Consider the following 57,294-nt stretch of genomic DNA (forward strand, 5'->3'; position numbering starts at 1 on the left):
CAAGCCTAAAAAGAAGCCGCCCACTTTGGTTTTCCCTTTAAGAATCGGTACCACGATGATCAATAAGGCACTAAAGCCTGCTAAAATCAAGCCGACGGTTGTTAGTGCTGGGACATCGATCAAAAGATTGCCTGCGGCTGCCACTAAAAGACCACTCAAAAGTCCTAGCCACGCAAAGCCTTCGTTGACTGCACCTAAAAGATCCTTTTTGCGGATATTTTCTTTGGCTGCTAAATAAAGGCCTGTAAACAGTTGGATGCCACCAAAAATCATGGATAGACCAAAGATCGCCATAAAATCTTCGGAGGGCGATAAAAGTTGGAAGGGCAATGTAGCACCAAAGAAGGAGCCGTAGATTGCGCCCCAAATCATAGTTGGCACAGACAAAATCTGGAACAATTTCAGAAACCGTTTGGTCCCTTTGGGCAAACGCAAGGCGTGTAGCCCAATCGTGGTTGCGACAGCCATTAATGCACCATAACCTAAGTCAGCCACCATCATACCAAAGAAAACATAGTAGAAAGGCGTCATCCATGGGGTTGGATCGATCTCATCGTATTTTGGCAAGCTGTACATTTCCGTCAACATTTCAAAGGGTTGTATAAACGAGGCGTTTTTTAGCTTCGTTGGCACTTGATTGGCAGCGATCTCCTCTGCAGTGGGTTCTTCAAATGAATAGTAAATCTCGTTGGCAAAGGATTCTTGGACCATTTCCGCCACTAACGGTTGATCCTTTTCTGCGATCCAGCCGCGCAAGAGGGCAAAAGTCTGACCAGCTGCTAAGCGCTGTTGCATTATTGCCCGATTCTCACGAGTCAAAAACAGTTCTTCCGCTTGCTGCAGCAGGATCAGCCGTTGTTTGTGCTGACTGATTTCTGTAATCAGTTCTTTGCGCTGCTGGGTCAAGGAAGTCAAGGCTTGTTTCGCGTTTTGCAAAACCACTTTTGGTGATTCGAATGTTAGGCCAGTTTCTTTCTTCACCCCATATCGGTGAAACAATTGGAACACTTGCTCTTCAATCGCTGTTAAAAACAGGCAGCTGAAATTGACTTTTTTTGGTTCAGAATAGATCACTTCGATATGAACCTCTTCCAATTGACGCAAGGCTTCAGCTAAATCTTCCCAGCGTGGGCCTTCGACACTCCCAGCAAAAAAACTTGTATGAGCAGGTGCTTCGATCTCCAGCGGCACGTCAAGATTTTGCCACTGTGTCGCCCATTCTTCCGACTGCGTCGCTGCTTCGATCGCTTCGATGGTCTCTACCCAGCGCTCCTGCAAATTCTCGACCGCAACCAGCTCCGTCAATGCTGCGGCTTCATCGAAGCTTGTTTCAAAGTCCGACAGCCGCAAGGCATCTCGTTGCCATTCCGTGCCTTTTTTCGCATCACCATTTTGGCGAATAAAGCGGATCGCTTCTTGTAGTCGACGAATCATTGGTTGGTGAGAAGCACCTTCTGGGGTGGCTCCTGCAAAAAATTCCCGCAGCCAAGTTTCGTTAGTTTCCTGCTCAAATACGTTCTCGATTTCAACAAACTGCATCGTTTGCAGCTTCGTCAATAACCTTTCTTGATAGTGCTTCGGGGTGATCAACGTTAGTTTATTTAGTTTGGTGACTGCCATAAGTCCCGATCACTCCTTCAACGATCTGTTGAACTGCTTGCTCTTGGAAGGTTTGCATGTTTTTTTGGTAACGATCTAACACCTGCTGGTTCTCTTTTGCCAGCTGCTGCTTTTGTGCTGCTAGTGACTGTTGCATTTGCTCTTGAACTGCTGCTTGTTCTTGCGCAAGGTCTTCTTCCAAAGCGGTAGCCCGTTCTTCTAATACTTGTTGCTGCTGCGCTTCTTCCGACTGCAATTCTTTTTTCAAAGCGCGCAATTGCTGTTCATTGGCTTCTTCTGCTTCTCGTAAACGAGTCAACGCTTCTCTCAACGATTCTCCTCCTATACTATTTGGATACTCAACTGAAAAATAAACAAAAAAAGCATACCTCACGAAGAAGTATGCTGATAACAAAAAAAAGGCCAGCATTCCTCCAAGAATGTTTGCCTCACCCCTTGGCAAACCTGATCCTTGAAGCATAAAAATGCTCAACCTTTGGCTATTCTATTTTTCAATTCCTGAACTATTATAGCAAAAAAACGTGTTCTATTCAAGTATAATCGTCTTTTATGAGAAAAACCCGGTTTCTACTATTGTATGTTCGCTTGTATGTTCGCTTGTATGTTCGCTCGAATATCCACTGCTATTGGTTATCGGAATGACTATTATTACTCGCTCAGTCTCTTAAAAACTTTTCACCTAACATTTGCCAGGGATCGCGTTGTTCTTACCAAATTGAAATCGGTAAACATCAATAGAAGACTTAGAATGGATTGAATGAAGAACCTTGAGATTTTTTGAAAATGCTAAACATCATTTGATTGGTACCAAAAAGGAGATAACAATTCCAACAACCTATTCGATCCCTGACAAATCTTAAGTGAGAATTTTGCTTACTTCGCTTCTTTTTTTATCGCTGGCAGCGGTTGGCCCTTTTCTTCACAAATGAAATAAGCGCCTCGATAAAGGCATGTATAAATCTTACCGGGTTCCATGGTTAGAGGAAGCCCATTTTTTACATACATCGGTTTTCTTTCCATTGTTACCCCTTGCCTTTCTGGGAAAAATAAGTCAAAATATACAATAACGTTTTTTGTATCTTGCTTCCTATCAAATATTACCAAAATATTCAGATAACTTCTAGTAATTTTGCGCAAAATATCTTAAAATTTCCACTTTTTCTTTTATAAAATGATCGATAAAAACCAAATTGGGAGGAAACAACTGATGTCAGATGAGCGTTGGTTTCAAAGGAGAAGAAAGCGAAACATCGAATTGGGCCTCTGTTTGCTTGTCGTCCTGCCGATGGTCTATGGCTTATGGTTTCAACTAGCTTTTTTGATTCACTACATGTCTTTTTTGTTTATTGTGGCTGTTCTCACTGCAATTTACGAAGGAATTCGCATCATTTGGGAAGTTATGAGAAACAAGCAACACTGACAAAGTGACCTTCTGCTAAATTAAGCCAAAACAACGAGAGAGGAGTCCTCTAATGAAACGAATCATTATGTCATGTGACTTACAGCATGCCTCCAGTCGTCAGGCTGAAGCCAGCTTTTCTTTTGAGGCCTTTCCCACAGATTCACCAAGAGTTGCAGAACTTTTCTATTCCGCTTACCATGAAACCATCGATGATGAAGGAGAATCGATCGCTGATTGGCAAAAGGAACTTAGAGAAACTGCTGAAGGCAAATACGGTCCCTTGATTCCAGAACTCTCTTTTCAGTTACAAAAGGATAATCATCCTATCGGTGCCATAGTAACCAGCACGTTTCAAGAGCTTCCCCTGCTATTATTTGTCGTTATGGACGCAGACTTTAAAGGCAAAGGCTTATCCAAACTGCTGATGAATGAAGTGATCCGACGAGCTAAAGCCATGGGACTCACACATCTTTACCTTGTGGTGACCGTTGAAAATCAACCAGCCTTCAAACTATATGAAGCATGCGGCTTTTCTTTTGCGGGTGAAAGCTGGACTGATCTTTCCTCTTAGCTCTACTTACTATCTAACTGAAAATTTTTACCCATTGAAAGCGAGGGATGAACCGATGAATGAACGTCTAGCTACGGCGATTCAACTGCGAGCTGAAAAAAAGCTGCAACAATCAAATGAACAATTGATTCAATTAGCTACCGAAAATCCCCAAGATGCCTTTGTCCAATACCAAACGGCTTGGAGTTATGATCTTTTAGGGGAAGAACAACAGGCAATTCCTTACTATGAACAAGCAATCGCGTTAGGTTTATCAGAAAACGACTTACCAGATGCCTACCTAGGTCTAGGCAGCACCTATCGTGCCCTCGGCAATTATCAAAAAGCCGAAGAAGTGTTTTCACACGCGATGAAGCAGTTTCCAAAAAATCATGCTTTGCAAACCTTCTATGCCATGACACTGTTTAATCTAGCCGAGTATGAGCAAGCCACTAAACGACTACTGACCCTGCTTGCCGAAACCTCTAGCGATCCAGACATCCAGTCTTACCGACAGGCCCTTTTGTTTTATGCCGATAAGCTCAACGAAACATGGAATTAGATGTTTCCGTTGGATCAATCCTTCTGCTCCCTTCTTGATTAAAGAAAGGGAGTATTTCTTTTTTCCTGACCCCTAAATATTCCTTCCCTATCAGCGCTTTGTTGAATCAATGGTCGCCGACTTTTCATGCCCCACTTCCCTTCAATCAATGCCAACCATCCATTATCGAAATATTCGATAATGAAATCAATTGACGTGCACGGTCAAATTTGCTAATTTATCTATGCTTTTTCTATCAATATTTTGGAGGAATGACTATGCCCTTTATTGTCTATTTTTTTCTATCCTTATTGATCATTTATATTCCCACGCCAACACTTTTGCTATTTTTTCAAAAACTTGCCTCCCAGCATGACAATCTGACGGCTTTTAGCAAACTTTTTCTATTATTGATGGTCTTGCTGGATTATTACTTAAGCTATTATTGGTTGAAAAACTGCAAAGTAAAAAAAGCTCACTACCTTTATTTAGTCTTTGTCAATGTCTTCGAATGGCTGATCCACTTCTATCTTTATTCACGATTTGAAACGATCAATCTACTAGTCATTTTGTTGTTCCAGACCGTGCTACTATGTTGCATGATCTTTTTCCCTCTATCGGAGAAATTTCGCTCATTCCTTTTTACCTAAAAAAATCATCTCTGGTTTCCACATAAAAAAACCAGCTTCTCAATCGTTTCTTTCTAAGATGCGATTTACACGTTCGCTCTCCTTTGTTACGATTGTTAAAAAGGATGTGTTGTGATGTCATTGATCGTCTTGATTGGCGCGCAAGCAGTAGGGAAAATGACGGTGGGCAAAGAACTGGAAAAACGATTGGATGCAAAGCTTTTATTCAATCACCAGACCATTGATCTTTTTGCGAACTTTCTTGGCTATAGCCCTGCGGCATTCGCTTTGTCTAATCAAACGCGAATCGAACTTTTCAAAGCCTTTGTCCAAAATGAAGCCAACAATACGACAAAATCAATCATCTTTACGGTCTTGATTGATTTCGATCAAGCGGCAGAATTAGCTTTTTTACAAGAGATCGCCCAACTATTTACCAATGCCCAGCAAAAGGTCTATTTTATCGAATTAGTGGCTGATATTGAAGAACGCTTACAACGCAATTGCCATGAGGACCGTTTAGCCGCAAAGCCGTCAAAAAGAGCGCTGGCTTTTTCTAGAAACGAGCTTTTGTCTTCATTTGAAAACTATCGCTTAGAAAGCCTGCCCCAGGAACTAACTACCGTTTTTCCAACGATTCCTTCGCTGAAAATCAACAATACCCACTTGTCACCTGTTAAAGTCAGTCAAAAAATTATTGCCCATTTTTCCTTGACTTAAGTGCCAAAGAAACACCCTTCTCAAGCTTTACTCAATACGAGATTGTCTATTGACTTTGACGCTGCGTCAAGCGGTATCCTCTAATCAAGAGGAGGTGTCAAAATGAAGGTTTACGTTATGCCAATTTTTTACCAATTGAAGACCAAAGACATTGCACAATCATCGAAATGGTTTGCAGAAATCTTGGGGTTCCAGTCATTGTATCAGTTTCGCAATCAAGAAAATCAAGTGACGATGGACCATCTGCGTCTTGCTGACTACCAGGATTTGATGCTGATTGCCGCAGACTCGTTCACTGTAGGCGATGGGGCAATTTTGAATGTAGCGATGAATGATCTTCGGAATATCGCTCAGAAAATTCCCACAAAGTGGATCGTGGAACCTTTGATGGAAAAGCCGTGGAATGCCCTTGAAATGACCATCAAAGACCCTAACGGTTATTTGTTTACCCTAACAGAGGCGATAAGAAAAAACGAATCAGACTTTCAAACCTTGATGGACCAAACCAAGGATTATTTTCAATAAAAGGAACCGAGTAAGAAGGATGCTTTCTTACTCGGTTCCTTTTTTATAAAAACTTGATTCTGGCAACAATGACAAAAACGAACGCTCCCTAGATTTACCTAGCGAAACTTTTTATCCCATCAGATATACCGCTTTAGTATATTTTTAAATATTGAAGATAATTATTAACACACTCAACTCAGAACATGCTACACTATTTAAAAAGGAGGATTTCCTATGGAAAAGAAATCGCAGCTTCCGTGGTACAAGCGCAAAAAATTCTACATTCCAGTTGCCGTCGCCCTCGGCGTGATTGGGTTTCTTCCCAGTCTCGTTTCTCTTTTCGGGGTCTCGATCGATGATGAGTTCAATCCTGATTACTATTCTGATCCGAATGAACCAATGTTTAAGAAAAAGCAAAACTGACTGTTGCGATGCCGTATGTAGGTTCTTTGACCAACAAAAAAAGAGCAATCACTCGCTGTTGTGTTTGCTCCTTTTTTAAAAGGGATTCGGCAGACCTACGCACCTTGACAGGGTAAGCTGTTTGGGGAGAGGGCGTTTGAATGCGCGAATGAACAGTAACTTATTACGTGAAACCACTTATACTTTTTTCCTGTTAAAAAATCAATTGCTAACCAATCACAAAGGATCGATTATTTGAAGAAAGAAAAAACGTTAGCCATTAGTTCTACAACTTCCCAGGGAAAACTAAAAAAATCAAACATCCATTTCTCCTCCTTTAATTGACTTTCTTCAAGTTTACCCGCAAAATAAAGCTGTAACATATTTGGACTATTTTTCCGTCCACTTTTTTTAGGAGGGATTTTTTGAAGGCCAATGACTTGTTAAAAGAGTTACGAACGGAACGAAATATCTCACAGCGAAAATTGGTTGAGAATATTTCAGAACGCAGTACACTGGCAACCTTTGAACAAAAAGGGCACCGCATCGCCTTTGATATTTTGCACCAATATTTGGACCGCTTAAATGTCACCTTGGAGGAATTTGAGTATCGCTTGGATGACAATCAAGTCAGCGAGAAAAAGCAGCTATCCAAACAGTTGACCACCGCTTACTATGAAAGCAAGTATTCTGAAGTCCTCTCTTTGATCAACAAAGCCCAAGCGCTGTATAAAACCACGAAGGATTTTTTCTATTATGTATTGTATAGTCAATTCTTTTTGATTTTAGAGAAAAAAGGCGTAGTTACCGACGAGGAAGAACGGCGCATCATCGAAGCGACCATCAAGAAATACTTGGAACGAATCGACACGTGGGGAAAGTTTGAAATCTCCTTATTTACCAATCTGCTTTTCCTTTTTTCTGACGAGTACATCTTGTATCAAATGAAACACCTGAATAAAAAAATTTTTTACAGCAATACGCTAAGTATCAATTATCAAATCTACACAAAATTGCTGACGAATGCGGCTTTCTTGTTTATCGATCGCAAAAAACCTGCCGAGTTGGCGCATGTGCTGACGTATCTAGCCGATCACCTGCCGCCGGACAATGATCGTATCCGCTTGATGATTCGTTATTTCGAAGGCATTTACGCCTTGTTCCAAGGAGATCGTACGCTGGGAATGGCCACGATTGAAAAAGCATTGGACTATCTGCGATTTATTGGGCAAGAAGCCTTTGCCAAAGAATTAGAGGCACTGGCTCAGAGTATCTAAAAAAAACCTGCTGCTTCCTCTCAGTAAGAGAACGACTCTCTTACACGGAGGAAACAGCAGGTTTATTTTTTCTTAAAGTAAATGCAATGCTTCTTTCCAGAGCAAGACCCGTTTGACGGAAGCATTCAAATCAGCTTCCAAATAGCAGCCATCTTCAACCGCTTGTATGACAAAAGGAATCTGTTCTTGGTAGGTAGATGAGATCACTAGATCATTTCCCGCCTGCAACGCCTGTAATGCGGCTTCTTTTTGCGGAATGAACTCAGAAAGTCCTGCCATATCTAAGTCATCCGTCATGATGACCCCTCCAAAATGCAATTCATTTCGCAGCAGCTCATGCACGAGTTTTGAAATAGAGGCGGGTACGGTCTTATCGATACTATTGACGATCGTATGGGCGACCAAAATACTATCGGCACCAGCCTTGATCCCTGCGGCAAAAGGTAGAAAATCCGTTTCCCGCAGTGTAGATAGCGGACGGTCATCGGTGACGATTTCGACATGCGAGTCACGATTGTTGCCATAACCAGGAAAATGCTTCAAGGTTGACCCCACGTGGTGTTTCTGCAAAACATGAACCACACGTTCTACAAACGCACTCGTGCCCTGCGCATCCATACCAATGGTTCGGTCGTAGATAAAGGACTGCGGATCAGTGGAAACATCGGCAACGGGAAACAGCCCGGCATTGATGCCATACGCTTTTAAAATTTCCGCTTTCTTTGCTGTATCTTCTTCGATCGCCGACCATCCACCTTGGGCAAATAGCTGTTGTGGCGAGAGAAATCGCTGGTCCGTTAGATTTTGATTGCGGCTGATGCGAGTCACCGTGCCCCCTTCTTCATCCATGCCGATCAACAGCGGAATAGCGCTGGCTGCTTGGTAATCTGAAATTTTCTGTTTCAAGCTCTCCGCCGTCTCATTTTCGGTATCACGGCCGAATAACAGATAGCCGCCAAAGTGATAGTTTTGAAGTTCTTCGATTTGATTGCTTTCTGGTACACGGACAAAAAACAATTGCCCCACCTTTTCCTCCAAACTCATCGTGGCGATTTTTTCTGCTATTGCCTCTTCTGACTGTTCTTGCGTGGAAGTTGACGTGGTTTTTTGGCCTTCACTGACTTCTTCCTTTGTTTCGTCTCTCGAGCTGCTTTGCTGGATCACGGCTGACTCCTCCGTTTGCTGTTTTTGCTGTTCTATCACCCACTTCATCCCTCCCATTGCTACTAAGACCAAGAAAAGAAACAGTCCCATAGCGAGTCCTTTTTTATTCATAGGTTCACCTTCCCCTCTAAACAAGTTATCGAGAATGACTAAGCCAATTCTTAGAAAGAAAAAAGTGAACCACTGACGAAATATTCGCAGATGATTCACTTCAATGGATGTTATCGTTCTTTTTTACTCGTTAAACGAACCGTCGGATCAGCCGTTTGTATGGTACCGCACGCCCTACGATGTAAATCAACGCAGTTTGTATCGGGAACATGATGACTGCTTTTAGCAAGCGGACCGACCAGATGGCCCAGCTTGTCAAAGGAATATTCAGCATCATAGCTAACCAGATCGGAGTTAAGATCAAGGTTATTAAAAGTGTATTTAACAAGACGACCATCGCCGCTCGTTTTAGTGTGACTTCTTTCCGATAAAAGAAGTAGCCATAAATCAGTCCACCAACGAAGGCATTGATGGTAAAGCCGAAAAAGTAGGCTGATTTTGGAAAAATCACCATTCCTGCGATATCAGCTAATGAGGAGCCAACTGCGGTCCAAAACGGACCAAACAGCATACCCATGATCAGCTGAGGTACAAAAGAAAATGTGATTTTGATATAGGAGGTTTCAAACCCCAAGATTTGCGACAAGACCACCATTAAGGCAATCAAAAGTCCCATGACCGCAATCATGTGTGCATCGACTTTTCTTTTCATAGCGAGCATCTCCTTTTAGAGTTGCTACAAATTCATGCAGCGAATGCGAAAATAAAACCGCGAACGAATGATCGTTCTTCGTCCGAAAGGCAACATCCCATCCTTTCAGCACTTAACGCTTTATTTCCTACTCTGATTTTTATTAGGTATTGCTACCCAGACACACTATAGCATACAAGCGGGGACTGCTACAATTTTTCTTGCTTATTTTTTTGTACAAACTCTGCCAATGTTCGCTTTTCGTTTTTGCATATCAAAAAAACGCTTTTCTCATGTGAATCTTTCTGCCACTAGTAAGTGAGCAGCAAACATTCTCAAAAAAAGCGTTCATTCCTGTTTCTTGTTTCATTTCGTGCCTTACTACCCAATCAAATTGTCATTGATCAATACCGATTTGATGTCGCGTAATTGATGATCGATAGCAAGTTGTTCATGGGTCATCGTTGCGGTGACCTCTTTCATAGCGTGCATTTCTTCATTCAATTCGTTGAGGTTAGTCACTAATTTGTTCAATGCTTCAATAATCAATTGGTTGTTATCCATGGTGAAACACTCCTTTTTGTAATGTTGAGGTTAGTCTTCTTCGTTGATTGGCTGCTTCATCGTACCAACGGCGGCAACTGCGCGTTTCGTTTTATAAAACAATTTGTATAAAACAAGAACGACGACTGGGATCAGTCCGCATAAAATGTAGATTTGCGAATAATCAAACAGACCGTGCAAGCTTCCTAATGCATAGGGACCTACGCCTAAGCCGAGATCCAGCCCGATGAAATAAGTGGAGAGCGCTACGCCGACACGGTGAGGATCGACCTCTTTCAGACAGACAGCTTGGCCATTTGACATGAAAGTGCCATAGCCTAAGCCGACAAAGCAACCCGCAAGCAACAACATCCAGCTGTTGCCGGTAATACTTAATAAGAAAAGACCAAGGGTCAAGAAAAGAAAGCTAGGATACATGACTGCATCGGCGCCATGACGGTCAAATAGTTTCCCAGTCATTGGTCGAGTGAAGGTCACGGAAAGTGCATAGACGATGAAGAAAAAGGCACCGGCCGTTTCTAACCCAAGGTCACTGGCGTAGATCGACAAGAAGCCGAGAACACTGGAATAAGCCAATCCGATCAAAAAGGCAATCCCGGAAATGAAAAAGACTTTTGGTTCGACAAAACTTTTGATGGACCATTTTTTTAGTTGTGCTCTGTGTTCTTCTGTTAATGGGATGTTTTTGACTGGGAACCAGAAACAAGCGATGGCTGTTGCGATCGATAAGATGGTTGCTAACCAAATAATGAAATCAAAGCCGACGGTCGGCAGTAAAAGCATGCCAATAAAAGGTCCGACTGCCGCTGCTAAACTGGTACTTAATCCATAGTAATTGATCCCTTCCCCATGTTTGGAAGCTGGGATATATGCGGTGACGATCGCATTAGCCGCAGTTGAGACAGCACCATAAGCAAACCCATTGAAAAAGCGTACGGTATCTAAAATATAAATATTGACTGAGACTAAATAGGCAGCGGTGGTAATGACATAAAACAAAATCCCCCAGCGCAAAACGGCTTTGCGACCGACTAATTCTAAAATTTTTCCGACATACAAGCGAGCGATCAAGGTCCCGATAATGTAGATCCCCGCTGCCAAGCCAGCTTGTGCGGTGGATGCCCCTAACTCCTGCGTGGCAAATTTCGCGGTGATGACGACAAAACAATAATACACGAGAAAGACGATAAAATTGATCAAGGTAATCGTGATAAACCCTTTGTTCCATAGTTTTTCATTTTTGGTTGATGGCAACGAGCTGACGACTCCTTCTTGATTGGTTTCCCTATCTGACATGTTTCTTCCATTCCTCCTGTTTGTGCTGTGATGCGTTCTACTATACCGAAACTTCCTCTGCTTGAAATGCGCTTTTGCTGTTAAAAAAGAGCATTAACAAGAAACATTAACATTTGTTATTGCTTTTTCACCAGAAATGTCTTTTAATGAAGCATGAATAGAGGAAATTTCAGATTTTTTTCAGAAAATGTTGGGTTGGCATCAAGTGAAGGAGTAACGTGGGTGGAGAAACAGATATTACGTGATTATTTAGAAAAACAAGCAATACCGGTCGTTATCCGTAAGAAAAAGAGTTACTTGACGTATGAAGGGATCCCGGATCGGTACGTCTACATTTTAAAAAAAGGCATCATCAAAACTAGCGTAGTGACCCATGAAGGGCGCGAATTCAACTTGCGCTATTTGACGGATTTCGAAATCGTCTCTTTGTTTAAAGACGAATCCTCTCAAGAAGTCGAAGCCCCTTTTAATGTACGGGTTGAATCAGAAGAAGCCGAATTATACAAAATCGTGCGGGATCAATTTTGGGCAGATGTCAATCGTGACCGTCTGCTGCAGGATTATGTCAAAGAGTATTATCGACGAAATTTGATGGATACGATGAAAAAGATGCAGCAAATGCTGATGAACGGCAAATTTGGTGCTGTCTGTACTCAAATCAATGAGTTGTATGAAACTTTTGGGGTTCAAACAACTGACGGTGTCTTGATCGATTTTGAAGTCACCAATGAAGAGATTGCTCGCTTTTGCGGTATTACCTCTGCCAGCAGTGTCAATCGAATGATGCAAAAATTACGAGAATCTGGCGCCCTAAAGAGTGTCGATCGCAAACTATTAGTGACAGATATCGACTTTATTCGGGAGAATATTATTTATTGATCAAAAAAAAAGACTTTGTATGCCTTTTGGTTTCAGGCACACAAAGTCTTTTTTCGATTAAAAAAACGTCACCGTTTCCGTCACTTCGATCGTTGGATCTAATGATTGGATCACGGGGCAATTTGGTGAAACGAGTTTTAGGCAACGGGTCGCTTTGTCATGATCAGCTTCGGCGATTTTCGCATAAAACTGAATGTGGATAGCACTGACTGGTTGGGCTTTTTTGTTGTCGTCTCGGTCATAGCTGACTTCGATCTTTTCGATTTCTGCTGTGATTTTTGAATTCTCTAAGACGGATGCGTATACATAGCCGCCGCAAGCAGCGACCGCACTCACCAGCATTTGGACTGGCGAATAGCCTTTTTCCCGTGCTAACACCCAATTGCCAGTTGGGGTCGTCATTTCAAATTTGTCGCTTCCTTGATGGATCGTCAATGTTTCTACTGTCATCGTTTTTCTCTCCTCACAAAATGATCTGGTTCAACTTCGACCCATTCATACAATGGTGTCAAAGTAATCGTGCTTTGAATTTCCGTTTGTTCCATCGCACCTCTTGCTAACACAGGATCAGCGATCGGCGCTGCTGCTAATAATTTCTTCGTGTAAGGATGCAGCGGATTTTCAAACAAACGATCGGTAGGTGCCAATTCAACTAATTTCCCTTGATACATGACGGCTGTTCGATCACTGATATGACGAATCACGGACAAGTCATGGGAAATGAATAAATAAGACAATGAAAACTCTTTTTGTAGACGCAGCAGCAATTGGATGATCTGAGCCTGAATGGAGACATCTAATGCCGAAGTCGGTTCGTCACACAAGACGAACGCCGGGCGATTGACCACCGCACGAGCGATACCGATCCGTTGCCGTTGTCCGCCGCTGAAACTGCGAGGCAGTTTATGAACATCATCACCGGTGATCCCGACGATCGCTAAGATTTCTTTGGCTTTCGCTCGAGCAGCATCTTTCGTTTCATGATACAACGGCTCCATCACCAGTTCAAGTGCCGTCATACGGGGATTCAATGAGGAATACGGATCTTGGAAAATGATCTGCATTTGCTGATACGCTGCTTTGCGATCTTCTGCCGTCAATGCTGTTATCTCTTTGCCTTCAAAGAAAATCTCCCCGCTTGTTAAGGTCTCTAAATTTAAAATACTGCGTCCTAAAGTGGTTTTCCCACTCCCAGATTCCCCCACTAGCCCCAATGTCTCGCCCCGATGGATCGTAAGGCTGACATCTTCGACCGCTCGGACTTCACTGACAGTGCCGCGCCAGTTTTTACTGCGAAAGATTTTCGTCGCATGTTCTACGCGAATCAGTTCTTCCATTATTCTGTCACCTCCTGATTGCGCCAGACGCGATGTGTCTTAGATAGTTGCGTTTCTTGCAGTTCATCTGCCAATGTCTCATGATAGTCAAAGACTTTTAATTCGGCATGCTTGTCGCCTAAATGGGCCGCCTGCAATAATTGTTTCGTATAAGGATGTTCCGGCTGATAAAAAATTTCTTCCGTGGTGCCTTCTTCCACGACTCGGCCTTGATACATCACTTTAATAAAGTCGCACATTCCTGCAACGACCCCAAAGTCATGGGTCACAAGGACGACGGAAAGCTGGTTCTCTCTTTGCAGGTTTTTGATCAATGCCAAAATCTGTGCTTGGATCGTCACATCTAAAGCCGTTGTCGGTTCATCTGCGATCAGCAATTTCGGTTGCGCCAACAAAGCCATGGCGATCATCACCCGCTGACGCATCCCCCCAGATAGCTCATGAGGATATTGTTTCATGCGTTGTGCTGGAAAAGGTATGCCGACTTTTTCTAATTCTTTGACGGCGATTTCTTGTGCTGCTTTCTTCGATACTTTTTGTGAACGGCGAATCACTTCGATCAAATGATAGCCGATCGTACGCAAAGGATTTAATGAAGTCATCGGGTCTTGAAAAATCATAGCAATTGGTAATGTTCGACGATTGCTAACTGCTGCTCCTTCAAATGTATAACTGGCATAGTGATCGGTCACTTTATCGGGCAAAAGATCCATGACACTTTTCATGGTCATACTTTTGCCGCTGCCTGATTCGCCCACGATCCCAACCACTTTGCCCTTAGGAATCACCAGATCAAGATTTTTGACTAACGGTTTCGGCCCGGTTTTGCTTTGAAATGTCACATTCAACGCTTCGATCGCTAATAACTCTGTCATCATCGGTCACACCTCTCTTTGCAAGACATGTTTGATCATGTCGCCGATATTGTTAAAGGAATAGATGGTGAAAATAACAAAAAGCCCGGGAAGGATCGCCATGTATGGTGCCCGCTGCAAGCTGTTTTGCGCGTTTTGCAACAGACTGCCCCACGAAGCCATCGGTTGCTGAATGCCTAAGCCTAGAAAACTCAAAGCCGATTCGGTCATGATCGCTCCTGAAATACTTGCAGATGCCGCAACGATCAAGGTTGGCAGTACTGCTGGGAAAACATGCTTAATGATAATACTAAATGAAGAACGGCCGATAAATTTCCCGTAAGCGACATATTCCCGTTCTTTCGCCGCTAACGTTTCACCACGAATCAAACGAGCGATGTTCATCCAGGAGAAGCCGCCGATCACAATAATAATCGTGGTTAGTCCGGGACGTAAAAAGACGCTCAAAACGATCACTAACACCAACCAAGGAATCGATGACAATACATCGACGAGCCGCATCAGCAAGTTGTCGATCCAACCACCAAAGTAGCCAGAAACAAGACCGACAAGAGTCCCAATAAACGTCGCAGTGATCATTGCCAAAACACCTACAAACAAGGACACCCGACCGCCGTAGACGACCCGAATAAAGTAATCCCGCCCCACTTCATCGGTTCCAAATAAATGAGCCCAACTCGGCGGCTGTGACATGTTGCTGACATCCGTTGCATTGGGATCGATGGGGATCAAAGGTGCAACAAGCGACAAAATAATCAATAACGTCAGGAAAACGACAGAAAAGGTATAGATGGGCGAAGCAAGCATGACTTCACTGATTTTTTTGAAACGTTTCATTACTTGCTCCCTCCTTTACGGATACGTGGATCAACCACGGAGTATAATACATCCGCTAACAAATTCCCTAAGATGACCAGTGTTGCTGACAACAGCATGATGGCCATGATCACAGGATAATCGAGGCTTTTCGTCGCACTCATCAAGTAAGGTCCGACGCCCGGCCAGCCGTAGATCGTTTCTGTAATGATCGCACCGGTAACTAACATCGGCAACGCCAAGCCGATTTGGGTGACAACGGGAATCAAAATATTGCGACTAATATGACGGCTGAAAATCTGCCATTTGCTGGCATGAAATGCCCGTTGCACCATCACGTAGTCTTCTGAAACTTGTTGTGTCGCTGATGCGCGGATATACCGCGTCAAATCTGGAAAGAAGGCGACTGTCAATGTCGTATAAGGCAAAATAAAATGCTGCAGAAAATCGCCAAAATCCCCTTCTTTACCGACCGTATACATGCCAATGATTGGAAACATATTTAATAAGTAACCAAACACATAAATCAAGATCATCGCAAACCAGAAGGTCGGCACAGCGATCCCTAAAGATGCCACAGCGTCAATGATCCGATCCCAAATCTTTCCTTTGTTGGCAGCAGCCAACAGGCCCAAAATGATCGCCAACAACAAGGCAGTCAAATAAGCGGGGATCACTAGGCGCATCGTATTCGGAATCCGAGTCGCAAGTTCTTGTGAAATGCTACTTTGAGACACCAAAGAAAAGCCAAGATTACCGGTAAGAACATTTCTGATCCAAAGAAAATATTGAACCAAAAAGGGTTGATCCAAGCCATAGCGCTGCCGCAAAAGATCGATTTGCTCTTGCGACATATTGGGTGTCGTGATGGAGTCGATCACATCATACGGTGCGATATGTATAAGCGAAAAAACGATAAAAGAGATCACAAACAGCAAAGGGATTGCTTGCAATACTCGTTTTGCAATGTATCGAAACATAACTGACCTACTTTCTTTTTCATAGAAAAAAGCTGTGATAAAAAAGATTCCTCTTTATCACAGCCAATGGATTTACTTGATTGTCAATTTAGACATATCTTCGAATGTATAGATTGGGATCAAACCTGCATCTTCTACATTACCAATTCGGTTATTGACCGCTAGGATTTTCTTGTTGTCAACGATTGGGTAAATGATCGCTTCGTCAGCAATGGCTTTTTGCAAATCATCATACAATGCTTCACGTTTGTCCGTGTCTAATTCAACTGCTGCTTGGGCGAACAAATTGTCAATGGTTTCGCTATTGCTTTGGAAGTAGTTGGCACTACCGCCAGTTTCAAATAGACTGCCGTATAAGTCAGGGTCATTTCCCATGATATATCCGCCAAGGAATAAGTTGTACTTCGTTGAATCTGGTTTCTTCAACTCGGTAAAGATCGCTGTACCATCGCCACCTTCAAGGGTAACCGTTATGCCTGCTTGTTGCAATTGTTGTTGGATCAACGTAGCTTGGATCGTTTGGGCTGGATCGGTTGAGTTGAAAGCCAAATTCAATGACAAATCAGTCACACCAGCTTCTTGTAAAAGTTCTTGAGCCTTTTCGACATTTGTCTCGTATTTTTCAACATCATCAGTGACGTATGGGTTGTTCGGTGGCAAGAATGAATATGGTGTTGCATAATACTCTTCATCTAAATACGCCGCTTGATTTAATTCATCTTTGTTCAACGCATAAAGAACTGCTTGTCGAACTTTCACATCTTGCAAAGCATCTGAGTGAGTGTTCAAGCCTAGATAACCGACACGGTTTTCAGTATAAGGATAAACAGAGATCTGCGCATCATCTAAGTCTTCAATATCTGAAGGCAAGACAACGGCTGCATCCACTTCCCCTTTTTGCAAAGCGACTTTCGCCGTATCGGTACTTTCGATGATCCGCAACGTCACATTTTGAATCGAAGGCTTGCCGCCATAATAGTTTTCGTTGGCTTCAAAAGTAAAGTACTCACCACGTTTGTATTCTTTCAGTTGATACGGACCAGTGCCGACTGGTTTTTCAGGCAGTTCACTGACAGAGAAGTCGGTAACATCTTTAAAGATATGCTCGGGAATGATGTATGTTTCGGTTGCAATATTGCTGATCGCTGCCGCACTCGGTGTCGGCAACACGAATTTGACGGTGTATTCATCCACTTTTTCGATCGCGATCGGTTGGTCGTCGACCCAAAGGGAATCGGCATTGCCATTTTCTTTTTTGACTTTTTGTTCATATGTGAAAACAACGTCATCGGCGGTAAAGTCTTCGCCATCTGACCATTTCACATCTTGTTTCAAATGTACTGTCAAGGAAAGGCCGTCTTCAGCTGGTTCCACTGATTCTGCCAACGCATTTTGTGTCGTTCCATCTGCTTCCACTGTAACTAGTGGAGAATAGATCATATTTGTCACTGTCAATCCCCAACGATCACTGGTGTTGATTGGGTTAGTAGACGATGGGTCCCCGCTGATCGCATAAGTGAATGTTGAATCATCCCCAGCTCCAGCTGCACTACTGGTTGACGTTTCTTCTGTATTTGATCCACCGCAGGCTGCTAGAACAAATCCTAGTCCAACGACGGCAACACTTGCTAAACCTTTTTTCCAATTTATCATTTTTCCATCCTACTTCCTGTTCCTATATAGTAATAGTCGTTTTTACCTTTCTATTCCCATACAGGTATACTAGATTTCTTTGTTACTTCCTCGATAATTGCTTTTACTTCATCGGTCTGATAATATCGAACGACCGTTTGGTAAACGTCATTGTCTGCTTCGTCTGCTCGCGCAGCGATCACATTATAATAAGGCTTGGAGGAATCAGCCACGGGTTCTAAGAAAATCGCATCTTCTGTAGGTACCAAACCAGCATCGACGGCCATGCCATTATTGATCAAAGAAATGTCGACGTCAGTCATAGCTCGAGCAGTCTGATTGGAATCAAGCAGCTCAAATTTCAAAGCTTTGGGATTGTCAGTCACATCACTAGTTGTCGGCAGTAGACCCTTGGATTCATCCAAAGTGATCAAACCAGCCGTTTGTAAAAGCAGCAGTGCGCGACTCTCATTTGAGACATCATTCGGTAAAGCCACTGTAGCTCCATCAGCCAATTCACTGACATCTGTGATTTTATCGGAATAAATACCAAGTGGGTTTAATGTCGTATACGCAATCGTTGTGTTGGAATAGCCACTTTCTTCGTTGACATTGTCCATAAAAATCTCCGTCAATGCTGCGTGTAGATCGATCGACCCATCCTCTAGTGCGACGATTGGCTGACGATAATCGGTGAACTTCACCAATTGCAGGTCGATGTTTTCATTTTCCTTCAATTCTTCCTGCACATGTTCCCAGGCTTCGTTTTGTTCACCAACGACACCCAATTTGACAACGGTGGCTTCCTCATCTGCTTGACTGCTGCCGCAAGCGGTGAAGCTGAACAATGCCAGTAATCCAAGAGCCCCTGTTGCCAATCCCTTTACTACGTTTCTTTTCATCCCTTTTTCTCCTTTTGTTCCCTCCTCAGATCAATCGTCCCGTTTTCTTGTGGCGTTGCTCAACTAGACCAATTTCACCTTTTCTTTTAGAAAGAACTGCTTTCTCGTGAGAAAAAAGGGAGAATGCCTGTTGCCGTCAACCGAAAACATCGGACTCACTATTCATATGTAGTGTAACTTTATCCTATACAACTAAAACTGTCAATAAAATTACTCTACAAAAGTAAGTTTTTAACTAGCTGATCTGCGGTCGGGTTACTTGAATATATTCAGTGCATTTTCTAAGTCATCGATCAAATCTTTACTACTTTCGATCCCAATGGAGATTCGTAAAAGATCCGGCGTCAATCCATAAGATTCTCGCACCTCTTGAGGAATATCCGCGTGGGTCTGTGTCGTTGGATACGTGATGAGACTTTCCACACCCCCTAGGCTTTCCGCAAAGGTAAAGACCTTTAATGCCGCTAAAAAGCCGCTGATTTTGGTTTCATCAAGCATCCGAATGCTGATCATCGCGCCGGCGTTCGGATACAGCACCTCTTTGATCGCCGGATGGGCTCGTAAAAAGCGGCCGACTTCCTTGGCGTTGGCTTCTTGCCGTTCAAAGCGCAACGGCAGCGTCTTTAAACTTCGAATAAATAACCACGTATCAAAGCTGCTCAAGGTAGGGCCAGAAGTATTGGCTAAATAGTTCAAGCGCTCCCCCAGCGGCGCATCTTTGGCGATCACGACGCCTGCCAAAATATCATTGTGGCCAGATAAGAATTTGGTACCTGAGTGGATCACCAGATCGGCACCTTCCTCTAAGGGCAACTGTCGCAAGGGCGTCAAAAAGGTGTTGTCTACAATCAATAGCGCCCCCTGTTCGTGAGCAAGCTTGGCGGTTTCAGCAATATCCGTCACGGTCATCAAAGGATTCGTTGGGGTCTCTAAAAAGACAGCCGTTACCTCGTCAGTTAATTTTTCACTTAATTCTGTTACAGTACTGAAGGTATCGAAAAAGGCCCGCTGGCTTTTTTCCAATTCCGCAAAATAGCGAAAGCTGCCGCCGTACAAGTCACGAGAAACCAAAAAGCGGCTGCCGCTGGCAAACAAATCAAAAATCAAAGCGATCGCACTCATGCCAGAGCTGGTCACTACTGCCCGAGCCCCTTTTTCCAATTCAGCAAGACCCGCTTCTAAAATGTCACGGGTTGGGTTTTTGGTACGGGTATAGTCATAGCCGGTACTTTGCCCCAATTCAGGATGCGCAAAGGTCGTGGAAAGATAGATCGGTGGGCTGATCGCCCCAGTTTGCTGATCCGAATGATTGCCTAATTGTGCCAGAAAAGTTGCTGTATCAATCGTCATGTCGTTCCTCCTTTTTGATTGCCTCGATCATGCGATCAAGGGCTTGTTGAATGATAGTCGGTGTTGTCGCAAGACTCAGACGAATCAAGCCTTGACCGTCTTTGGCGAACCATTCCCCGTAATCGACTGCCAAACCGGCAGTATCTTGGATCACGTGCTTGGTTCGTTCTTTGGCAATGACTTGCCGCAGATCCACCCAGAGAAGATAGGTTCCTTCTAAGGGCAGGAGCTCAATCTTGGGAAATGCTTCTTGCAGTTGCTGGCGGATCATTTCTTCATTGGCAACAACCACTGAGAGCAGATCAGCTAGCCATTGATCTCCCGATTCATAAGCGGCTTTGGCAGCAGTTAGACCAAAACAATTAACTTCCGTCTGCTTGTATTGCCGACACCACGCGTGATAGGTTGTGCGCATCTCTAAATCTGGAATCCAAACGTGAGACAGCAATAACCCTGCTAAGTTAAAGGTTTTTGAGGGCGAATCCAGGACGATCAGTTTTTCAATGCCTAAACGCTGCGCCACTGTTATTGCCGAAACAAATTGCTGGTCACCGAGTATCAGCTCACGATGGATCTCATCGGCGATCACGACAACCTCATGTTTTTGGCAGATTGCCAATAACTGATGTAGCTCTTCCTCTTGCCAGACCCGCCCTACTGGATTGTGGGGGGAGCAGAGAATAAATAGTTTCACTTTTTCTTCAATGATTTGGGCTTCAAAAGCAGCAAAATCGATTCGATAGGAATTCCCCACTTTTTGTAAAGGTGCTTCTATCAAGCGTCTTTTCGTCTCTTTGATGCTGTCAAAAAAGGGATAGTAGACGGGCGGCTGGATCAAGATGCCATCGTCAGGTTCTGTGAAACAATGAAGCAAATCAACCAAAGATTGGACGACCCCTGTGGAAAACGAGAGCCATTTTTCTTCAAATTTCGTCCCCCAGTGGCGATCTTGCCAGCCCTGATAGGCTGAAAAATAGCCTGAGGGGGGAATGCCATAGCCGAAGGTTCCTTGAGCAACCAGTTGCTGCAAAGCTTTTTCTACTGCTTTTGGCGCCGCAAAATCCATATCGGCTACCCATAAAGGCAAAAGCTTTTCTCCTTGGAACCGTTGATCGACAAGATCCCATTTTAAAGAATCAGTGCCTTTTCGCTGCCTGGCATAGTGGGAGAGAAAATGCTCAATCGTCATTGATACTCACCCGACCTTCTGGCTCACTGCCAATTCGGTAGCCTTCTTTCGTCGGCGTGACGGACAGGTCATACGGCGTTCGCAAATAGGTTTCATTGATCCAATTGCTGAAAAACAAAGAGGCATGTCCCCGCCAACGATTGGTGATTTTTCCCCCTAAGCGGTCATAAGCAAAGTAATTTTTGGGCAATGCGGTAGCTAAGCCCCGTTCCATGTCTCGCAAGTACTCTTCATTCAGGGTCGTTGTGTGGTATTCAAAATGTCCTAGTAAAAAGACATTTTTATGATCCTCTGATACGAAGATGGAGGGTCCCGTTTCAACACCCGCTGCCAATATTTCTAAGGGGGCTTGGGCGAGCTGGACTTCATCGATGCCAGTATAGCGCGAATGGGGCGTATAAAAGACGTCGTCAAAGCCCCGAACGAGTGGATGGAAATGCGTGACTGTTTGTTCGAAGACACCGAACAATTTGCTTGGGTACAACACTTTTTCGATACCGTAATGGTAATAAAGACCTGCTTGCGCTCCCCAACAAATATGCAAGACTGAAGTGCAATTCGTCTGGCTCCAATTCATGATCTCTTGCAGTTCTTGCCAATAATCAATGGCTTCAAATGTCATTTTTTCAACAGGGGCACCAGTAATGATCAAGCCGTCGAAGCGTTGGGACTGGATCACTGAAAATTCTTGGTAGAACTTTTCCATGTGATCGACAGACGTGTTTTTGCTTTCGTGGTACTTCATTTTCAGTAAAGTCACCTCAATTTGCAGAGGGCTTTGAGAAAGCAGACGCAACAACTGATTTTCTGTAGCGATCTTTTTCGGCATCAAATTGACGATGGCGATTTTCAAGGGACGGATCTCTTGCTTCGCCGCTTTATGCTGCAGTAAGGCAAAGACATTTTCTTTTTGCAGGACCGCTGCAGCGGGTAATTCTTTGGGAATAATGATTGGCATTGCTTCAACCCCTTACAGATAAATTTCTTGTTGAAGAGAAAGCGAACAGTTTCGGCTGTGAAAAACAAAAAAAGCCGCCCTTTTATCCTTGCGGATAAAAGGGACGACTTGATGCGCGTTACCACCCTAATTCGTGCTATTCTCACAAATAACACCTCAACAGTACACTATGATACTTGGCGCTGTAACGGGCGCATGCCGTTTTGCTGGCGTGAACCAACAAAAAAACTCAGAGCTCATCTTCACTGATCACCGCATGTCTCCTTTTTCACCAACCGGAGTCTCTGTACCTTTGTTGATCTGCTACTCTTCTCTTCAACGTTATCGAAATCTTTGTTTAATTTTAAAAAATTATAATTGTTTTTTCATTTACTGTCAACGTCAAGTTTATTTTTTTCTTATAGTTCTTCTAAATATAAATATTGTTGCCCCATTTTTTCATAAATCGTTGCTAAGTCTTCTTTGCTGACTTCGCGATCTTTATGCCCATAAGGGTCATTGACATACATCGTCTCTCCGTCGATTCCCGTGATCACTACCGAGTGGATCAATGCAGTCACAAGGATTTCGCCATTTTTCGTATTCCATTGAAAGAAGTCAGCATCGGTAGGTACTTGTAATTCTAAGGTCGCGATCATCCAAACGGGTTTTCCAGATTGCAGTACTTTGACGATCTCATCAAAGCTTTTGTCTCGTCCACTAACAACTTCATATTGCTCTTTCACAATCCTTTCGGCAACATCGGTGATCGGCTCAACGTCAACCCCCATTGCGCTGTCGCCGCCATAGATGTTTCCAACAAAGCCTTCTCGCGGATCGCCATGGTGATCGTAATCCTCATAAAGTGGGACATAGGCTAATTCTTCCGCCAATTGATTTTTATTGGTATCAAATCCGTAAAAATTCAAGAGCATCGATAAAGCTGTTACTTCACAGCCGTTTCCTAGGGCAACTTCATCGAATTGATTTTCTAACGGAACATCTAATTGAATAACCTCACTGTATTCCGGCTCTGGTGTTTGTTCCTCATCCGAAAGTGCTAATGTCAATTCATCCTCTATCACTTCAAAGGGGGATTGCCCGTTCTTACTGTCATAAAAAATCAGCAGAAAGAAGAGCATCAAGACGAACATACTTAAAAGTAACCGTTTTAACTTTATCTTCTTCATCTACTTCCTCCTCTTGTATATTATAACTTATTTCTGTTTATTATTTCACTATAATAAACTTATTAGGAAGGAGTATTTTCTTAATCTAAACACAAAAAAATAGACCCGTTTAGGCAGCGGGTCTATTCAAACTGGCGCTTATGCCGCTTTCTTCTGTTTCTGAATAAAGCGTCCTTTTGCTTTCGAAAACGAACGAATATCAAATTGTTTGCTTAAGGCACCTGCAACAAAATAAGCCAAATTGAAATCGATCAAGCTATGGATCAAGCCACCGATCCCCATCAAAACGAACAAGAAATAGTAGAAATTGCCATCAAATGCGGTTCCCGGGACATTTCCTGTGAAGTAAAAGGCGGCAACGACTGCCATTTCAACGGCAGAATGAATCAGTCCAATAATCAAGTTAAAGCTCTGAAATTTGATATTCAATAAAGAGGGTTTGCCATTTTTCAGTAAAATATCTGGGTGCTTCTGTAAATAGAAGGCACCGATGACTGCAAAAACAACATGGGACAATGCCCGTAAAGCAATGATTGGTGGCAGTGTTAAGAAAAAGCCAAAGGTTGTTCCTAAAGCTACCGCGATCGCCATCGCTGGTGAAAAGAACATCGCCACAAATACGGGCACGTGGCTAGCTAAAGTAAAGGATGCTGGTCCAATGACGATTTTGGGCATTACCATGGGAATGACGATCCCCATGCCGATCAACAATGCAGCGATCGTTAAATGGCGGATGGAATGATTTTTCATTTATACTCTCTCCTTCAATGTGTCATGACAGTTCTGTCTTGCTTATTCTACTGGTATTTCCACGAGGTGTCAAGACACAAAAAAACGAATGTTTATTCAACATCCGTTTTTATAGAAGTTATCCTTTACGTGCTTGCATTTCATTGCTTAATTTGGCAAATTCCGCTAACGACAGCGTTTCTCCACGTCGTTTCGGATCGATCCCACTTGCTTCTAAGCTGTCTGCCAACCACTGTTTGGTTGTTTCATCTTTTCCATAGCTATTTTGCAAATTGTTCCAAAGGGTTTTACGACGCAACTGAAAAGCTGCTTTCGTTAATTTGAAGAACTCTTTTTCATCGGTGACTGCGACTGCTGGTTGTGAACGACGCGTCAATTTCAGAATAGCCGAATCAACATTTGGTTGAGGCACAAAAACAGTTTTCGGGACGATGAATGCCAGTTTTGCTTCCATGTAGTATTGCACAGCGATCGACAACGAGCCATAGGCTTTAGTCCCAGGAACTGCTGAGATTCGATCAGCCACTTCTTTTTGCATCATCACCACCATTTCATCTACTTTTACCTGAGACTCTAAAAAGTGCATCATAATTGGCGTAGTGATGTAGTAGGGCAAGTTTGCGACAACTTTTAATGAAGCAGCCGTATCGCTGAATGCTGACTGAATGGTCGTTGCCAGATCTGCTTGCAAGACATCTTGATGAATGATTTGCACATTTTGATATGGCTGCATTGTGTCGGCTAACACTGGAATCAACCGATCATCAATTTCAAACGCCAACACTTGCTTGGCATGTTTTGCCAACTGTTCGGTCAGCGCACCGATCCCAGGACCAACTTCGATGACGTTTGTCGTCTCGTCGATGCCTGCAGTTTCTACGATTTTCCGTAAAATATTCGGTTCTGTTAAGAAGTTTTGACCTAAACTTTTTTTAAAGGTAAAGCCATGTTTCGCTAAAATCTCTTTGGTTCTTGAGGGGGTTGCTATATCCCGTTCTTCTTTCACAATTCTTCCTCCACTGTTTTCATTGCTTCTGCCAGCTCTGCATCAGTGATACGAAACATTGCCAGCCGCTTCTCTAATTGTTTGCCATTCGTATAGCCGATGCGTAAAAGATCCCCCAACCGCTCTCGTTTCTCTTTCGCTCCAGCCCCTGCGATCAAGCCATACGCTAACAACTGTTGACGATCAATGGTCCCTTCGCTAGCTTCATTTGAAGCAATCGGGGTTACGACTTTCCGCAAGGCTTCTTTCAACGCTTCATGGCTGGCGTGTTCCACGCCTAAACTGCCTTTGTTTTTCGGTGCTGCCTGACTGCGTGGTAAAAAGGCATGCTTGGCATCCGGAACGACTTCCATAATGATCTTGCGGATCTTTTCTCCTGAAAAATCGGGATCGGTAAACACGATGACCCCTCGTGTCTCTTGGGCGTGCTCGATTTGATCAAGGATCGTATCATCAATTGCCGAACCGATCGTTTCGATGGTATCTACTTCGAACACTTCTTGCAATCGGCGGGTGTCGTCTTTGCCTTCGACGACAATGATTTCTTCGATTTTCGGTTTATCAGTCATTGATCCTAAACAAGCGGTGGGCATTTTTTGTCGTGTAGGCCGCAACATCAGCGACCGCTTCTTGCCGCAGCTCCGCGATTTTATCCACTACATAATGGGTATAGCCGGGTTCATTGCGCTTACCACGATAAGGAACAGGGGCTAAATACGGTGCATCAGTCTCAACGAGTAGCCGATCTTGTGGCACGACTTGCGCAGCTTCTTGTACCTCCGTAGCCTTTTTGAAGGTCACGACACCACTAAAGGAAATGTACATTCCTAGATCCAAGAACTTTTTCGCCCATTCGCCATCCCCGCTAAAGCTGTGCATGATGCCGCCGATCGTTTGGACTTTTTCATCCTTCAAGATCGCATAGGTATCTTCTAAGGCTTCACGGGTATGAATACTGATGGGCAGCTGATGTTCACGAGCGATCGCCATTTGCCGACGAAAGACCTTTTCTTGAACTTCTTTCGGATCTTCCATCCAGTGGTAGTCTAAACCGATTTCACCTAGGGCAACGACTTTTGGTCGTTCCAAGCGCTCTTGCAAATAGGTTTCTACATTTGGGGTATAAGAACCAGCTTCGGTGGGATGCCAACCGATAATGCTGTAAATGCCTGGATATTCTTTACTTAATGCTAACGATTTTTCAATCGTTGGCTGATCGAAACCGACGACCGCCATCTCCGTTACTCCTAGTTCTTGCGCACGGGCGACCGTTTCGGGAATGTCTTCGTTAAACTGTTCTGCATTCAAATGTGTATGAGAATCAAAAATCATGAAATCTCCTCCTTAGTCCTTCTATACTCTAGCATATTTTGACAGTTTAAGAAACGAATCCTCTCCGCTTTTTTCAGCAGTTTAAGAAAACTTTCAGCAAGCAAAAAAAATCCGCCCAAAGTTGGAGGACGCCGAAGCTGATTTTCTCTATACTGAGTGTAACGAAATCGTATGGAGGTGGAAATATGGAACGATCAAAAATTGATCCCGGCCGCTTTTTTTCTGGCCAAAAAGCAGCAGCTAAAGGCACGTTAAAACATCAATATCATTACTATCGGCAGCAAAATGCCCATCAAGCATTCAACAGCGACTTTCAGCGAAATTTCCAGCAAGATTTCCCGAATTTTGCTACATGGCTAAAATTGCAGCAGCAGACACCACAAAAGAATCAAACAGCGACTTTTTCTCACTGGTTATTGGTTGGTTTCTTCGGACTTTTGACAGCAGCAAGTTTTTCGCAACAGCTCTTATTCCTACTTTTTGTCTTTGTCTTAGCCGCTCTCGTCAAAGGACCTGGCATGATCATATGGGGCGTCGTTTATTCCTTCTTAGTTAGTCTGTTCCCGCCATTGGGTATCGTTCTTTCTGGATTATTTTTCTTACTGACCCTGCGTCAATTAACCAAAAACGTCACTTTCGTTTTGACTGCATTGTACTTTTACGGCTATCCCTTTGTCATCACAGCCCTCCAGCACTTTACGAATTGGGACCCGCAATGGCTGTGGGTCGGTAGTATGGGTTTTGCCTTGATCAGTGGCCATTTTGTCTTAAAGCAAAACTATCCCTTTGCTTCAAGTAAAAGTCTCGCATGGGCGATCATCTCCGTCCCTTATGATTGTGTCATGGCTTTGATCCCCGTCAAACACAAGGCACGCTTCAAACGATTGGTGAAAATCAAATAATTGCGATCTAGGATACAAAAGATAGGCTATTGTAGCTTCTTTTGTATCTTTTTTTATGGAAAAATCAAGCGAAATACGATGGATATTTTTTGTTATTTTTGCTTTCGTATGATTGCTTTTTTTGTAAGAATCTACTATGCTAGAAACTAGCAAATCAAAAAAGGAGCCACGCCATGTACACCCTCATTCTTATTGCATTCCTCCTTACGGGCTTGCTAGTTTACTCCTTTATTATTGAACCGCATCTTCTCAAACAACGGCATTATCTCATAAAAAAAGACAAGCGCACCGTCTTAGATATTTCAAAAGCTTATGACCTTTACCAAGCAGAGAGCAATATCGTGATCGCCCATATCAGCGACCTTCATTTTTCTCGTTGGTTTAAACCAAGACGAATGAATCGCATCATTCGATCAACGATCCAAAACAAGCCGGATCTGATCATCATCACGGGGGATCTGATCGATAATTATAAAAAATGGCCGCATCGTTCAACCAAGCGACTGATCGAAAAGCTGAAAAAATTGCAAGCGCCTCTGGGTAAGATCGCAGTTATGGGGAACCATGACCATTTGAATGACGGTCATTACTTTGTTAAGGAAATATACCAGCATGCAGGGTTTACTTTACTTGATAATGAGTCGGTTTTTGGTTCTGATGACAAGACGTCGATGAATATTGTCGGTATCGATATAGAAAGTCCGAAAGTCAGTTTTACCTATGAAGCAACTTTAGCAGAATGGCAGCTACTTTTGCTCCATGAACCCGATTATGTTTCTCGGATCACCAATCTGCCAAACTACGACTTGATTCTGTCTGGCCATAGTCATGGCGGGCAGATTCGCTTGCCTTTTTATTATGCGAAAACGAAGGGTGCGTTGAAATATACCGATGGGCTCTACCTTTTAGGCAATGAGACCTTATTGAGTGTTTCCAGTGGGGTCGGTATGACCAAGATTCCCGCCCGACTCGGCGTCCCGCCAGAGATCCTTTATTACCATCTAGAACCGCAACAGCAATCGAACGTTTCTTAACTGTTTAATGGTGTGATTGGGAAAAAATCAGCGAATCGTTTCCGCAAACGTTCGATTCACTGATTTTCTTTTTGTTTCTATCATGTTAAAATATACCAAATCAATACTTTTAAACAATTAGGAGGAACCAAAAAATGCTCATCTCAGGAACGCTCTGGTTTTTGATCGCCTTCTTCGCTTATACAGCCTATGTATACCTTCAGGGGTTGTACTTTCCTGTCATCGCATTTCTTGCTGCCTTGATGGGCTGCGGATTTTATCTCTTTGCTTTTCTCCAGCACAAAAATACGACGAAAAAACATCCTTAGCCAGAACGAGCTAAGGATGTTTTTTGCATTATTGATTCAAGCCTTGATAAATCGTATCGAGATTCCACTTCATCATGTTATAGTAACTGTCGCCTTCTTCTCCCGGCTCTGCAATCGAATCGGTAAAGACGGTTCCGAAAATCGGGATGCCTGCATCACGAGAAACACTTTGCATTGGACGAGTATTGACGCTGCTTTCGACAAACAAGGAAGCGACGGCTGAGTTTTGCAGCTGATCCACTAAGTTTTTGATTTGCGCAGGGGTACCTTCTTCTTCGGTATTGATTTCCCAAATATAGGCAGACGGTACACCGTAGGCTTTGGAGAAGTATTTGAAGGCTCCCTCACTGGTGACGATCAATTTCTTCTCTTCGGGAATCGATTGGAAGTTTTCCTTCGCTTGCTGATCCAGTTCTTCTAATGAAGCCAAGTAGCGTTCAAGGTTTTCTTCATAGAAAGAGCGATTGTCAGGGTCCTTTTCGCTCAGGCGTTGAGCGATGTTGCGGGCATAGATCATGCCGTTTTCTAGATTCAACCAGGCATGAGGATCGGCTTTGCTGTGGTCTTCGTCATCAGAAAGATAAAGCACATCCACGCCATCACTGACGGCAAAGTAATCTTCATTTTCTACCTTATTGGCATTGTTCATCAATTTGGTAAACCAGCCATTGCCACCGGTTTCTAGATTCAAGCCGTTGTAAAGGATAAGATCAGCATCGGTCGCTTTTCGAACATCTTCCACTAAAGGTTCATACTCATGAGGATCACGCCCCACCGGTACGATACTGTGAAGATCGATTCGATCACCGGCAATATTTTCCGTAATATCAGCAATGATCGAATTGGTCGCTACTACTGAAAGCTTCCCTTCTGTTTGGGCCATCTGTCCGTTTTGCTGTGCCAAAAAGAAGCCGCCGGCTACCGCTGCTGTTGCTAAAACCGCTGTCGCTGACCAGCGCTTAACTGGACTGGTCTTTTGTTTTGGTGAGAACAAAAAACCGATCACGAAAAAGGCTCCTGCGGTCAAAACGATACTTGACCCTGCGGCAATATTAAAGCTGTACCCGATAAACAAGCCGATAAATGAGGCGAAACCACCTAAAATCCCTGCGATGACCATCATATGCTTCAATTGTTTTGTATATAAATAAGCCGTTGCTGCTGGAGTGACTAATAAAGCCACGATCAAGATCGTTCCGACGCTTTGCATCGCTGTCACTGAAACCAAAGTTAACAAGAACATCAATAAGTAGTGATAGGCTTGCACTTTCATCCCAAAAGCCTTTGCCATCATCGGATCAAAAGACGTGATCAACAGTGGACGGAAGAAAAGGATGATCACTGCCAGCACAAGGATAGCGATAGCGATCGTCAGCCATTTGTCGCTATCTTGTACCGCTAGCACATTCCCAAACAAAATGTGAAACAAATCAGTCGAACTGTTTGCTACCCCAATCAAGATAACCCCTAAAGCTAGAAACGAACTAAAGGTGATACCGATCGCCGTATCACTTTTGATCAGGCTGTTATTGGCGATATAGGTAATGATCATGGAAGCCAAGATCCCAAAGAAGATCGCCCCGACAAAAAAATGAACGCCGAAGATATAAGACAAGGCTACCCCTGGTAAGACCGCATGAGAGATTGCATCCCCCATCAAGGACATCCCTCGTAAGATAATAAAACAACCGATCACCCCTGCGACGATTCCGATCGCGACTGCCGTGATCAAAGCATTTTGCAAGAAATGATAGTTACTTAAACTGGTAAAAAAGCTTGTCAACATGTTAAACGCCTCCTTTCACGATGATCGCATCGCCAAATGTTTGCTTCAAATTGCTTTCGGTAAAGACTTCACTGACTGGGCCCGCAGCGATCAGGGTTTGATTGAGCAGAACCAAGTAATCAAAGTATTCGGTGATTTTCCCCAGATCATGGTGAACGATAAAAATCGTCTTGCCAGCATCTCGCAAGTTACGTAACAGCCCGACGATGATCGCTTCACTGGTGGCATCGATCCCTACAAAGGGCTCATCGAGGAAAATATAGTTGGCATCTTGCACCAACGTTCGAGCAATCAGGACCCGTTGAAACTGCCCACCGGACAATTCCCCAATCTGACGTTCCGCAAAGGATTCCATTTCTACCGCTGCCAGAGCGGCTGTCACTTTCTGCCAATCGTTGGCCGACATCCTTTGGAACATGCGCATTTTAGGATACAAGCCTAAAGATACGACTTCTTTGACTGTGATCGGAAACGTGTAATCAACCGCGGTCTTTTGTTCGACATAGGCAATTTCCTTTTGGAAGTCTTTTAACGCTTTTTTGTCGACACTCATGTCCCCGCTGGAAGGGATCAACTTCAACGCCGCTTTGATCAGCGTCGACTTCCCTGCCCCATTTGGACCGATGATCCCTACGATCGCCGGTTTTTCTACTTGAAACGACAAATCCGAGATTACTTGATGATCGCCATCATAAGCTGCGGATATCTTTGAAAAAGTAATCATTATTTTCACTCCATTTCCATAGTTAAGGATAGTTTATTTATTTTTTAGGTAGACCTAACTTATTTTTATTATACAAGAAAGGATTGGTTTTGCAAGACAGTTCTCTTGATTTTTTTAAGAAACACCGCAATTTCTTGGCAATGGTTCTTGAAAACCAAGATTCTATCTCTATTTATTGAATAAAAATTGGTGCCCACAAATACTGAGTCCACTAATTTTTTTCTATCTTTTGATCGCAAAGCGTTTGATTTATTTTCAATAAAAGAGATCGTTCCTCGGCACCTCAGTGACGTACGTTTTTTCAATAACAGAAGAGAGGCTAATCAAAGCCTCTTAGCTTTCTCCCTTCATGATTAATACCAAACAAATCAAAGAATCAATAATTGTTCTTTTTCCATAAATTCACGAATTCACTCTTTTTTATGATGACCAAGAAACCCTTTCACCTCGACTAAAACGCTTTATAAATTAAACTTTTCTAATTATTATGTGATTTTTCGAACAAAACCTAAAAATAACATGACAACTATGTTAGTCTTTGATTTGGAAAAAGTTTTAGGAGGAATAAAAACAATGAAGAAAATTTTCCAAACACTATTAGTCCTAACCTCGTTAGCAACTTTGAGTGCTTGTGGCGCTGATTCACAAACAAGCAGCAGCTCAAGTACTGGTTCATCTGCTAATGAAGAAACAGATGCAACTTCCGCTGCATCTGGTCAAGAATACACAGACCCTAGCGAACTTGCAGACAGCTACGATGTCGTGATCGTCGGTGCGGGTGGCGCTGGAATGGCCGCTGCGATCCAAGCAAAGGAAGCTGGCGCAAACCCAGTTATTTTAGAAAAAATGCCAATTTCTGGTGGGAATACATTGAAATCTTCTGCAGGAATGAACGCTTCAGAAACCAAATTCCAAGAAGCAGAAGGCATCGAGGATTCAAACGATCTATTCTATGAAGAAACATTAGCTGGCGGTCACAACACCAATGATGAAGAATTGTTGCGTTACTTTGTGGATCATTCAGCAGAAGCAATCGATTGGTTAGATTCCATGGGTATCACTTTAGACAACTTAACTACGACTGGCGGGATGAGTGAAAAAAGAACGCACCGTCCATCTGATGGTTCCGCTGTTGGGGAATACTTAGTTGATGGCTTGATGCGCAACATCCATGAATTGGAAATCCCAATTTTTGTAAATGCCGATGTCAAAGAAATCAATGAAGAAGATGGTCAAGTCAACGGGGTAACCGTTGAAGTGGAAGGAACCGAACAAACCATTGATGCCAAAGCAGTTGTCGTTACAACAGGCGGTTTCGGTGCCAATTTCGACATGATCACCGAATACAAACCAGAATTGGCAGACTACGTGACAACGAACCAAGAGGGTTCGACTGGTGATGGAATCAAAATGATCGAAGCATTAGGCGGACAAACGGTTGATTTAGAACAAATTCAAATTCACCCAACAGTTGATCAGTCGAAATCACTGTTGATCACTGAAGCTGTCCGTGGAGAAGGCGCGATCTTGGTCAATCAAGAAGGCGAACGGTTCTTCAATGAAATGGAAACACGAGACAAAGTCTCTGAAGCGATCATTGCCCTGCCTGAAAAATCAGCAACGTTAGTTTTTGATGCAGGTGTCAAAGAACGCGTAACAGCCATTGATTTTTACGAGCAACAAGGATTAGTCAAATCCGCTGACACGATCGAGGAATTGGCAAAAGAATTGGACATGCCAGAAGCAGCGCTTGCTGAAACGATCGCTACCTGGAACAGCAGTGTGGCTGCTGGTGAAGACGAAGCCTTTGGACGCAGCACCGCAATGGACAACGATTTGTCAACAGGACCTTACTACGCCATCGCCATCGCTCCTGGTATCCACCACACGATGGGCGGCGTGAAGATCAACACGAACACAGAAGTGATCGCTACGGATAACGAGATCATTCCAGGTCTCTTTGCAGCCGGTGAAGTAACTGGTGGGTTGCATGGTGAAAACCGAATTGGCGGAAATGCCGTTGCCGATATCATCATCTTCGGACGCCAAGCAGGAACAAAAGCTGCCGAATTTGCGCAAGAAAATTAAAACACTCTCTATAAAAAAGAAGTACTCACGTTTTTCATCAACGTAAGTACTTCTTTTTCTTATATAATTGACACAATAGTTTTTATTGAACTGGTGCTGTCACTTTGATGATCTGCACCTCATAAGGCGCCAACTGAAGCTTTTGGTTTGTCGTTTTTCCAGTAAGCAAATCGATTCCTGAAGTTGCTACCTCTACTTCTTGATTTTCTTCGGAAAAATTCATCACAAAATAATAGGTGGTCGGAGCGAGCTGCTCTTGCTGACTTTCTCTACTTTGGATCGACACGTTCGTTGAACCTTGACGGACCCACTCATTTTGTAAGCGAAGCTGTTGTGTTACTTCTTGATAGAAGTCTTCCAAAAAGGCTTGATCCGTCCGTCCCCCAAGATAGTAGGCACTCCCTTCACCATAATCATTTACGGTCACTGCAGCTTGACCTTGATAAAAATCAGCACCGTAGACCCCTAACGTTTGGGCAGTGTTTGTTTGGACAACACTACAATAATCATGAATTTGGTACTGCTGCTCCTTCATTAAAAGCAGATTTTTTTGTTTCGGATATAACGTATCGATTTCTTTCACAGATACTCCAAACAGTTCTTGTAACTCTTGGGGCCAGCCCCCTAAATAGGTCAAGTCCGTTTCATTCACGATCCCTGTCAAATAAGTGGAAACCAGTGTCCCGCCATTTTTCGTATACTGTTGAAATTTTTTCATAGTTTCTTTTGGTAAGAGGTAAAGCATCGGAGCGATGATCAATTGGTAAGCATCAAAGTCATGGTCTTTCGTGATGACATCAACCGCGATGTCATGATCCCAAAAATAGCGGTAATGTTCTTGCAACGTTTGTGGGTAGCGTTTGCTCTCTAAACCAAAACCTTGCGCATCATTGAGCGCCCAATTGTTATCCCAATCATAGATGATCGCCACTTTGGCTTTTTTGTGCAATCCCTTGATTTCTTTGATTTCTTCTAAGGCTTTCCCCACTTCTGCTACATCTTGAAAAACACGATTTTGTTCGTCGTTGTCATGGTCCACGACGGCCCCATGGAATTTTTCAGACGAGCCTCTTGATTTTCGCCATTGGAAATAAAGATTACTATCTGAACCGTGAGCAATAAATTGCATAGAAGACAACAGATGCATCCCGGGGCGTTTCGTGCGATTGACTGGATGCCAATTCACACCACTAGGGGTTGATTCCATGATCAAAAAGGGTTGCTTTTTCAAGCTACGGTACTGATCATTGATAAACCCAACCTTACTTGCCAAATCAGCGGTCGTTCCCCAATCATTGTGCCAAGCAGGATAACAATCCCAACTAATGACATCTACATGCTGGGCAAATTTTCCATAGTCAAGGCTATAAAAGGGAATCAAATCTCGGGTATCTGCCATGAAATTCGTTGTGATCGGTACATCTGGAGACAAACGACGAATGTCTTTGATCTCATGTTCATAGAAATCAATGGTCTGATCGGTCACAAAACGATGCCAGTCTAGATTTAGTCCATGAACTTGCATTTCGCCGATCGGTGAAGGAGATTCGATTTGCGACCAATCGGTGATCGTATGGCTCCAGAAAGGTCCCCACCAGGCCTCATTCAAGGCTGCTAATGTTTGGTACTTCTGCTTGACCCACTGACGAAAGTTTTCTTGGCAAATGGGACAATGACAATCGCCAGAATACTCATTGGAAATATGCCACATCAATAGTGCTGGGTGATCGTGGTAGCGTTCAGCTAATTTCCGATTGATGATCGCCACTTTCTCACGATAGATCGGTGAAGAAAAGCAGTGATTGTGACGCCCGCCGTGTAACATTTTTTCCCGTTTTTCATTGGTCCGGAGAACTTCAGGGTATGCTTTAGACAACCAGGCAGGACGCGCGCCGCTTGGCGTCGCTAAAATGACGTTGCTGTTTCGTTCGGCGAGCTCATCCATGATTTTGTCTAACCATTCAAATTCAAACACCCCTTCTGCTGGCTCTAAGGCACTCCAAGCAAAAATACCAAGGGAAAATGTATTAGCACGAGCTTTTTCCATTAGTTCAAAATCTTTGGCTAAGATCTCGGGATAATTTAGCCACTGGTCAGGATTATAATCCCCACCATGTAAAAAGCGTTCTTCTAAGTTATATCTTGTCATCTTCTCTTCCTATCCTTTTGTGCCACCAGCGGTCAAACCGGAGACAAAATGTTTTTGTAATGCAATAAAGACGAGCGCGATCGGAATACTGATCAAAATAGCCCCTGCCGCAAAAGTTGTATAGCTGGCTCCCATTTTATCCGTGACTAATTTGTATAACCCGATGGGTAATGTATAGTACTCAGGATTACGTAAAATCACAGAAGACAGGGCAAAGTCTCCAAGTGGTCCAGTAAAGCCATTCATGGCAACGACTGCCAGCATTGGTCGTGATAAAGGAATCAAAATTTGCCAGAATATTCGCGTATTGCTTGCGCCATCTATCTTGGCACTCTCGTCTAAATCTAACGGGATCGAGTCAAAATACCCTTTCAATAAGTACGTGTTCATGGGAATCTGACCCCCAACGTAAATCAAGATCAGCAACCAATGGCTATTGATCAAGCCGAGCATTTGCGCCAATACAAAAATTGCGATCAAGGCAGAGAACTGCGGGATCATTTGTAGGAGTAAGAAAAGCATCAATCCATTTTTACGGCCTGTAAAACGAAACCGCGAAAAGGAATAAGCCGTCATGGAGACAAAGATCAGTGACAGAAACATGGTGCATACACTGATTTTCAATGAATTCAGATACCATTGACTATAATAAAGCGAGTTGTCGCCAGCAAACAATTTCGTGTAGTGACTTAATGTTGGACTCGTCGGAATCAGACTCGTACTTACTAAACTGTTCCCAGGATTAAAACTAGCACCGATCGTCCATAGTAAAGGGTAGACGATCACCACTACCGTAAAAATCAGTACGAGATACGTCAAGGATAGGCGGAAAAATTTTTGTTTTTTCATACTTGCTGCCTTCATTTTATCCAACCTCCTTGAATGAATTTGTTCGGCGGAATTGCCATAAAGCAATCGCGATCACGGCGATCGATAAGAGAATCGTCAATGCTGCTGCTAGTGCATATTGACTATTTTGCATCGTGAGCTTATAGATCCATGAAACCAAAATATCGGTACCACCAGCGGTCGAACCAGGAACTGCCGGTCCACCAGAATTAAACAGATAAATGATATTGAAATTGTTGAAGTTAAACGTATATTGCGTAATCAAAATCGGTGCCATTGCATAAAGCAGTAATGGCAATGTGATTCGTCGGAATTTTTGCATAGCTGAAGCACCATCGATGGTCGCCGCCTCATACAAATCATCCGGAATGGATTGCAGCGTCCCTGTAGTCACGATAAAAATATACGGAAAGCCTAGCCAGCCTTGAATCAGTAGCAAAGCTAAGCGGGTCCAATTCGCACTCGTTAGCCAAGGAATCGGTGAAATCTGGAAGAAATTCAAAATCGTATTATTGATCGCACCAAAGGAATCATTGAACATTCCTGAAAATACCAAGATCGTAACAAATCCTGGAACTGCCCATGGGAGGATCAAAATCGTTCGAAAGAACTTTTTGAATCGTAGTTCTTTTTGATGCACCAGCACCGCTAAAAATATTCCGATAGAAACTTGTAACGTTGAGGCGATCAAGGTCCAGATAACTGTCCAGCCTAGAACATTGAAGAAGGTACTACGCCAAATATCGACAGTAAAAATCTTCTTAAAGGTCGCTAATCCCACCCAATCTGCTAAATTGGCAGGTGCAGAATGATACAGATCATAGTTCGTAAAAGCTAACGCGATACTAAAGAGAATCGGAAAAATAACAGAAAACACGAGTAAGAAAAATGCTGGGCTACTCATTAAATAAGGATAGCCTTCTCTTAATAGTGCCTGGTAGCTTTCACGGATAGAGTTGACTGGTAGCTCATTGTCTCTTAATTCGCCGTTTTTATAGGCATCACGGATGTTTAAATAATAGAACAACAGACCAAAACCAATGACGATCAAGGCAACTAATCCTTCTGCTAATAAAAAGATGGAATTGTCTCTCGGCACTTCCACGCCTAATGTCACGATGCCCCAAAGTCCCATATTAAATAAATCTTTAAAGACGACAAGATACATAGCAAAAAAGAAGAAAAATAAAGCGCCTTTGATTTTTTGCCGATTATAAAATTGACCGAATCCTGGTATTATCGAGAATAGCATTGCTCGTTTTGCATACGACTGCGTGTTTTTCACATTTTCGCCCCCTGTAAGAAAAAGCCGCTGACAAACGTTTCGTTCGGCATTACTTGATTCCTAGTGCTGAATCACCATCCGAAACGTTTGTCCTCGTAACGACTTTTTAGTTTTGAATTGCTGCAATGGCTGATTTGATCTGATCGACTGCTTGTGGTAAAGCTGTTTTCGGTTCAGCCTTTCCAGTAGCAATGGTTTGCAATGCGGCATCCATTGGTTCCCATACTGAATTCATTTCAGTGATCCCAGGCGTTAGTTCTGCGTGTTGGGACTGAGCGGCGATGGCTGCAGCACTTTCACTTTCTTGAACTGCTGGATCATCTGCCAAAGAAGCAACCGCTGGTACTTCCTGTGTTTTTTCATAACGAACTTTTGAGTTTTCTTCATTGCTGATAAATTTGACGAACGCTTCAGCTAATTCAGGGTTTTGGGAATAGCTACTTACGTTGTAGCTTTTGACACCGATAAAGGAGCCCATATGTTCACCATTGCCTAATAATGGCAATTCTTTCACACCATAGTCGATGCCCGCTTCTTTATAAGGAGACAAGTTCCATGGTCCCGAGATGACAGCTGCAGCTTTTCCTTCCGTAAATAAAGAGTCCAACACATTGATTCCTTGTTCACCGACCAATCCCGATGGAAAAACACCGGCATCATAAAATTGTTGGATATAGTCTGCTCCTTCGATCGCGCCTTCATTAGCTAATCCAATATCTTCAGGGTCATAGGATCCATCGGCATTCTCGCCAAAAACATACCCGCCATAACCGCTCAATACACCTTGTGCGTAATAAATTTGATCCCATAATGCCAGTAACCCATAACTGTCAGCACCTAAGACAGACTTGGAATACTCCAGCCACTCATCCGTTGTCTGTGGCAAGTCTTCTTCGGAAATTAGTTCTTTGTTATAATACAAAATTTGTGTTTCAACCGCTTTTGGTAAGCCGTAGACTTTGCCGTCAACGATTTGCGATTGCATTGCTGATTCGGTATACAGATCTTGTAGCGTTTGATCGACTGTTAATTCTTTCAACAAACCTTCGGTAACGGCTGTACCGATTTGATCGCCAGGAATCGTGATGACATCCGCACCTGTACCAGCGGGGCCATCCAATCGTAAATCTTCGATCTGTCCACCATAGGCTTTTTCGACCACTTTGATCGTCACATCGTGTTCTTCTTCAAATTGTTTGACTGCCTCTTCAATCCCAGCTGATTTTGCTTGGTCTTCCCAGACCAATAGATCATAGTCCTTACCGCTGCCACTATTTGCTGCAGTGCTATCTGTCCCTTCACTTTGTGGACCGCAAGCACCTAATCCTAAAGCTGCTACACTTAAAAAAAGAACTCGAGACATTTTTTTCATCATCATTTCTCCACCTTTTCATTATTTTGCAAACGCTATCTTCTCGTTTATAATAAATTATTTTACTTAATATGTAAATAGTTTTACTAAATTAATTTCTTCAATGGAGTAAATAAACGGATAAAATCAAGGTTTATCCCACGAATATTTTTTTGAAGTACCTCTATGTTATTAACTTTCACTATTCAGTAAATATATTTAGTAAATTTATTTACTTGGTAAAGTTGTTAGCGTATACTATAAGAAAGAGGTGAAGAAGATTGGTTACAATAAAAAAAATTGCCGAGCAATCAGGCTTTTCACAAGCGACTGTGTCCCGATTATTGAAAGGCGACGAATCGTTGTCGATCGCAGCCGATACGCGTCAAAAAATTATTCATACCGCTTTATCACTAGGTTATGATCGCTCAAAAATAAAAACAACACTAGAAAAAATCGCCGTCCTTTTCTGGCTGACAGAACAAGAAGAGCTGCAAGATGTCTATTTTCGACAATTGCGAATCTCTTTAGAAAAATATGCGAAAATCAACAATTTGGAAATTAAACTGATCACCCATGAAGATGATGTTTTAGAAACACTGCAAGAAGTCGCCGGGTTTATTGGGATTGGCTCTTTCACTGAGAAAGAAACGCAGCAGTTCAAATCCATTTGTCCCTATGGCGTCCTTTTGGAAATCAACCCCTGTCCAGAGCTGTTCGATACGGTCAAACCCGATACTGATCGAATGACGCAACTGGCGATCGATCTATTTTTAACAAAAGGATACCGAAAAATCGGCTTTATTGGTGGTGCTTATCTAAATCCTGATACCCAACGTGCAGAAATGGATAGTCGCGAGGTCATCTTCCGTCAAACGCTGGCTCAGCGAGACGCCCTCGATGAGGCATTCTTGTTTACTGGTGGCAACTTTTCCGTTGAAACCGGCTATCGTTTGGCGAAAAAAATGGTGGAATCCCTTGGTGACGATTTGCCAGAGGCGCTCTTTGTGGCTTCTGACACCATCGCAGTTGGTGTGCTCCAAGCGTTAAATGAACGATCCATCATCATTCCTGATCGCTTGGAATTAATCAGTATCAACGACAATGAGATCGCAAAATTTGTGGCTCCCCCACTAACAACGTTTAACATCGATGTGGAGGAAATCGCCAAAACCGCGATCGATTTGTTGGTGGATCAGATCGTTCATCCTCGAGCGATCACCAAAACAGTCCTTTTAGGGGCTGAACTCATCGAGCGAAAAAGCTTTACGCAAGCATAAAAAACGCCCCAAGAAAGTTAGTAAAAGCTAACTTTCTTGGGGCGTTTCATTGTCTACATCGAAAAAAGCATTCTTTCGTTTTTCACCTCTCTTTCGCCACAGCATACACAAGATGCGGCATGTCCACTTGCCGATAGTGTTTAACAAAGCGATCCACCAGCTTCATTCCATTGCGCAATGCCACATTTACAGAGGCTTGATTGGTCTCACGAATGATCGAATAAACAATGGCGGCATTTAGCGTTTCAAACGCATAGTCTTTACAAGCCTGGGCGGCTTCTGTGGCAAACCCATGATGCCAGAAGTTCTTTTGAAACAAGTACCCAATTTCTAAAACGGCTTCTCCCTTGACGTCTTGCCACGTCAAACCGCATTGACCGATCGCTTGCCCGGATGCTTTCTCAATCACTAGCCACAAGCCAATGTGATCGTTTTGATAGCGTTGCAGCTGTTTGTCGATCCAACCAGTGACTTCCTGCTCACTGAAGGGTCCTTCATAAGCAATCATGACTTCTGGATCTTGCAAAATCTTTTCAATCGCTGGACGATCGTCATGACTCATTTCTCGCAGCAATAATCGCTTGGTTTCAATTAGTGGTTCCATGGTGGTTTAGCTCCCTTCTACTCCATTCGGTTTCTTTTCAAAAAATACCAACTGGCTGCCCATGCGGTGATGGGTAAAATAATCACCGCTGCCAGACCCGTGATCAAACAAACGATCAATTCTGAGACGAACGCCTTCGAATTGATCATTTCACCAAAGGAGATCGACAAATCTTGAAACCACGCAATCAACGCTAGATTACTTCCCATAAAGGCAAACAATAAGGTATTGATCGTCGAAGACAATACGTCTGATACCACAGTCATACTACTTTTACTTAATGCCTTGATTGAGACTTGCGGGTTTGCTTGAAAAAGTTCATAGGTCGCAGTGCTGATCGCCATACTCCCATCTGTCACCGCCCCCGAAAAACTCATCAAAATGATCGCAGTCATCAATGTCTTAAAATCGATGGCTACATCAAAGGAATACATCGCCAACTCATCCAGTTCCTCTGCCGAAAACCCATGCAGATTCATTGCAGCGAGCACAAGCGGAAATAGTAGTAGAAAAAGCCCTAGAAAGACCAACACACAGACAAAGGCAATTTTGGTTTTCTGATTGACGCCATTCACGAAAAACAAAGTGATCGCCGCCACGGCTAAAAAGGCAACACAAGCCGCTGGTAAAATCGGTGCCCCTCGGTCAATCAGAACCAGTAGCGCTAGAAAGACGGCCACATTCATAAACAGACCTGTGACTTGAAACAGCCCTTCGATCCGAAAAACAGCGAAAGTCAACAAGAGAAAAAGCAAGATCAACACAAACAAAACAGTCATTTTGCTTTCCTCCTATGCACTTCAAAACAAAGGAGCGTCAACGGTACCGATAAAACCAACGCAAAGCCGCCGCATACTGTACGCACTATTTCTAAAGAAAGATGCATCGGCAATGCTTGCGAAAGCAGCCAGCCATTGGCTAGGTAAAACAATAGCGCTGGCATACTCCCACTTAAATAGGCAAACAACAAGACATTGATCATCGAAGAAGTCGTATCTTGCGCGATGGACCGACCGATCGCTAATCGTTCCTTGCGGCTCGTCTGGGGATTGATGCGTTGGATCTCATCTAAACTGGCAATCAGCATGACGATATTGTCCATGCTGGCACCAATCGCGCCAATCAGCAGACTCCCTAGATAGACACTGCGATACGGACGGGTCAGAAACGACATTTCCTCATAGCGCAACCCATGATCTTGCAAAAGATCCATGGCGAACCGACAGAGAAAAAACGCCAAGAGAACGCTGGCTAAGGAGGCAATGATTTTGCGACTGTCGATCGTGCGAAAGCCATAGGAAATCCCCATCGTCAAAACCAACGAGACGATCGTAAAAACGATCATCAAAAAGACCAATGAAAAGGAGCTGTTGCCTTTGTGAAACCAAAGAAAAAGGAGCAGCAAGCCAGTATTCACAAAGATACTAAGCAAAGCCCGTAAGCCCTTTTTGCCACCAATTGCGACTACTGCCATCAGGAATAAGGCAAGGAAGAAAAAGAGATACCCATCCCGTTTTTGTGCTTGTACCTGCCAGCCATCCCCTTCTTTTTGCAAAAGCAGCTGTTGTCCGGTCTGATACAACGGATGAATCGCACCGTTGGGCGTGTATTCTGTAATGACTGTCCGCAATACCCCAGCTTCTTCTCCGTTACGAAGGATCCCTTGAATCTGCTGCTGGTCGGCGGTGACTTGAACCGTTTGTACTTCTATGATCGGCTGTACATAAAAGCGGCTGCTTTGGGTTTGGATCAGCCAGCTCAAGACAACCAAGCTAACAAAGGCCGCTAGATAATAATACTTTTTCAAGACCGTCTCCTTTCTTTTTCAGCAAAAAAAGAACTTAGACAAACCACCAGTCCTACGACCAATCACCTTGTGAAGCTGGCTGACTGGTCGAAATGGTTACTGTGTTGGCGAGTCTAACTGCTTTGCTAGTCGCCTGCTTTGTCAAAGTCCTTTTGCTCGTTTTGCTTACACGACATTTTGCGGTGTACCTGCATTAAAACCGCTTAAGTTCGCCACAGCGATCCCCATCAAACGACGCCGCGTTTCGACGGGTGCCCAAGCGATATGCGGTGTCAAATAGCAATTTGGCGCCTGTAATAAGGGATTGTCCGCTGCAATCGGTTCTTTTGAAACGACATCTGCCGCCAAGGCTGCGATCTGCCCAGTGTGCAGCGCTTCAGCAACTGCCCCTTCATCGATCAAGCCGCCACGGGCGGTATTGATCAGAATCGCAGAAGATTTCATTTGTGCCAATGCTGTGCGATCGATCATTTTTTCTGTCTCAGGAAACTGCGGAACATGAAGGCTGATGATATCTGCTTCTTGATACAATTCCGCCAGCGAAACTTGTTTTGCCCAATCCGCTTGTGCTGGTTTTGGTCGATGATTAAAGTAGATCACCTTCAGCTGAAACGCATGAGCGATCGTGGCAACTGCTTGAGCAATCGCACCATATCCAATCAGCCCAATCGTTTTGCCTGCCAATTCCATCAATGGTGTCTGCCAATAAGAAAAATCTTTGCTGGTTTGCCAGTCGCCCTGATGCACGGAACGATTATGGTGTCCCACTTGATTCGTCACTTCCAGCAGCAAAGCAAAGGTCGCTTGTGCCACTGCATTGGTACTGTAGCTAGGAATATTGGTCACGGTGATTCCCTGTTCCTTCGCTGCTGCCAAATCAACGACATTGTATCCAGTTGCCAAGACCCCAATGTAGGTCAATTGCGGACATGCTTTGAGCACATCTGCGGTGATCGGCGTTTTATTTGTCAAAATTGCTTCGGCATCGCCGATTCGCTCAATAATTTCTTGTTTATCTGTATACGAGGTACGATCATACACCGTCACCTCTCCTAATTCTTCAAACCCTTGCCAAGACAAATCTCCTGGATTCAACGCATAACCATCAAGTACAACGATCTTCATTCTTTCGCTCCTCTCGCTTTTCCTTTTGCTTTTCCATAAAAAACGGGAATTCCTAGTAACGTCACGCCAATTCCCACGACTGCTAACCACGTGTCAGTGATTAAGGTCATAATCAAGATAAAACAGCCGCCTAAGATCGCAATCAAGGGAATGATTGGATAGCAGGGAACCTTATACGGACGCTTCATCTGCGGTTCTGTTTTTCGCAAACGAAAAACCCCTACAAACAATAATACACTAAAGAACCACATAACAAAAACCAGCATATCGGTCAAAAGATCAAAGGTGCCTAAAAGCATCATGATACACGCGATGCCTAATTGTAAAAAGGCCGCCGCATAAGGTGCATTGGTGGTTTTACTTAAGGTCGCAAAGGTCTTGCTGAAAGGAATCTCATCTTCTAACGCCATGGCATATGGGACCCGCAAGCCAGTCATTGTATAGCCGTTCAATGCGCCATAAACAGAGATCAAGATACCGATCGTGACCAGTTTTCCGCCAAAGCTGCCGAACAAGGCCATCGCAGTTTCTGAGGCACTGTTCAAATTACCAGCGATTTGATCGATCGGCAATGTTTTTAAAAAGGCAACATTGATCAACACGTACACCAAGGTGACAAAACTCAATCCAAAGATGATGGCTTTAGGTAGATCTTTTTCCGGTCGCTTCATTTCTCCAGCGACATTGCCGACGCCCATCCAACCATCATAAGCAAAAAGGGTTGCTAAGAGAGCACTACTGATACCAGCCGCAAGCGAACCTTGAGTATTGGAAGAAAAATCCACCAATGAGACCGAGACTTGCCCGGGTGTCAATAGGCCAGCCACGATGATCACCGCAATCGGGATCAGCTTGACTGCTAATGTGACCGACTGGACTTGAGCAGCGGCTTTTGTTCCCAAAAGATTGATCAAAGTCACACTCGTTCCGGTCAAAATCGACAGAGGAATCAAATAATTGCTAGGTAGATGAAATAAGTTCAAGCACTGGGTCGCAAAAATAATACTTAGAGCCGCAACATTCGCTGGAAAGTAAATGATACTTTGTGCCCAGCCTAATAAAAAGGAGGGTAATTTCCCATAAATTCTTTCAATATATCGAATGGGTCCGCCGGTTTCAGGAATCGCCGTCGCTAATTCTGCCACGGTCAAACCGCCGCAAATCGTTAGAAAGCCGGCAAGCAGCCAGACCAACAAGGTCAATCCAGTCGATTGCGTCTGCTGAACCACAGCCGCTGCTTTGAAAAACACGCCTGCGCCGATCACCGTTCCCATTACTGTCGATAATGCCCCAAAAAAACTGATTTCTTTTTTCAATTGACTTTTCACAACATCACTTCCTTTTAAATGAATAAGTCAAAGTATAGCGGATTGAAACTGTCTTGACTAGGGGAATTTCAGAAAACAAAAAGCAAATACCATGAAAAGACGGCATTTGCTCTAAAATTTCTTTATTCTTTTGTGGATTCCTGAAAAACGAACAACGGAAGCTGCCGCTTTTTGTGCATTTGTTGAACTAAATAAATTCCTGCCAGCAAGATGATTGGGAAAACGATCGCCCCTATAATCCCAACCTGCAGCTGTTGTCCCGTCCATTCAACGATACTACCAACGACAGCAGGGCCGATTGAACACCCTAGATCTCCCGCTAATGCCAAATATGCAAATAGCGCTGTCCCGCCGTTGCGAATGTATTGCGCAGAAAGACTAAAGACCCCTGGCCACATGATCCCTACGGCAAAACCGCTTAAGCCGCAGCCGATGAACCCGATCAACGGCAATGAAGCAAATCCGATCATCATATACGCCAGTAGACAAAGCAAAACACTCAAAAACATAAAGCGTTTCAAATCGATCCGTTCCCCGAACTTGCCGTAAAGCAAGCGCGAGATCCCCATCATCAAGGCAAAAACCATTGGCCCTGCCAAATCGCCTAGCGTTTTACTAACGCCTAAGCCCTGTTCAGCAAACGTCGATGCCCATTGACTGACCGCTTGTTCGCTGGCTCCGGCACAGACCATCATCACCAGAAACAGCCAAAAGCTTTTCAAAGAAAAGAGCTGTCGAGTGGTCAAGCCTCGTTCTCCTTCGGCAACAATTGGCGCCAACGGTACTTTGGTGAAGAAGAACAAATTGAGCAATGGGATCAGCGCCCAGATGATCGCCAAAGTCGGCCACTGTTGAATACCGAACACCATGAAGAACGCCGTCGAGAGCAAAACGACTCCAACATACCCCCAGCAATAAAAGGAGTGCAACAAGCTCATGGTTTTTTCTTTATGTTCCGTCGGACAGGCTTCGACGATGGGACTGACTAAGACTTCCAACAAGCCACCGCCAATGGCATACAACAAAACCGCTGCTAACAGCCCGCTAAACGGAGTCGGAAACCATAAGGGAAAAACAGCTAAACCAATCAAGCCGATCGCTGCAAAAAAATGCGCCGCTACGATCGAAATACGATAGCCGATGCGGTCTACAAAAAAGATCGCTGCAAAATCGACGGCTAACTGGGTCAAAAAGTTAAAACTAACCAACAAGGTGATCTGACTGATCGGCAGCTGGTATTGGCTTTGAAAGGTCAAAAATAATAAGGGGGCAAAATTATTGATCACGGCTTGAACGATGTACCCTACAAAGCAAGCTGCAATCGTCGAACGATAACTTTTCATTTTCACTTCTCCTTTACTCGTCTTATCAGTATACCAAGTCCAATAAGACCGTAACCATGGAGAAAACACTTTTTTTACCCAGAGAATCTTAAGGAAATTAGGATTCCTCTCCCTTCAGATAATTCCTTTAAATGGAAGCAGTAAAAAAGCTGCCCTCACAGACAGCTTTTTCCGATTTATTCTCAAGGCTAGGCGTTTTTCTTCCGAGCAGCGATGGTTTTCATGGTGGCTTCAAAGATTGGGCCAATAAAGACGATACACAAGAGAGTACCTAACCCCACACTGGCGCCTAACGCAAAACCGATCAAGACCATGGCTGAATCCAAGCCGATACGGATCGTTTTTTGCGTCAATTTGCTTCGTTTGTAGATCAAGGCCGTCAAGGCTTCAAGTGCGGCTGAACCTTTGTTGGAAGAAACGTAGATGCCGGCGCCGATCCCGAATAAGATCGGTGCCGCGAAAATAGCGATCCACGGGTAGAAAGGCAAATGAATCGATACTTTGTCCATCACTGGTTCAAAGATCCCAATCAGCAGGCCTAAGCCGATCCCGTTGATAAAACTGCCAATGCCTAATTCAGCACGATCAAAGACTGCAACGATCAACAAAACAACAATATTAAAACACAAACTGGCAATCCAAAAGGGGACATCGACAAAATTCAAAATTCCTAGTAAAAACGTACTGATCGTATCATATCCTTGATGGGCGGTGATCAATAAGGATATGGCTAACGCAATCAGCCCGGTACCTATCAAAACTTGTGCAAATTTTTTGGTTTCTTTCACAACATCACGCTCTCTTCTTTATTTTTCCTCTCTTAGTTTACCGTGAAAGCGTCACAATTACTATCATTTAATCACAAAAACCGGATTTTTTTTGAAGAAATCTAAATTCAATCAAGGGATTCATAATGCTGTTCATAGGTATCGCGAAACTCTTTGGGGGTCAGACCATTCAATTTCTTAAACATTTTGGAAAAATAGTTGGTATTGTTGTAACCGATGCGATCCCCGATCTCACTGATCGTGGCTTTCGAATGAAGCAGCAGCTGCTGGGCTTGCTTGATTCGCACCAGATTGACGTACTGATTAAAACTCATTTCCGTTTCTTTCTTGAAGAGCTGTCCCAAATAAACGACGCTGACGTGCAGTTCTTCTGCCGCTGATTTGACCGTCAAATCATGGGTATAACCTTCTTCGATCAGCTGGATCGTCTTTTGAACGATCTCTGAATAACGTTTTTGCGGCGGCTGTGATTTCGCCAATTCCAGCACATCATCAAAGAGTTGCCGCAAATCTGCCAATGTATTGGACTCGCGGATTCGTGCCAAAATCTGCTCATGGTTTTCTTGGGAAAGCACCGGCAGTTGCCGATAAATATCATTGAACAATAAAAAAGAAACATAACGAACATGCTCAGGGTCTGCTTGGGTTTGTTCCAAAATAGCGAACATTTTATCCAACTCATGTTGGATCGTTTTAACATCCCCGATGGTCAGTGCTTTGTTAAAAGATAGAAACGGGAGTTCTTCGTTTCGCTCTAATATATCCACGTGGATCGTCTGTTCTTGTAAGAACAGATCTGGGTAGAAGGCTTGCAGCGATTGAACCTGCTTGATTTTTTCATAGGCTTTATACAAATTCTCCCACTCGTTGATGGTTTCGCTCATGATCAACTGCCAGTCTTTACTATCAAGCTGCTGGGCCAGTGCTTTTAGGTCAGCGTTGATTTGTTGTCTTGGTCCGGCTGCGGTAATGATCACTTGGTTTTCATCTAATCGCCCTGGTAAGATTAATGGCTGATCGTGTTGCTGAAAAAACGTCGTGATTTTTTGTAAGATCTCGGCAGTCCCATTGAACTGCAAAACGGTAAAGGGTGCTGCAAGCGGTACCCGCTGTTGCGCCAGCAAATGGAGGTACTCGCTTTCGTTCAATTCATCATTCAACCAAAGTAGGAGGCTTGATTCTTGGTACAGTTCTTTTTCTGCCAACAGTTTTTGCTGCTCCTCTAATTCAGCTGCAATCGCTTGAACACTGATGCGTAGTTCTTCTTTGTTAACAGGTTTGACCAGATAATTACGCACACCTAACGCCATGCCTTGTTTGACAAAGGCAAACTCTTGATAGCCTGAGAGAATGATCGAGAAGAATCGATTCCCAAACGCTTGCGCTTGGCGGATCATATCGATGCCGTTCATTTCTGGCATCCGAATATCCGTGATCAGCAAATCAACGGAATGTTCTTGTAGATACTCGAGAGCCTCACTAGCACTTTTCGCTGTATGCACCACCTCAAAGCCCAGCTCTTGCCAAGGCAAGATCATCTGCAGCCCTTGCAAGATCATGTATTCATCGTCAACGAACATTGCTTTATACATCTGCCTCATGCCCCCTTTGCAAACTTTTCTCATCTAAGCGGATCTTGACCGTAAACCCAGCAGCTGCTTGAGACGTAACATCCATTTGATAGGCGCCGTTGAACATCCCCCGCAACCGTTCGTGAACATTTTTGATCCCGATCGAGGTTTGGGCTCCGATCTCCTGATTTTGCAGTTCTTCATGAATCATCGCTAACTGCTGCGGATCTGCGCCTTTGCCATTGTCTTTGACTTCAATCACGATCTGATCGGCTTCTTTATAAGCTTTGATACTGATGGCGTTATCATTGCGCTGATAATCGATACCGTGAACGAAATAGTTTTCGACAAGCGGCTGCAGCGTGAACTTCGGCAATTCCAACTGTTCGAATGCCGGATCGATAGTTACATGATAGGCGATCTTATCTGGGTAGCGCATCTGAAACAAGTAGACATATTTTTCACAAAAATCGATTTCTTCTTTTAAGGTCTTCGTCTTTTCTTGCGTCGTATTGTTCCGTAGCAGTGCCGAAAAGGCATAGACGACATCCGCCAGCTCTTCTTGGTTGCGGCTCAAGGCATACATTCGAATGTATTCTAAGGTGTTATAGAGAAAATGCGGATTGATCTGGGCTTGCAATGCCCGCATGTCGGCATCCCGTTGTTTGATCTCCAGTGTGTAAATATCTTTGATGTACTCGTTGATACTGTAGGTCATGTGATTGATGGCTTCTGCGATTTCTTTCAGTTCTTGTTGGACATTGGCGGTATCGATCCGTTTGTCAAAATTCCCTTGGCTGACTTCTTTCGTCGCATAGACGATCTGCTCTACTTGCGATGTATAGCGCTTAAAGGTGCGATGAAGCACCCATAGGACCAACAAGAGAATCCCGATTCCAAAACTAAAGATCCATATGGCACTGGAAAAAATATCCCGCCAAATCACCCTTTTTGACAACAAAACCAGGGACACTTCTCCGCTGACAGTGGTTTGTTTTTTGATATAAAAGTCTTTCGAAAGAGTGTCGTGAATGGTTCCGTGAGCAACCGCCTGATCAATTTTGGCTAAAGTTTCCTTGCTGAGGTTCGTGGCATCCTTGTAAAGGCGCTGACCATTTGAGGTATACAAAAAACTGTTGATTCCATGAACTTGGTTGTCTTCTTGTCGATTGGCTAAAACATCGTCTGAACGAAAGATCACGTAGACTTGGCCTAAGGGCTGGGCATAATTACTTGGTTGGGCGATCGAACGAACAAAAAACAGACGATTTTTTAAATCAATCTGTTTGCCGCTGTGTTTTTCTCCGTAAGGTGTATCCGGCGTTGCCACTAGTGTCTCATTGCTTTCATCCAACTGAATGATGATCTCTTCGATACTAGGATGATTACGAATCAAACGATAGAGAATATTGGGCAAGTAAACACTCTGTCCCGTCTGGCGAAAAATATCATTACTATAGGAAAAATAATCTGGCAATGAAAGCTGCAAATAGTTGCGTAATGACTCAAAGGCGGTATCTGAACTAGTAAATTCGCCAAGTACTGTTGAAACAACGGTATTTTGATCTTGCACGTAAGCATCCAGCTGCATGCTTGTGCTCTCCACTAAACGTTCACTCGTAGTAAAACGATCCGCTCCGGTATAAGCGGTCAGGACCAACATAATAATGATGGAGATGATCACCAAAAGCACGCTGTACAGCTGCATTAACTGATTGATCAAAAAATCATGTTTGAACAAACGAAAACGCCACTTAGTCATGTGCCAAATCCCGATCAATGACGTTTTTTTCCTGACTGATCGCCACATGGCACCATAAAATCAGTAAGCTGAATGTTCCAAAGAGTAGAAGCCCTTTCATCATCCAAGTAAAAACGAGAATACTAGCGATCCCAACCAGCAATTTTAGAAAGGTCGCCATATGAAGAAACAGACACACAAAGGACAATTTCAGGTTATTCCACAAGGAAATCTCATAAGACGTGTCAAAAACCACACTTATCAGGTACAGTAAAACACTCAATCCACTGACCACAACTAAAACAAAAGAGATCATCAACCAAATCAAGCCTTGGATCTGGGTAGCTAAATACAGGTTATACACTAAGAACCCTGTCAGTAGGAAAAACAGATAAAACTGCTTGTTGGCCTTGACAAAGACGTTGCGCCAAATGCGCCATGCACTACGAAAGCTTTGATTCTCATAATTCAGGCCATCTTCGTGGATCAAAGCACTGATGGTATGAAACGCTGGACCGATCCCTAAGATTCCACCACCGGCAAGCGTCATTACGACAAAAAACAAATTCAACTTCACGATCGCCCAAATCAAGCGAAAGCCCTTGACCAACCCGCTATTTGCTGTTTCTTGCATTTAAAATTCCTCCCTTATTTGTTCCCTACCGAAAATGTAGCATGATTCCAGCTTCCTACTCAAGCTACCTGAGAATCTTTTAATGCTATGTACGTTTTAGATGCAACATGCTTGAGATTTAAAAGCGAAAAAATAAAAGTTGCGTTTTTTGAACAAAATCCCTCTATTCACTTAAAAGAAAAAGCAGCCAGAAGCTAGACGTGGGAACCATTGGTCCTGATGCGTTTAGCCTCCGGCTTGCTTGATCTATTGATTTGTGAGAACCACCTGTTGCTTATTCTTGGCTTGCGCGGTACTCATCAAATTGTTTTTGCATTTCATCGCGGACCTTCTCCCAGCCAGCGGTTTTTAATTCTTCGTTTAGTTTCGGAACATTTTCTTCTGGATCGATCGTTCCGGTTGCTAAACTTGCTTTGTAACGGTTCATGACATTGGCGATATTCGTGATTTCTGTTTTCACGTTATCAGTCTTGAAGTTGAACCCTAAGATTGGTGATGCTTCCGCGTTAGCAATGTTTTCATCACGCTCTTTGATCATATCGTCTGTGATGGATTCTTGTGTATAAAGGATCATGTTGTTCCCAGTGTTCCAAGCAGCCATGCGGGTATTTGGCAAGTAGCCATCAAGGAGACGGATTTTGTTGTCTTGGCCTTCGATTTTTTCCCAGGCTTCGCCTTCAACACCCCAAACCAATCCATTCAACAATTCAGGATCGCTGTTCAACAAGCCCAACACTTCCACTGCTTTTTCTTTGTTTTTCGAAACATTCGCTACAACAAAGTTTGCCATTTGCGCTTGTCCGGTTGATTTTAATTGTTTCGTGATTGGACGTGAAACCAATTCATGACCTGCGGCATTGCTTAAGATCGTATCGCCGTAATCCATTGGTCCTTGAGTTTCTTCACGCATGAACCATGTGTTGCCTTCTAATGGGTAACCAGTTGTATTGGTGGCTGCATCGGTTGGGATCAAGCCTTCGTTGTACCATTTGTGCATCAATTTCAAGTTTTCCATTTGTTCATCATCTTCGTATTGATTGATGATCTTCGTTGTATCGCCATCCAATTTGACAGCAAATGGGTAATCTTTCCCAATCACATAATCATAGTTTCCAGAAACATTAAAGGTTTGTCCGATCGCAAACGGTGCGATGTTTGGTTCTTCTTCTTTAAACTTCTTCAACACGTCTTCGGCATCTGCATAAGATTCGATCCCGCTGATATCCAAATCATATTTGTCTAAATATTGTTTATTGAAGGTCAAGACTTGTTGGGCATAAATATTGCCATTGACTGGAAAGGCATATAATTTTCCGTCGATCGTATTGCCTTTGATATAAGATTCGTCTAATTGATCATACGCTTCTTTGGCATATTTTGGTGCTAACTCCGTCAAATCTGCATACGCGCCTTTTTGCGCATTCGCAACGTAATTTGAGGCAAAGGAAATATCGTAGTTTTCACCCGATGAAATGATGGTGCTCATTTTTTGATCCCAGTCTCCCCAGCCGATGTACTGCAGATCGATACGAGCGTTGGTTTTTTCTTCAATGCGTTTATTGGCGATCTCCATCAATTGATCAAAGTTTTCTGGCTTGTCCCCGACTTGATACATCAATAAAGTCGTTACGCCGTCTGCATTGTTTTCTGAATCGGATGTTGCGCCGTTCGACCCACAGGCAGCCATTCCCAAAGTTGCCGCTGCGGCCATCCCAGCAAAAGCTGTTTTTTTCCACAAATTCATTTTTGTTTCCTCCCTATACTTATTTGATTATTCTTTGACGCCACCAATTGTCAGACCACCGACAAAATACCGTTGGAAGAATGGATAGGTGATCGCAATCGGTAAGGTTGCAACAACAACGATTGCCATGCGAGCAGTTTCGCTTGGCAAAGCGGCCAAACCGCCTTGGATCTGGGCAGCCATGCCGGAGCTTTTGGCTAGATAGTCCAAGTTGCTTTGAATCCGCATCAAAAGTGCTTGTAACGGCACTAAAGAGTCTTTTTGAATATACAACAATGCATTGAACCAGTCGTTCCAATAGCCAAGAGCGGCAAATAGACTGATCGTAGCGATCCCTGGAACCGCTAAGGGCAATACGATGGACAGAAAAATCTTCATTTCGCTGGCACCGTCGATGCGCGCAGATTCTATAATACTATCTGGTACCGTCTTTTTAAAGAAGGTCCGCATAACAAGGATATTAAAAGGCCCTAAGGCAAGAGGTAAAATCAACGCCCAAATCGTGTCTTTCAATTGGATCAAGTTGACCATCACTAAGTAATTGGCAACCATCCCTGGCGCAAATAACATGGTGATCAAAGCGAAGATTGTAAAGAACCGACGGAATGGAAAATTTGAGCGAGAGATGACATAGGCATACAGCGAAGTCATCGTTGCATTGACGAAGGTACCAAAAACAGTGATAAAAATAGATACGCCAAATGCTTGGAAAATTTTGCTGCTCATTTGTCCGCTAAACAGATAGGTATACGCTGCGAACGAAAATTCTTGTGGCCAAAAGCGATAGCCGTTTTCTGCCAAAGAGGTTTCACTGGTCAATGAGATCGCGATCACAAAGAGAAACGGCAAGACACAGGAAATCGCGAACAAACCGATCACGATATTAAAAATCAGGTTGACCGTTGGGTTAAAGGAGCGGATCTCGACTTTCGTTACTTTTTTCTTCATTTATCCATCCTCCTTAGAATAATGCTGAATCTGGTTCTAGTTTACGAACAACCAAATTCGCTGTTAGTAATAATAATGCCCCAACCACTGATTGATAAAGGCCGGCAGCTGCGGTCATCCCGAAGTCGCCTGTGGCAGTCAGTCCATTATAAATGTACGTATCTAAAACGGAGGTGACTTGGTACAATGCCCCAGAGTTTCGTGGGACTTGATAGAAAAGTCCGAAGTCGGCACGGAAGATCCCACCGATGTTCAAAATCAACAAGACGGAAATCATTGGAATCAGTTGTGGCAACGTCACATTTTTGATCTGCTGCCATTTGCTGGCGCCATCGACCATCGCGGCTTCGTAATACGTTTGATCGATCCCGACCACTGACGCATAATAGATGATGCTGTTGTAGCCTAAGCTCTTCCAGACATTCATAAAGACGAAAATAAACGGCCACCATTTCGGATCCGCATACCAGTTGATTCCTTCACCGCCCATACCCGTGATCCATTGGTTGATGATCCCTTTGTCTGGACTCAAAAAGGCATAGACAAAGTACGAAATAACCACCCAAGAAAGGAAGTACGGCAACAGTGACATCGTGTGATAAACTTTTACCAAACGCTTATTGCGTAGCTCACTCATTATAATGGCAAAGGCAATCGCAAAGAATAGGTTGAATGCTAAAAATACGATATTGTAGAGTAGCGTATTTCTAGTGATCAGCCAAGCATCATTGGATGCAAATAAAAATTTAAAGTTATCAAAGCCGACCCATGGGCTTTGTTTCAAACTGGCAAAAAAGCCGTCTGGTGAAATGTGGAAATCTTTGAACGCCACCACATTTGCGAATACAGGTATATAGAAAAAAAAGATAAACCAGACAACACCTGGCAAAGCCATCAATATTAACGCTTTGTATTGCCAGACATTCCTCCAAAACCCCTTTTTCTTCACATCTCATCATCTCCTTCATGCTACTAGAATAACGCTTTCATCCCTAAAAAATAAGGAACAAACTAAAGATAAAATGAAACAAATTAAAGGTCTTTGTTTATATTTTGTTTTATTCTCTAAAAACCAGAAAAACGTCCTATCTTTTGCAAGATAGGACGCTTCATTGATTTGTTTTTTATGAATGTTCAGTCGACAAAGCCGTTTTGTAGAATCACTTCGTGGAACCACTCACCGGACTTTTTGATGGTGCGTTTTTGGGTAGCCAAATCGACGGCAATAAACCCGTAACGATTTTTGAATTCATTCAGCCAAGACCAATTGTCCATACAGGTCCACATGTGATACCCGCGGCACTGGCTGCCTTCTTGGATCGCTTGGTGAACATACCGCAAATGATCTTTGATAAAGGTGATGCGGTACTCATCTTGGATCTGACCGCTGGCATCGATAAAGCGTGTTTCATCTTCGACCCCCATGCCGTTTTCTGAAATATAACAAGGGATATTGCCATAGTTGTCTCGTAGGTTGATCAAGGTATCATAGATGCCTCGTTCATAGATCTCCCAGCCTCGATGGGGATTGATTTTCTTTTCTGGCCAATCATAAACATCGAAGTAATCTTCTGGCATTGGTGTGTCCGCTGTTTTGGCAGAACGCTTTTGCTGCACCCGCCTTGGCTGATAATAGTTGACCCCCAAGAGATCGACCGTGTTTTCTTTAATGATCTGTAAATCTTCGGCTCTGGTTTCTGGCATGATCGCCAACTCGTTTAAGACAGCGATCAATTCTTCCGGAAAGGTGCCCTTGACGGCAGGATCTAAGAAGGAACGGTTGAAAAAGGCATCTGCCATTTGCGCCGCTTGGCCATCTTTTTCGTCGTTCGGATCTTTCGGATAAGTCGGTGTCAAATTCAAGATGATGCCGATTTCGCCTGGTTGCTGAGACTGACGGAAGCGTTGGATCGCTAAGGCGCTGGCGAGTGCTTCATGGTAGCCAACTTGCACCGCGTGAGCCAAATTGATTTCTGCTGGGTAATGCTGCTGATACAAATACCCCATCTCTACTGGCACGATCGGTTCATTTTGCGTGAACCAATGGCGGACTTGATCACCGAACAATTCAAAACACAAAGCGGCATAATCTGCAAATGCTGTGACAGTCTCGCGATTGAGCCAGCCGCCTTCTTTTTGCAGTGCCATCGGCATATCAAAATGATACAAGTTGATGAAGGGCTCGATGCCATGATCGATCAAAGTGGCGAAGTACTCGCGATAAAATGCCACCGCTTGTTGATTGACCGCCCCTCTTCCTTCTGGCAGCAAGCGACTCCACTGGATCGAGGTTCGAAAAGAATTAAAGCCGATCTCTTTCATCAACGCCACATCTTCTGGGTAACGCTGCAGCAGTTGGACGGTATCTTTGGGTCCCCGTTTTTGATAAAAACGTTCTGGCTCCGTTGCGTACCAATAGTCCCAAATCGAATCGCCTTTGCCATCATCGGCCATTCGTCCTTCAGTTTGTGGACCGCTGGCGGCAGCCCCCCACCAAAAATCTTTAGGAAAATGCAGGTTAGTCATGGGCAGTCACCTGCTCTTTGCCTAACAAGAGACAGCCGATGATGCCGCTTTTGTTCGGCAAGCCCCAAGTGACGATGTAGTCTTCCACTGGTGGTGTCTCCATATAGCCTGCCATTTGTTTCAGGAAGGCTTGTTGGATTTGAGCGAGTAAATGCGGCTGATTCATGACCCCACCGCCTAAAATGATTTTCTCAGGTGCTAAAGTCAACGTGATATTGACCAGCGCTTGCCCTAGATAAAAGGCCTGCAACCCCCAAATCTCGTGATCTTGCGGCAAGTCTTGTCCTTTGATCCCCGTGCGTCCTTCCAAAGAAGGCCCTGCGGCTAATCCTTCCAGACAGTCGCCGTGATAGGGGCAAGTACCCGCATACGTATCTTCACTGTGGCGTTTGACATAGGTATGACCGATTTCTGGATGACCGATCCCTTCGAAAATCTTTCCTTCACGAACGACCCCGGCACCAATGCCGGTCCCTACCGTCAAATAGACACAGCTGTCTTTGCCTTGCGCCGCCCCTTGGCGTAATTCTCCATAAGCGGCAGCATTGACATCTGTTGTCCAAGCAAATGCTGTCTCTGGGTAGCGCTTCTTTAACGCACCGAGAAAATCGAACTGCTGCCAGCCCTTTTTCGGCGTGGCTAGTATGTGGCCATAGGTCGCTTGGGTTGGATCGATCCCGATCGGACCAAAGGAACCGACCCCTAATGACACGAGATCGTAGGGATCGAAAAAGGCAAAGATCGCCGCTAACGTTTCCTCTGGTGTTGTCGTTGGGATCGACTCTTGGGC

General features: G+C 43.7%; 56 protein-coding genes, 1 riboswitch and 1 other annotated feature (2 of these 58 running past the window's edge). Of the genes, 14 read left to right on the plus strand and 42 right to left on the minus strand.

The window, feature by feature from the left end; all coding sequences use genetic code 11:
- Both ENLAB_RS03220 and ENLAB_RS03225 read right to left on the minus strand, forming a co-directional pair.
- On the minus strand, window positions 1-1,620 hold the 5' portion of the coding sequence (locus ENLAB_RS03220; RefSeq protein ID WP_244352592.1) for a V-type ATP synthase subunit I. The gene continues 342 nt to the left of window position 1, outside the view; only the first 1,620 of its 1,962 coding nucleotides appear in the window; it begins with the start codon at window positions 1,618-1,620; its stop codon lies off the left edge, out of view.
- Window positions 1,598-1,930 (minus strand): V-type ATPase, subunit F family protein, encoded by a 333-nt coding sequence (locus ENLAB_RS03225; RefSeq protein ID WP_244352594.1) that lies wholly within the window; start codon window positions 1,928-1,930, stop codon window positions 1,598-1,600. Before ENLAB_RS03225 ends, ENLAB_RS03220 begins: the two co-directional genes overlap by 23 nt.
- Before the next feature lie 111 nt (window positions 1,931-2,041).
- Window positions 2,042-2,094: a sequence feature (sodium ion sensor (DUF1646 type); this cis-regulatory element may regulate processes involved in with the transportation of sodium ions), on the minus strand.
- 733 nt (window positions 2,095-2,827) lie between these two features.
- Between ENLAB_RS03225 and ENLAB_RS16920 the strand changes: the two genes are divergently transcribed.
- From ENLAB_RS16920 to ENLAB_RS03260, 8 genes are all read left to right on the plus strand, one after another.
- A complete protein-coding gene (locus ENLAB_RS16920) occupies window positions 2,828-3,040 on the plus strand; it encodes a hypothetical protein (RefSeq protein ID WP_086292061.1) in 213 nt (70 codons plus the stop codon).
- A 52-nt stretch (window positions 3,041-3,092) separates the two neighbouring features.
- Window positions 3,093-3,593: a GNAT family N-acetyltransferase gene (locus ENLAB_RS03230; RefSeq protein WP_244352596.1), complete on the plus strand. Its 501-nt coding sequence runs from the start codon at window positions 3,093-3,095 to the stop codon at window positions 3,591-3,593.
- A gap of 55 nt (window positions 3,594-3,648) precedes the next feature.
- The gene (locus tag ENLAB_RS03235) at window positions 3,649-4,134 is read left to right on the plus strand and encodes a tetratricopeptide repeat protein (RefSeq protein ID WP_244352598.1); all 486 of its coding nucleotides are present in this window, start codon (window positions 3,649-3,651) and stop codon (window positions 4,132-4,134) included.
- 257 nt (window positions 4,135-4,391) lie between these two features.
- Window positions 4,392-4,763 carry a hypothetical protein gene (locus tag ENLAB_RS03240; protein WP_140965058.1) on the plus strand — a complete coding sequence of 124 codons (372 nt, stop codon included), beginning with the start codon at window positions 4,392-4,394 and terminating at the stop codon, window positions 4,761-4,763.
- Between the two features lie 114 nt (window positions 4,764-4,877).
- A complete protein-coding gene (locus tag ENLAB_RS03245; RefSeq protein WP_244352601.1) occupies window positions 4,878-5,462 on the plus strand; it encodes a P-loop nucleotide/nucleoside kinase family protein in 585 nt (194 codons plus the stop codon).
- Window positions 5,463-5,564: 102 nt separating this feature from the next.
- Window positions 5,565-5,987, plus strand: a complete 423-nt coding sequence (locus ENLAB_RS03250) for a VOC family protein (RefSeq protein WP_244352603.1) — start codon at window positions 5,565-5,567, stop codon at window positions 5,985-5,987.
- Between the two features lie 216 nt (window positions 5,988-6,203).
- Window positions 6,204-6,392 carry a hypothetical protein gene (locus tag ENLAB_RS03255; RefSeq protein ID WP_244352605.1) on the plus strand — a complete coding sequence of 63 codons (189 nt, stop codon included), beginning with the start codon at window positions 6,204-6,206 and terminating at the stop codon, window positions 6,390-6,392.
- Between the two features lie 404 nt (window positions 6,393-6,796).
- The gene (locus ENLAB_RS03260) at window positions 6,797-7,648 is read left to right on the plus strand and encodes an Rgg/GadR/MutR family transcriptional regulator (protein WP_081118171.1); all 852 of its coding nucleotides are present in this window, start codon (window positions 6,797-6,799) and stop codon (window positions 7,646-7,648) included.
- 72 nt (window positions 7,649-7,720) lie between these two features.
- On the opposite strand, the gene ENLAB_RS03265 is transcribed toward ENLAB_RS03260, so the two are convergent.
- From ENLAB_RS03265 to ENLAB_RS03280, 4 genes are all read right to left on the minus strand, one after another.
- Window positions 7,721-8,923 (minus strand): glycoside hydrolase family 3 protein, encoded by a 1,203-nt coding sequence (locus tag ENLAB_RS03265; RefSeq protein WP_244352606.1) that lies wholly within the window; start codon window positions 8,921-8,923, stop codon window positions 7,721-7,723.
- Between the two features lie 130 nt (window positions 8,924-9,053).
- Window positions 9,054-9,584 (minus strand): folate family ECF transporter S component, encoded by a 531-nt coding sequence (locus ENLAB_RS03270; protein WP_005225551.1) that lies wholly within the window; start codon window positions 9,582-9,584, stop codon window positions 9,054-9,056.
- A 26-nt stretch (window positions 9,585-9,610) separates the two neighbouring features.
- Window positions 9,611-9,712, minus strand: a riboswitch (THF riboswitch).
- 223 nt (window positions 9,713-9,935) lie between these two features.
- Complete coding sequence (locus tag ENLAB_RS03275; protein ID WP_077452720.1) at window positions 9,936-10,118, minus strand: hypothetical protein; 183 nt, start codon at window positions 10,116-10,118, stop codon at window positions 9,936-9,938.
- 30 nt (window positions 10,119-10,148) lie between these two features.
- Complete coding sequence (locus ENLAB_RS03280) at window positions 10,149-11,414, minus strand: MFS transporter (RefSeq protein ID WP_081118173.1); 1,266 nt, start codon at window positions 11,412-11,414, stop codon at window positions 10,149-10,151.
- A 222-nt stretch (window positions 11,415-11,636) separates the two neighbouring features.
- On the opposite strand from ENLAB_RS03280, the gene ENLAB_RS03285 reads away from it, so the two are divergent.
- Complete coding sequence (locus ENLAB_RS03285; protein ID WP_077452722.1) at window positions 11,637-12,293, plus strand: Crp/Fnr family transcriptional regulator; 657 nt, start codon at window positions 11,637-11,639, stop codon at window positions 12,291-12,293.
- 57 nt (window positions 12,294-12,350) lie between these two features.
- Here ENLAB_RS03285 and ENLAB_RS03290 read toward each other — a convergent pair whose 3' ends face one another.
- The 15 genes from ENLAB_RS03290 to ENLAB_RS03360 all read right to left on the minus strand — a co-directional run bounded on the left by ENLAB_RS03290 (window position 12,351) and on the right by ENLAB_RS03360 (window position 26,589).
- Window positions 12,351-12,743 (minus strand): OsmC family protein, encoded by a 393-nt coding sequence (locus tag ENLAB_RS03290; RefSeq protein WP_244352609.1) that lies wholly within the window; start codon window positions 12,741-12,743, stop codon window positions 12,351-12,353.
- Entirely contained in the window at window positions 12,740-13,630 is an 891-nt protein-coding gene (locus ENLAB_RS03295) for an ATP-binding cassette domain-containing protein (RefSeq protein ID WP_008378908.1), read from the minus strand. Before ENLAB_RS03295 ends, ENLAB_RS03290 begins: the two co-directional genes overlap by 4 nt.
- The gene (locus tag ENLAB_RS03300) at window positions 13,630-14,508 is read right to left on the minus strand and encodes an ABC transporter ATP-binding protein (RefSeq protein WP_244352611.1); all 879 of its coding nucleotides are present in this window, start codon (window positions 14,506-14,508) and stop codon (window positions 13,630-13,632) included. Before ENLAB_RS03300 ends, ENLAB_RS03295 begins: the two co-directional genes overlap by 1 nt.
- Window positions 14,509-14,511: 3 nt before the next feature.
- On the minus strand, window positions 14,512-15,342 hold the full coding sequence (locus tag ENLAB_RS03305) for an ABC transporter permease (protein WP_081118184.1): 831 nt from the start codon (window positions 15,340-15,342) through the stop codon (window positions 14,512-14,514).
- Window positions 15,342-16,301, minus strand: coding sequence for an ABC transporter permease (locus tag ENLAB_RS03310; RefSeq protein WP_167823003.1), 960 nt, complete (start codon window positions 16,299-16,301; stop codon window positions 15,342-15,344). The genes ENLAB_RS03305 and ENLAB_RS03310 overlap by 1 nt, the downstream gene beginning before the upstream one ends.
- A 72-nt stretch (window positions 16,302-16,373) precedes the next feature.
- On the minus strand, window positions 16,374-17,954 hold the full coding sequence (locus ENLAB_RS03315) for an ABC transporter substrate-binding protein (RefSeq protein WP_077452726.1): 1,581 nt from the start codon (window positions 17,952-17,954) through the stop codon (window positions 16,374-16,376).
- Window positions 17,955-18,004: 50 nt separating this feature from the next.
- Window positions 18,005-18,835 (minus strand): MetQ/NlpA family ABC transporter substrate-binding protein, encoded by an 831-nt coding sequence (locus ENLAB_RS03320; RefSeq protein WP_244352613.1) that lies wholly within the window; start codon window positions 18,833-18,835, stop codon window positions 18,005-18,007.
- A 255-nt stretch (window positions 18,836-19,090) separates the two neighbouring features.
- Window positions 19,091-20,185, minus strand: a complete 1,095-nt coding sequence (locus ENLAB_RS03325) for an aminotransferase class I/II-fold pyridoxal phosphate-dependent enzyme (RefSeq protein WP_244352615.1) — start codon at window positions 20,183-20,185, stop codon at window positions 19,091-19,093.
- Window positions 20,175-21,374: a MalY/PatB family protein gene (locus ENLAB_RS03330; RefSeq protein WP_244352617.1), complete on the minus strand. Its 1,200-nt coding sequence runs from the start codon at window positions 21,372-21,374 to the stop codon at window positions 20,175-20,177. The genes ENLAB_RS03325 and ENLAB_RS03330 overlap by 11 nt, the downstream gene beginning before the upstream one ends.
- Entirely contained in the window at window positions 21,364-22,332 is a 969-nt protein-coding gene (locus tag ENLAB_RS03335) for a homoserine O-succinyltransferase (RefSeq protein WP_244352619.1), read from the minus strand. The genes ENLAB_RS03330 and ENLAB_RS03335 overlap by 11 nt, the downstream gene beginning before the upstream one ends.
- A gap of 398 nt (window positions 22,333-22,730) precedes the next feature.
- The gene (locus ENLAB_RS03340; RefSeq protein WP_077452731.1) at window positions 22,731-23,501 is read right to left on the minus strand and encodes a C39 family peptidase; all 771 of its coding nucleotides are present in this window, start codon (window positions 23,499-23,501) and stop codon (window positions 22,731-22,733) included.
- Between the two features lie 138 nt (window positions 23,502-23,639).
- Window positions 23,640-24,251: a hypothetical protein gene (locus ENLAB_RS03345; protein WP_005225537.1), complete on the minus strand. Its 612-nt coding sequence runs from the start codon at window positions 24,249-24,251 to the stop codon at window positions 23,640-23,642.
- A 118-nt stretch (window positions 24,252-24,369) separates the two neighbouring features.
- Entirely contained in the window at window positions 24,370-25,257 is an 888-nt protein-coding gene (gene rsmA, locus ENLAB_RS03350; RefSeq protein ID WP_244352621.1) for a 16S rRNA (adenine(1518)-N(6)/adenine(1519)-N(6))-dimethyltransferase RsmA, read from the minus strand.
- Window positions 25,254-25,826 (minus strand): ribonuclease M5, encoded by a 573-nt coding sequence (rnmV, locus tag ENLAB_RS03355; protein WP_077452733.1) that lies wholly within the window; start codon window positions 25,824-25,826, stop codon window positions 25,254-25,256. Before rnmV ends, rsmA begins: the two co-directional genes overlap by 4 nt.
- Window positions 25,819-26,589 carry a TatD family hydrolase gene (locus ENLAB_RS03360; RefSeq protein WP_244352623.1) on the minus strand — a complete coding sequence of 257 codons (771 nt, stop codon included), beginning with the start codon at window positions 26,587-26,589 and terminating at the stop codon, window positions 25,819-25,821. The genes rnmV and ENLAB_RS03360 overlap by 8 nt, the downstream gene beginning before the upstream one ends.
- A 185-nt stretch (window positions 26,590-26,774) precedes the next feature.
- On the opposite strand from ENLAB_RS03360, the gene ENLAB_RS03365 reads away from it, so the two are divergent.
- The 3 genes from ENLAB_RS03365 to ENLAB_RS03375 all read left to right on the plus strand — a co-directional run bounded on the left by ENLAB_RS03365 (window position 26,775) and on the right by ENLAB_RS03375 (window position 28,833).
- Complete coding sequence (locus ENLAB_RS03365; RefSeq protein WP_244352625.1) at window positions 26,775-27,491, plus strand: hypothetical protein; 717 nt, start codon at window positions 26,775-26,777, stop codon at window positions 27,489-27,491.
- Between the two features lie 173 nt (window positions 27,492-27,664).
- The gene (locus tag ENLAB_RS03370; protein WP_195264781.1) at window positions 27,665-28,525 is read left to right on the plus strand and encodes a metallophosphoesterase; all 861 of its coding nucleotides are present in this window, start codon (window positions 27,665-27,667) and stop codon (window positions 28,523-28,525) included.
- Window positions 28,526-28,659: 134 nt separating this feature from the next.
- Window positions 28,660-28,833, plus strand: a complete 174-nt coding sequence (locus ENLAB_RS03375; protein ID WP_170924028.1) for a hypothetical protein — start codon at window positions 28,660-28,662, stop codon at window positions 28,831-28,833.
- Window positions 28,834-28,861: 28 nt separating this feature from the next.
- On the opposite strand, the gene ENLAB_RS16865 is transcribed toward ENLAB_RS03375, so the two are convergent.
- Window positions 28,862-30,619, minus strand: coding sequence for a metal ABC transporter permease subunit (locus ENLAB_RS16865; protein WP_081118193.1), 1,758 nt, complete (start codon window positions 30,617-30,619; stop codon window positions 28,862-28,864).
- A gap of 1 nt (window position 30,620) precedes the next feature.
- A complete protein-coding gene (locus ENLAB_RS03390; RefSeq protein ID WP_086292042.1) occupies window positions 30,621-31,343 on the minus strand; it encodes a metal ABC transporter ATP-binding protein in 723 nt (240 codons plus the stop codon).
- Between the two features lie 573 nt (window positions 31,344-31,916).
- Between ENLAB_RS03390 and ENLAB_RS03395 the strand changes: the two genes are divergently transcribed.
- A complete protein-coding gene (locus ENLAB_RS03395) occupies window positions 31,917-33,431 on the plus strand; it encodes a flavocytochrome c (RefSeq protein ID WP_010747793.1) in 1,515 nt (504 codons plus the stop codon).
- Between the two features lie 82 nt (window positions 33,432-33,513).
- On the opposite strand, the gene ENLAB_RS03400 is transcribed toward ENLAB_RS03395, so the two are convergent.
- The 4 genes from ENLAB_RS03400 to ganS form a co-directional block, all read right to left on the minus strand.
- Window positions 33,514-35,580, minus strand: coding sequence for a beta-galactosidase (locus tag ENLAB_RS03400; protein WP_244352627.1), 2,067 nt, complete (start codon window positions 35,578-35,580; stop codon window positions 33,514-33,516).
- A gap of 9 nt (window positions 35,581-35,589) precedes the next feature.
- A complete protein-coding gene (gene ganQ / locus ENLAB_RS03405; protein WP_081118196.1) occupies window positions 35,590-36,444 on the minus strand; it encodes a galactooligosaccharide ABC transporter permease GanQ in 855 nt (284 codons plus the stop codon).
- Window position 36,445: 1 nt separating this feature from the next.
- A complete protein-coding gene (locus tag ENLAB_RS03410) occupies window positions 36,446-37,681 on the minus strand; it encodes a carbohydrate ABC transporter permease (protein ID WP_244353409.1) in 1,236 nt (411 codons plus the stop codon).
- Between the two features lie 139 nt (window positions 37,682-37,820).
- A complete protein-coding gene (ganS, locus tag ENLAB_RS03415; protein ID WP_244352629.1) occupies window positions 37,821-39,092 on the minus strand; it encodes a galactooligosaccharide ABC transporter substrate-binding protein GanS in 1,272 nt (423 codons plus the stop codon).
- Window positions 39,093-39,346: 254 nt separating this feature from the next.
- On the opposite strand from ganS, the gene ENLAB_RS03420 reads away from it, so the two are divergent.
- Entirely contained in the window at window positions 39,347-40,345 is a 999-nt protein-coding gene (locus tag ENLAB_RS03420; RefSeq protein ID WP_244352630.1) for a LacI family DNA-binding transcriptional regulator, read from the plus strand.
- An 82-nt stretch (window positions 40,346-40,427) separates the two neighbouring features.
- Here the strand turns inward: ENLAB_RS03420 and ENLAB_RS03425 are convergent, their stop codons facing one another.
- From ENLAB_RS03425 to ENLAB_RS03495, 15 genes are all read right to left on the minus strand, one after another.
- Window positions 40,428-40,949: a GNAT family N-acetyltransferase gene (locus ENLAB_RS03425; protein ID WP_244352632.1), complete on the minus strand. Its 522-nt coding sequence runs from the start codon at window positions 40,947-40,949 to the stop codon at window positions 40,428-40,430.
- A 17-nt stretch (window positions 40,950-40,966) separates the two neighbouring features.
- Entirely contained in the window at window positions 40,967-41,728 is a 762-nt protein-coding gene (locus ENLAB_RS03430) for a YibE/F family protein (protein WP_244352634.1), read from the minus strand.
- Window positions 41,725-42,756 carry a YibE/F family protein gene (locus tag ENLAB_RS03435; protein WP_216681914.1) on the minus strand — a complete coding sequence of 344 codons (1,032 nt, stop codon included), beginning with the start codon at window positions 42,754-42,756 and terminating at the stop codon, window positions 41,725-41,727. Before ENLAB_RS03435 ends, ENLAB_RS03430 begins: the two co-directional genes overlap by 4 nt.
- Window positions 42,757-42,921: 165 nt before the next feature.
- Window positions 42,922-43,881, minus strand: a complete 960-nt coding sequence (locus ENLAB_RS03440; RefSeq protein WP_216681915.1) for a D-2-hydroxyacid dehydrogenase — start codon at window positions 43,879-43,881, stop codon at window positions 42,922-42,924.
- A complete protein-coding gene (locus tag ENLAB_RS03445) occupies window positions 43,878-45,209 on the minus strand; it encodes an APC family permease (RefSeq protein WP_216681916.1) in 1,332 nt (443 codons plus the stop codon). Before ENLAB_RS03445 ends, ENLAB_RS03440 begins: the two co-directional genes overlap by 4 nt.
- A gap of 122 nt (window positions 45,210-45,331) precedes the next feature.
- Window positions 45,332-46,552, minus strand: a complete 1,221-nt coding sequence (locus ENLAB_RS03450) for an MFS transporter (protein WP_244352635.1) — start codon at window positions 46,550-46,552, stop codon at window positions 45,332-45,334.
- A 188-nt stretch (window positions 46,553-46,740) separates the two neighbouring features.
- Window positions 46,741-47,340: a YczE/YyaS/YitT family protein gene (locus ENLAB_RS03455; protein ID WP_244352636.1), complete on the minus strand. Its 600-nt coding sequence runs from the start codon at window positions 47,338-47,340 to the stop codon at window positions 46,741-46,743.
- 107 nt (window positions 47,341-47,447) lie between these two features.
- Window positions 47,448-48,932 carry a response regulator transcription factor gene (locus ENLAB_RS03460; protein WP_220426819.1) on the minus strand — a complete coding sequence of 495 codons (1,485 nt, stop codon included), beginning with the start codon at window positions 48,930-48,932 and terminating at the stop codon, window positions 47,448-47,450.
- Complete coding sequence (locus ENLAB_RS03465) at window positions 48,925-50,673, minus strand: sensor histidine kinase (RefSeq protein ID WP_244352637.1); 1,749 nt, start codon at window positions 50,671-50,673, stop codon at window positions 48,925-48,927. Before ENLAB_RS03465 ends, ENLAB_RS03460 begins: the two co-directional genes overlap by 8 nt.
- Window positions 50,666-51,286, minus strand: a complete 621-nt coding sequence (locus ENLAB_RS03470) for a DUF624 domain-containing protein (protein ID WP_244352638.1) — start codon at window positions 51,284-51,286, stop codon at window positions 50,666-50,668. The genes ENLAB_RS03465 and ENLAB_RS03470 overlap by 8 nt, the downstream gene beginning before the upstream one ends.
- A 274-nt stretch (window positions 51,287-51,560) precedes the next feature.
- Window positions 51,561-53,030 carry an ABC transporter substrate-binding protein gene (locus ENLAB_RS03475; protein ID WP_016613578.1) on the minus strand — a complete coding sequence of 490 codons (1,470 nt, stop codon included), beginning with the start codon at window positions 53,028-53,030 and terminating at the stop codon, window positions 51,561-51,563.
- 27 nt (window positions 53,031-53,057) lie between these two features.
- Window positions 53,058-53,978, minus strand: coding sequence for a carbohydrate ABC transporter permease (locus tag ENLAB_RS03480; RefSeq protein WP_005225516.1), 921 nt, complete (start codon window positions 53,976-53,978; stop codon window positions 53,058-53,060).
- 13 nt (window positions 53,979-53,991) lie between these two features.
- Window positions 53,992-54,873 carry an ABC transporter permease gene (locus ENLAB_RS03485; RefSeq protein ID WP_086294872.1) on the minus strand — a complete coding sequence of 294 codons (882 nt, stop codon included), beginning with the start codon at window positions 54,871-54,873 and terminating at the stop codon, window positions 53,992-53,994.
- 239 nt (window positions 54,874-55,112) lie between these two features.
- Entirely contained in the window at window positions 55,113-56,504 is a 1,392-nt protein-coding gene (locus ENLAB_RS03490) for a glycoside hydrolase family 1 protein (RefSeq protein WP_244352639.1), read from the minus strand.
- Window positions 56,497-57,294, minus strand: partial view of an ROK family protein gene (locus ENLAB_RS03495; protein WP_081118204.1) — the 3' portion only. It continues 78 nt past the right edge of the window; only the last 798 of its 876 coding nucleotides appear in the window; its start codon lies beyond the right edge, outside the window — the gene reads right to left on this strand; it ends in the stop codon at window positions 56,497-56,499. Before ENLAB_RS03495 ends, ENLAB_RS03490 begins: the two co-directional genes overlap by 8 nt.

The sequence above is a fragment of the Enterococcus innesii genome (assembly GCF_022846515.1).
In the GTDB taxonomy this organism is placed as follows: Bacteria; Bacillota; Bacilli; order Lactobacillales; family Enterococcaceae; genus Enterococcus_D; species Enterococcus_D innesii.

What these genes read in the sequence shown, in the direction of transcription:
- ENLAB_RS03410 (WP_244353409.1), bottom strand. Translation starts at nt 37,681, where the DNA reads ATGCTATTCTCGATAATACCAGGATTCGGTCAATTTTATAATCGGCAA.
- ENLAB_RS03345 (WP_005225537.1), bottom strand. Translation starts at nt 24,251, where the DNA reads ATGAAAAATCATTCCATCCGCCATTTAACGATCGCTGCATTGTTGATC.
- ENLAB_RS03370 (WP_195264781.1), top strand. Translation starts at nt 27,665, where the DNA reads ATGTACACCCTCATTCTTATTGCATTCCTCCTTACGGGCTTGCTAGTT.
- ENLAB_RS03335 (WP_244352619.1), bottom strand. Translation starts at nt 22,332, where the DNA reads ATGCCAATCATTATTCCCAAAGAATTACCCGCTGCAGCGGTCCTGCAA.
- ENLAB_RS03265 (WP_244352606.1), bottom strand. Translation starts at nt 8,923, where the DNA reads ATGAATAAAAAAGGACTCGCTATGGGACTGTTTCTTTTCTTGGTCTTA.
- ENLAB_RS03400 (WP_244352627.1), bottom strand. Translation starts at nt 35,580, where the DNA reads ATGACAAGATATAACTTAGAAGAACGCTTTTTACATGGTGGGGATTAT.
- ENLAB_RS03305 (WP_081118184.1), bottom strand. Translation starts at nt 15,342, where the DNA reads ATGAAACGTTTCAAAAAAATCAGTGAAGTCATGCTTGCTTCGCCCATC.
- ENLAB_RS03465 (WP_244352637.1), bottom strand. Translation starts at nt 50,673, where the DNA reads ATGACTAAGTGGCGTTTTCGTTTGTTCAAACATGATTTTTTGATCAAT.
- ENLAB_RS03275 (WP_077452720.1), bottom strand. Translation starts at nt 10,118, where the DNA reads ATGGATAACAACCAATTGATTATTGAAGCATTGAACAAATTAGTGACT.
- ENLAB_RS03330 (WP_244352617.1), bottom strand. Translation starts at nt 21,374, where the DNA reads ATGACGATTGAGCATTTTCTCTCCCACTATGCCAGGCAGCGAAAAGGC.
- ENLAB_RS03325 (WP_244352615.1), bottom strand. Translation starts at nt 20,185, where the DNA reads ATGACGATTGATACAGCAACTTTTCTGGCACAATTAGGCAATCATTCG.
- ENLAB_RS03475 (WP_016613578.1), bottom strand. Translation starts at nt 53,030, where the DNA reads ATGAATTTGTGGAAAAAAACAGCTTTTGCTGGGATGGCCGCAGCGGCA.
- ENLAB_RS16865 (WP_081118193.1), bottom strand. Translation starts at nt 30,619, where the DNA reads ATGTTGACAAGCTTTTTTACCAGTTTAAGTAACTATCATTTCTTGCAA.
- ganS (WP_244352629.1), bottom strand. Translation starts at nt 39,092, where the DNA reads ATGATGATGAAAAAAATGTCTCGAGTTCTTTTTTTAAGTGTAGCAGCT.
- ENLAB_RS03280 (WP_081118173.1), bottom strand. Translation starts at nt 11,414, where the DNA reads ATGTCAGATAGGGAAACCAATCAAGAAGGAGTCGTCAGCTCGTTGCCA.
- ganQ (WP_081118196.1), bottom strand. Translation starts at nt 36,444, where the DNA reads ATGAAGGCAGCAAGTATGAAAAAACAAAAATTTTTCCGCCTATCCTTG.
- ENLAB_RS16920 (WP_086292061.1), top strand. Translation starts at nt 2,828, where the DNA reads ATGTCAGATGAGCGTTGGTTTCAAAGGAGAAGAAAGCGAAACATCGAA.
- ENLAB_RS03450 (WP_244352635.1), bottom strand. Translation starts at nt 46,552, where the DNA reads ATGAAAAGTTATCGTTCGACGATTGCAGCTTGCTTTGTAGGGTACATC.
- ENLAB_RS03440 (WP_216681915.1), bottom strand. Translation starts at nt 43,881, where the DNA reads ATGAAGATCGTTGTACTTGATGGTTATGCGTTGAATCCAGGAGATTTG.
- ENLAB_RS03490 (WP_244352639.1), bottom strand. Translation starts at nt 56,504, where the DNA reads ATGACTAACCTGCATTTTCCTAAAGATTTTTGGTGGGGGGCTGCCGCC.
- ENLAB_RS03485 (WP_086294872.1), bottom strand. Translation starts at nt 54,873, where the DNA reads ATGGCTTTGCCAGGTGTTGTCTGGTTTATCTTTTTTTTCTATATACCT.
- ENLAB_RS03250 (WP_244352603.1), top strand. Translation starts at nt 5,565, where the DNA reads ATGAAGGTTTACGTTATGCCAATTTTTTACCAATTGAAGACCAAAGAC.
- ENLAB_RS03295 (WP_008378908.1), bottom strand. Translation starts at nt 13,630, where the DNA reads ATGGAAGAACTGATTCGCGTAGAACATGCGACGAAAATCTTTCGCAGT.
- ENLAB_RS03430 (WP_244352634.1), bottom strand. Translation starts at nt 41,728, where the DNA reads ATGACTGTTTTGTTTGTGTTGATCTTGCTTTTTCTCTTGTTGACTTTC.
- ENLAB_RS03315 (WP_077452726.1), bottom strand. Translation starts at nt 17,954, where the DNA reads ATGATAAATTGGAAAAAAGGTTTAGCAAGTGTTGCCGTCGTTGGACTA.
- ENLAB_RS03360 (WP_244352623.1), bottom strand. Translation starts at nt 26,589, where the DNA reads ATGATTTTTGATTCTCATACACATTTGAATGCAGAACAGTTTAACGAA.
- ENLAB_RS03340 (WP_077452731.1), bottom strand. Translation starts at nt 23,501, where the DNA reads ATGAAGAAGATAAAGTTAAAACGGTTACTTTTAAGTATGTTCGTCTTG.
- ENLAB_RS03290 (WP_244352609.1), bottom strand. Translation starts at nt 12,743, where the DNA reads ATGACAGTAGAAACATTGACGATCCATCAAGGAAGCGACAAATTTGAA.
- ENLAB_RS03255 (WP_244352605.1), top strand. Translation starts at nt 6,204, where the DNA reads ATGGAAAAGAAATCGCAGCTTCCGTGGTACAAGCGCAAAAAATTCTAC.
- rnmV (WP_077452733.1), bottom strand. Translation starts at nt 25,826, where the DNA reads ATGACTGATAAACCGAAAATCGAAGAAATCATTGTCGTCGAAGGCAAA.
- ENLAB_RS03390 (WP_086292042.1), bottom strand. Translation starts at nt 31,343, where the DNA reads ATGATTACTTTTTCAAAGATATCCGCAGCTTATGATGGCGATCATCAA.
- ENLAB_RS03230 (WP_244352596.1), top strand. Translation starts at nt 3,093, where the DNA reads ATGAAACGAATCATTATGTCATGTGACTTACAGCATGCCTCCAGTCGT.
- ENLAB_RS03425 (WP_244352632.1), bottom strand. Translation starts at nt 40,949, where the DNA reads ATGGAACCACTAATTGAAACCAAGCGATTATTGCTGCGAGAAATGAGT.
- ENLAB_RS03375 (WP_170924028.1), top strand. Translation starts at nt 28,660, where the DNA reads ATGCTCATCTCAGGAACGCTCTGGTTTTTGATCGCCTTCTTCGCTTAT.
- ENLAB_RS03240 (WP_140965058.1), top strand. Translation starts at nt 4,392, where the DNA reads ATGCCCTTTATTGTCTATTTTTTTCTATCCTTATTGATCATTTATATT.
- ENLAB_RS03470 (WP_244352638.1), bottom strand. Translation starts at nt 51,286, where the DNA reads ATGCAAGAAACAGCAAATAGCGGGTTGGTCAAGGGCTTTCGCTTGATT.
- ENLAB_RS03300 (WP_244352611.1), bottom strand. Translation starts at nt 14,508, where the DNA reads ATGATGACAGAGTTATTAGCGATCGAAGCGTTGAATGTGACATTTCAA.
- ENLAB_RS03460 (WP_220426819.1), bottom strand. Translation starts at nt 48,932, where the DNA reads ATGTATAAAGCAATGTTCGTTGACGATGAATACATGATCTTGCAAGGG.
- ENLAB_RS03270 (WP_005225551.1), bottom strand. Translation starts at nt 9,584, where the DNA reads ATGCTCGCTATGAAAAGAAAAGTCGATGCACACATGATTGCGGTCATG.
- ENLAB_RS03310 (WP_167823003.1), bottom strand. Translation starts at nt 16,301, where the DNA reads ATGTTTCGATACATTGCAAAACGAGTATTGCAAGCAATCCCTTTGCTG.
- ENLAB_RS03245 (WP_244352601.1), top strand. Translation starts at nt 4,878, where the DNA reads ATGTCATTGATCGTCTTGATTGGCGCGCAAGCAGTAGGGAAAATGACG.
- ENLAB_RS03235 (WP_244352598.1), top strand. Translation starts at nt 3,649, where the DNA reads ATGAATGAACGTCTAGCTACGGCGATTCAACTGCGAGCTGAAAAAAAG.
- ENLAB_RS03320 (WP_244352613.1), bottom strand. Translation starts at nt 18,835, where the DNA reads ATGAAAAGAAACGTAGTAAAGGGATTGGCAACAGGGGCTCTTGGATTA.
- ENLAB_RS03480 (WP_005225516.1), bottom strand. Translation starts at nt 53,978, where the DNA reads ATGAAGAAAAAAGTAACGAAAGTCGAGATCCGCTCCTTTAACCCAACG.
- ENLAB_RS03395 (WP_010747793.1), top strand. Translation starts at nt 31,917, where the DNA reads ATGAAGAAAATTTTCCAAACACTATTAGTCCTAACCTCGTTAGCAACT.
- ENLAB_RS03365 (WP_244352625.1), top strand. Translation starts at nt 26,775, where the DNA reads ATGGAACGATCAAAAATTGATCCCGGCCGCTTTTTTTCTGGCCAAAAA.